Annotated in this window: 65 protein-coding genes and 1 pseudogene (1 of these 66 cut by a window edge); 17 read left to right on the top strand and 49 right to left on the bottom strand. The window is 36.4% G+C overall.

Annotated elements, in window-relative coordinates; genetic code table 11:
* The 30 genes from rpsD to rpsL all read right to left on the bottom strand — a co-directional run.
* Positions 1–321 carry the 5' portion of a 30S ribosomal protein S4 gene (gene rpsD / locus FKR84_RS11715; protein WP_141422502.1) on the bottom strand. Its footprint begins 285 nt before the window's first position, so only the first 321 of its 606 coding nucleotides appear in the window; it begins with the start codon at positions 319–321; its stop codon lies beyond the left edge, outside the window.
* Between the two features lie 84 nt (positions 322–405).
* Complete coding sequence (gene rpsK / locus FKR84_RS11710; RefSeq protein ID WP_141422501.1) at positions 406–789, bottom strand: 30S ribosomal protein S11; 384 nt, start codon at positions 787–789, stop codon at positions 406–408.
* 9 nt (positions 790–798) lie between these two features.
* The gene (gene rpsM / locus FKR84_RS11705; protein WP_141422500.1) at positions 799–1,173 is read right to left on the bottom strand and encodes a 30S ribosomal protein S13; all 375 of its coding nucleotides are present in this window, start codon (positions 1,171–1,173) and stop codon (positions 799–801) included.
* A 2-nt stretch (positions 1,174–1,175) separates the two neighbouring features.
* The gene (gene ykgO / locus FKR84_RS11700; RefSeq protein ID WP_013305171.1) at positions 1,176–1,292 is read right to left on the bottom strand and encodes a type B 50S ribosomal protein L36; all 117 of its coding nucleotides are present in this window, start codon (positions 1,290–1,292) and stop codon (positions 1,176–1,178) included.
* A 105-nt stretch (positions 1,293–1,397) separates the two neighbouring features.
* Positions 1,398–1,613 carry a translation initiation factor IF-1 gene (gene infA / locus FKR84_RS11695; protein WP_141422499.1) on the bottom strand — a complete coding sequence of 72 codons (216 nt, stop codon included), beginning with the start codon at positions 1,611–1,613 and terminating at the stop codon, positions 1,398–1,400.
* Positions 1,614–1,615: 2 nt separating this feature from the next.
* Positions 1,616–2,953 carry a preprotein translocase subunit SecY gene (gene secY / locus FKR84_RS11690; RefSeq protein ID WP_141422498.1) on the bottom strand — a complete coding sequence of 446 codons (1,338 nt, stop codon included), beginning with the start codon at positions 2,951–2,953 and terminating at the stop codon, positions 1,616–1,618.
* 10 nt (positions 2,954–2,963) lie between these two features.
* The gene (gene rplO / locus FKR84_RS11685) at positions 2,964–3,416 is read right to left on the bottom strand and encodes a 50S ribosomal protein L15 (RefSeq protein WP_141422497.1); all 453 of its coding nucleotides are present in this window, start codon (positions 3,414–3,416) and stop codon (positions 2,964–2,966) included.
* Between the two features lie 8 nt (positions 3,417–3,424).
* Positions 3,425–3,607, bottom strand: coding sequence for a 50S ribosomal protein L30 (gene rpmD, locus FKR84_RS11680; RefSeq protein WP_141422496.1), 183 nt, complete (start codon positions 3,605–3,607; stop codon positions 3,425–3,427).
* A 15-nt stretch (positions 3,608–3,622) separates the two neighbouring features.
* The gene (gene rpsE, locus FKR84_RS11675) at positions 3,623–4,147 is read right to left on the bottom strand and encodes a 30S ribosomal protein S5 (protein ID WP_141422495.1); all 525 of its coding nucleotides are present in this window, start codon (positions 4,145–4,147) and stop codon (positions 3,623–3,625) included.
* Positions 4,148–4,152: 5 nt separating this feature from the next.
* Entirely contained in the window at positions 4,153–4,506 is a 354-nt protein-coding gene (rplR, locus tag FKR84_RS11670; RefSeq protein WP_141422494.1) for a 50S ribosomal protein L18, read from the bottom strand.
* A gap of 12 nt (positions 4,507–4,518) precedes the next feature.
* On the bottom strand, positions 4,519–5,061 hold the full coding sequence (gene rplF, locus FKR84_RS11665; protein WP_141422493.1) for a 50S ribosomal protein L6: 543 nt from the start codon (positions 5,059–5,061) through the stop codon (positions 4,519–4,521).
* Between the two features lie 18 nt (positions 5,062–5,079).
* Positions 5,080–5,481 (bottom strand): 30S ribosomal protein S8, encoded by a 402-nt coding sequence (gene rpsH, locus FKR84_RS11660; protein ID WP_141422492.1) that lies wholly within the window; start codon positions 5,479–5,481, stop codon positions 5,080–5,082.
* Positions 5,482–5,552: 71 nt separating this feature from the next.
* A complete protein-coding gene (gene rpsN, locus FKR84_RS11655) occupies positions 5,553–5,822 on the bottom strand; it encodes a 30S ribosomal protein S14 (protein WP_141422491.1) in 270 nt (89 codons plus the stop codon).
* A 2-nt stretch (positions 5,823–5,824) separates the two neighbouring features.
* Positions 5,825–6,376, bottom strand: coding sequence for a 50S ribosomal protein L5 (gene rplE / locus FKR84_RS11650; RefSeq protein ID WP_141422490.1), 552 nt, complete (start codon positions 6,374–6,376; stop codon positions 5,825–5,827).
* Between the two features lie 2 nt (positions 6,377–6,378).
* Positions 6,379–6,690 carry a 50S ribosomal protein L24 gene (rplX, locus tag FKR84_RS11645; protein WP_141422489.1) on the bottom strand — a complete coding sequence of 104 codons (312 nt, stop codon included), beginning with the start codon at positions 6,688–6,690 and terminating at the stop codon, positions 6,379–6,381.
* A gap of 10 nt (positions 6,691–6,700) precedes the next feature.
* Positions 6,701–7,069, bottom strand: coding sequence for a 50S ribosomal protein L14 (gene rplN / locus FKR84_RS11640; RefSeq protein ID WP_141422488.1), 369 nt, complete (start codon positions 7,067–7,069; stop codon positions 6,701–6,703).
* A gap of 2 nt (positions 7,070–7,071) precedes the next feature.
* A complete protein-coding gene (rpsQ, locus tag FKR84_RS11635) occupies positions 7,072–7,329 on the bottom strand; it encodes a 30S ribosomal protein S17 (RefSeq protein WP_141422487.1) in 258 nt (85 codons plus the stop codon).
* 13 nt (positions 7,330–7,342) lie between these two features.
* Complete coding sequence (gene rpmC / locus FKR84_RS11630; RefSeq protein WP_141422486.1) at positions 7,343–7,534, bottom strand: 50S ribosomal protein L29; 192 nt, start codon at positions 7,532–7,534, stop codon at positions 7,343–7,345.
* An 11-nt stretch (positions 7,535–7,545) separates the two neighbouring features.
* Positions 7,546–7,965, bottom strand: coding sequence for a 50S ribosomal protein L16 (rplP, locus tag FKR84_RS11625; protein WP_141422485.1), 420 nt, complete (start codon positions 7,963–7,965; stop codon positions 7,546–7,548).
* 18 nt (positions 7,966–7,983) lie between these two features.
* Positions 7,984–8,703 carry a 30S ribosomal protein S3 gene (gene rpsC / locus FKR84_RS11620; protein WP_141422484.1) on the bottom strand — a complete coding sequence of 240 codons (720 nt, stop codon included), beginning with the start codon at positions 8,701–8,703 and terminating at the stop codon, positions 7,984–7,986.
* A 10-nt stretch (positions 8,704–8,713) separates the two neighbouring features.
* Complete coding sequence (gene rplV, locus FKR84_RS11615) at positions 8,714–9,121, bottom strand: 50S ribosomal protein L22 (protein WP_141422483.1); 408 nt, start codon at positions 9,119–9,121, stop codon at positions 8,714–8,716.
* Positions 9,122–9,129: 8 nt separating this feature from the next.
* The gene (gene rpsS, locus FKR84_RS11610) at positions 9,130–9,408 is read right to left on the bottom strand and encodes a 30S ribosomal protein S19 (protein ID WP_141422482.1); all 279 of its coding nucleotides are present in this window, start codon (positions 9,406–9,408) and stop codon (positions 9,130–9,132) included.
* Positions 9,409–9,414: 6 nt separating this feature from the next.
* Positions 9,415–10,242 (bottom strand): 50S ribosomal protein L2, encoded by an 828-nt coding sequence (rplB, locus tag FKR84_RS11605; RefSeq protein WP_141422481.1) that lies wholly within the window; start codon positions 10,240–10,242, stop codon positions 9,415–9,417.
* Positions 10,243–10,253: 11 nt separating this feature from the next.
* Positions 10,254–10,544: a 50S ribosomal protein L23 gene (gene rplW / locus FKR84_RS11600; protein WP_141422480.1), complete on the bottom strand. Its 291-nt coding sequence runs from the start codon at positions 10,542–10,544 to the stop codon at positions 10,254–10,256.
* Between the two features lie 5 nt (positions 10,545–10,549).
* Positions 10,550–11,179 (bottom strand): 50S ribosomal protein L4, encoded by a 630-nt coding sequence (gene rplD / locus FKR84_RS11595; RefSeq protein WP_141422479.1) that lies wholly within the window; start codon positions 11,177–11,179, stop codon positions 10,550–10,552.
* A complete protein-coding gene (gene rplC / locus FKR84_RS11590) occupies positions 11,179–11,793 on the bottom strand; it encodes a 50S ribosomal protein L3 (RefSeq protein WP_141422478.1) in 615 nt (204 codons plus the stop codon). Before rplC ends, rplD begins: the two co-directional genes overlap by 1 nt.
* 282 nt (positions 11,794–12,075) lie before the next feature.
* Positions 12,076–12,381, bottom strand: coding sequence for a 30S ribosomal protein S10 (rpsJ, locus tag FKR84_RS11585; RefSeq protein ID WP_010230113.1), 306 nt, complete (start codon positions 12,379–12,381; stop codon positions 12,076–12,078).
* Positions 12,382–12,392: 11 nt separating this feature from the next.
* Positions 12,393–14,501 carry an elongation factor G gene (gene fusA / locus FKR84_RS11580; protein ID WP_141422477.1) on the bottom strand — a complete coding sequence of 703 codons (2,109 nt, stop codon included), beginning with the start codon at positions 14,499–14,501 and terminating at the stop codon, positions 12,393–12,395.
* A gap of 4 nt (positions 14,502–14,505) precedes the next feature.
* On the bottom strand, positions 14,506–14,982 hold the full coding sequence (gene rpsG / locus FKR84_RS11575; RefSeq protein WP_141422476.1) for a 30S ribosomal protein S7: 477 nt from the start codon (positions 14,980–14,982) through the stop codon (positions 14,506–14,508).
* Positions 14,983–15,055: 73 nt separating this feature from the next.
* Positions 15,056–15,430 (bottom strand): 30S ribosomal protein S12, encoded by a 375-nt coding sequence (gene rpsL / locus FKR84_RS11570; protein WP_121667779.1) that lies wholly within the window; start codon positions 15,428–15,430, stop codon positions 15,056–15,058.
* 957 nt (positions 15,431–16,387) lie between these two features.
* On the opposite strand from rpsL, the gene FKR84_RS11565 reads away from it, so the two are divergent.
* The 6 genes from FKR84_RS11565 (at position 16,388) to rlmB (ending at position 25,530) form a co-directional block, all read left to right on the top strand.
* Positions 16,388–18,079: a POTRA domain-containing protein gene (locus FKR84_RS11565; protein ID WP_141422475.1), complete on the top strand. Its 1,692-nt coding sequence runs from the start codon at positions 16,388–16,390 to the stop codon at positions 18,077–18,079.
* Positions 18,080–18,200: 121 nt separating this feature from the next.
* Positions 18,201–21,305 (top strand): SusC/RagA family TonB-linked outer membrane protein, encoded by a 3,105-nt coding sequence (locus tag FKR84_RS11560; protein ID WP_141422474.1) that lies wholly within the window; start codon positions 18,201–18,203, stop codon positions 21,303–21,305.
* A 12-nt stretch (positions 21,306–21,317) separates the two neighbouring features.
* Entirely contained in the window at positions 21,318–22,853 is a 1,536-nt protein-coding gene (locus FKR84_RS11555; RefSeq protein ID WP_141422473.1) for a SusD/RagB family nutrient-binding outer membrane lipoprotein, read from the top strand.
* Between the two features lie 24 nt (positions 22,854–22,877).
* Positions 22,878–23,726: a hypothetical protein gene (locus FKR84_RS11550; RefSeq protein WP_141422472.1), complete on the top strand. Its 849-nt coding sequence runs from the start codon at positions 22,878–22,880 to the stop codon at positions 23,724–23,726.
* 17 nt (positions 23,727–23,743) lie between these two features.
* Positions 23,744–24,724, top strand: a complete 981-nt coding sequence (locus tag FKR84_RS11545; RefSeq protein WP_141422471.1) for a hypothetical protein — start codon at positions 23,744–23,746, stop codon at positions 24,722–24,724.
* Between the two features lie 68 nt (positions 24,725–24,792).
* Complete coding sequence (gene rlmB, locus FKR84_RS11540; protein ID WP_141422470.1) at positions 24,793–25,530, top strand: 23S rRNA (guanosine(2251)-2'-O)-methyltransferase RlmB; 738 nt, start codon at positions 24,793–24,795, stop codon at positions 25,528–25,530.
* Here the strand turns inward: rlmB and FKR84_RS11535 are convergent.
* Positions 25,527–26,321: a rhomboid family intramembrane serine protease gene (locus FKR84_RS11535; protein WP_141422469.1), complete on the bottom strand. Its 795-nt coding sequence runs from the start codon at positions 26,319–26,321 to the stop codon at positions 25,527–25,529. The genes rlmB and FKR84_RS11535 overlap by 4 nt on opposite strands.
* 643 nt (positions 26,322–26,964) lie before the next feature.
* Here FKR84_RS11535 and FKR84_RS11530 point away from each other — a divergent pair.
* Positions 26,965–28,242, top strand: a complete 1,278-nt coding sequence (locus FKR84_RS11530) for a replication-associated recombination protein A (protein ID WP_141422468.1) — start codon at positions 26,965–26,967, stop codon at positions 28,240–28,242.
* 91 nt (positions 28,243–28,333) lie between these two features.
* Here the strand turns inward: FKR84_RS11530 and FKR84_RS11525 are convergent, their stop codons facing one another.
* The 10 genes from FKR84_RS11525 to hpt all read right to left on the bottom strand — a co-directional run bounded on the left by FKR84_RS11525 (position 28,334) and on the right by hpt (position 36,770).
* Positions 28,334–29,122, bottom strand: a complete 789-nt coding sequence (locus tag FKR84_RS11525) for a hypothetical protein (RefSeq protein ID WP_141422467.1) — start codon at positions 29,120–29,122, stop codon at positions 28,334–28,336.
* 1 nt (position 29,123) lies between these two features.
* Complete coding sequence (locus FKR84_RS11520; protein ID WP_233357760.1) at positions 29,124–29,816, bottom strand: YjjG family noncanonical pyrimidine nucleotidase; 693 nt, start codon at positions 29,814–29,816, stop codon at positions 29,124–29,126.
* A complete protein-coding gene (locus tag FKR84_RS11515; protein ID WP_233357759.1) occupies positions 29,794–31,083 on the bottom strand; it encodes a polysaccharide deacetylase family protein in 1,290 nt (429 codons plus the stop codon). Before FKR84_RS11515 ends, FKR84_RS11520 begins: the two co-directional genes overlap by 23 nt.
* A gap of 12 nt (positions 31,084–31,095) precedes the next feature.
* Positions 31,096–31,791, bottom strand: coding sequence for a RadC family protein (gene radC, locus FKR84_RS11510; protein WP_141422465.1), 696 nt, complete (start codon positions 31,789–31,791; stop codon positions 31,096–31,098).
* Between the two features lie 75 nt (positions 31,792–31,866).
* Positions 31,867–33,219 (bottom strand): UDP-N-acetylmuramate--L-alanine ligase, encoded by a 1,353-nt coding sequence (locus tag FKR84_RS11505; RefSeq protein WP_141422464.1) that lies wholly within the window; start codon positions 33,217–33,219, stop codon positions 31,867–31,869.
* Between the two features lie 59 nt (positions 33,220–33,278).
* Entirely contained in the window at positions 33,279–33,995 is a 717-nt protein-coding gene (locus tag FKR84_RS11500; RefSeq protein ID WP_233357758.1) for a tetratricopeptide repeat protein, read from the bottom strand.
* Between the two features lie 36 nt (positions 33,996–34,031).
* The gene (locus FKR84_RS11495) at positions 34,032–34,559 is read right to left on the bottom strand and encodes a DUF4136 domain-containing protein (RefSeq protein WP_141422462.1); all 528 of its coding nucleotides are present in this window, start codon (positions 34,557–34,559) and stop codon (positions 34,032–34,034) included.
* 71 nt (positions 34,560–34,630) lie between these two features.
* Positions 34,631–35,656: a GTPase ObgE gene (gene obgE, locus FKR84_RS11490; protein ID WP_141422461.1), complete on the bottom strand. Its 1,026-nt coding sequence runs from the start codon at positions 35,654–35,656 to the stop codon at positions 34,631–34,633.
* The gene (locus FKR84_RS11485; protein WP_141422460.1) at positions 35,657–36,238 is read right to left on the bottom strand and encodes an adenylate kinase; all 582 of its coding nucleotides are present in this window, start codon (positions 36,236–36,238) and stop codon (positions 35,657–35,659) included. It lies immediately after the preceding gene.
* Position 36,239: 1 nt separating this feature from the next.
* Positions 36,240–36,770: a hypoxanthine phosphoribosyltransferase gene (gene hpt / locus FKR84_RS11480; RefSeq protein WP_141422459.1), complete on the bottom strand. Its 531-nt coding sequence runs from the start codon at positions 36,768–36,770 to the stop codon at positions 36,240–36,242.
* Positions 36,771–37,013: 243 nt separating this feature from the next.
* Here hpt and FKR84_RS11475 point away from each other — a divergent pair, with 243 nt between their 5' ends.
* From FKR84_RS11475 to FKR84_RS11455, 5 genes and pseudogenes are all read left to right on the top strand, one after another.
* Positions 37,014–38,171: a 5-(carboxyamino)imidazole ribonucleotide synthase gene (locus tag FKR84_RS11475; RefSeq protein WP_141422458.1), complete on the top strand. Its 1,158-nt coding sequence runs from the start codon at positions 37,014–37,016 to the stop codon at positions 38,169–38,171.
* Between the two features lie 137 nt (positions 38,172–38,308).
* Positions 38,309–38,794 carry a 5-(carboxyamino)imidazole ribonucleotide mutase gene (purE, locus tag FKR84_RS11470; RefSeq protein ID WP_141422457.1) on the top strand — a complete coding sequence of 162 codons (486 nt, stop codon included), beginning with the start codon at positions 38,309–38,311 and terminating at the stop codon, positions 38,792–38,794.
* A 128-nt stretch (positions 38,795–38,922) separates the two neighbouring features.
* Complete coding sequence (locus FKR84_RS11465) at positions 38,923–40,419, top strand: carboxypeptidase-like regulatory domain-containing protein (RefSeq protein ID WP_141422456.1); 1,497 nt, start codon at positions 38,923–38,925, stop codon at positions 40,417–40,419.
* Positions 40,420–41,185: 766 nt separating this feature from the next.
* Entirely contained in the window at positions 41,186–43,216 is a 2,031-nt protein-coding gene (locus FKR84_RS11460; protein WP_141422536.1) for a M3 family metallopeptidase, read from the top strand.
* A gap of 90 nt (positions 43,217–43,306) precedes the next feature.
* Positions 43,307–44,479, top strand: a pseudogene (locus FKR84_RS11455) (chloride channel protein).
* A 320-nt stretch (positions 44,480–44,799) separates the two neighbouring features.
* Here FKR84_RS11455 and ruvC read toward each other — a convergent pair.
* Positions 44,800–45,351, bottom strand: a complete 552-nt coding sequence (ruvC, locus tag FKR84_RS11450) for a crossover junction endodeoxyribonuclease RuvC (protein WP_141422455.1) — start codon at positions 45,349–45,351, stop codon at positions 44,800–44,802.
* A gap of 131 nt (positions 45,352–45,482) precedes the next feature.
* On the opposite strand from ruvC, the gene FKR84_RS11445 reads away from it, so the two are divergent.
* From FKR84_RS11445 to FKR84_RS11435, 3 genes are all read left to right on the top strand, one after another.
* Positions 45,483–46,322: a hypothetical protein gene (locus tag FKR84_RS11445; RefSeq protein ID WP_141422454.1), complete on the top strand. Its 840-nt coding sequence runs from the start codon at positions 45,483–45,485 to the stop codon at positions 46,320–46,322.
* On the top strand, positions 46,319–47,440 hold the full coding sequence (locus tag FKR84_RS11440; protein ID WP_141422453.1) for a glycosyltransferase: 1,122 nt from the start codon (positions 46,319–46,321) through the stop codon (positions 47,438–47,440). Before FKR84_RS11445 ends, FKR84_RS11440 begins: the two co-directional genes overlap by 4 nt.
* Before the next feature lie 81 nt (positions 47,441–47,521).
* Complete coding sequence (locus FKR84_RS11435) at positions 47,522–48,403, top strand: porin family protein (RefSeq protein ID WP_141422452.1); 882 nt, start codon at positions 47,522–47,524, stop codon at positions 48,401–48,403.
* A 1-nt stretch (position 48,404) separates the two neighbouring features.
* Here the strand turns inward: FKR84_RS11435 and FKR84_RS11430 are convergent, their stop codons facing one another.
* The 5 genes from FKR84_RS11430 to FKR84_RS11410 all read right to left on the bottom strand — a co-directional run bounded on the left by FKR84_RS11430 (position 48,405) and on the right by FKR84_RS11410 (position 52,672).
* Positions 48,405–48,881 (bottom strand): hypothetical protein, encoded by a 477-nt coding sequence (locus FKR84_RS11430; protein WP_141422451.1) that lies wholly within the window; start codon positions 48,879–48,881, stop codon positions 48,405–48,407.
* 107 nt (positions 48,882–48,988) lie between these two features.
* Positions 48,989–49,543 carry a glutathione peroxidase gene (locus tag FKR84_RS11425; RefSeq protein ID WP_141422450.1) on the bottom strand — a complete coding sequence of 185 codons (555 nt, stop codon included), beginning with the start codon at positions 49,541–49,543 and terminating at the stop codon, positions 48,989–48,991.
* Between the two features lie 94 nt (positions 49,544–49,637).
* Positions 49,638–50,789: a tetratricopeptide repeat protein gene (locus FKR84_RS11420; RefSeq protein ID WP_141422449.1), complete on the bottom strand. Its 1,152-nt coding sequence runs from the start codon at positions 50,787–50,789 to the stop codon at positions 49,638–49,640.
* 3 nt (positions 50,790–50,792) lie between these two features.
* Positions 50,793–52,310: a M56 family metallopeptidase gene (locus FKR84_RS11415; protein ID WP_141422448.1), complete on the bottom strand. Its 1,518-nt coding sequence runs from the start codon at positions 52,308–52,310 to the stop codon at positions 50,793–50,795.
* A complete protein-coding gene (locus tag FKR84_RS11410; RefSeq protein ID WP_141422447.1) occupies positions 52,310–52,672 on the bottom strand; it encodes a BlaI/MecI/CopY family transcriptional regulator in 363 nt (120 codons plus the stop codon). Before FKR84_RS11410 ends, FKR84_RS11415 begins: the two co-directional genes overlap by 1 nt.
* Before the next feature lie 124 nt (positions 52,673–52,796).
* Here FKR84_RS11410 and FKR84_RS11405 point away from each other — a divergent pair, with 124 nt between their 5' ends.
* Positions 52,797–53,297 (top strand): DUF456 domain-containing protein, encoded by a 501-nt coding sequence (locus tag FKR84_RS11405; RefSeq protein WP_141422446.1) that lies wholly within the window; start codon positions 52,797–52,799, stop codon positions 53,295–53,297.
* Positions 53,298–53,308: 11 nt separating this feature from the next.
* A complete protein-coding gene (locus FKR84_RS11400; RefSeq protein ID WP_141422445.1) occupies positions 53,309–54,079 on the top strand; it encodes a 2-keto-4-pentenoate hydratase in 771 nt (256 codons plus the stop codon).
* Positions 54,080–54,237: 158 nt separating this feature from the next.
* Here the strand turns inward: FKR84_RS11400 and FKR84_RS11395 are convergent, their stop codons facing one another.
* Positions 54,238–54,792, bottom strand: a complete 555-nt coding sequence (locus FKR84_RS11395) for a nitroreductase family protein (RefSeq protein WP_141422444.1) — start codon at positions 54,790–54,792, stop codon at positions 54,238–54,240.
* A 1-nt stretch (position 54,793) separates the two neighbouring features.
* Positions 54,794–55,933 (bottom strand): DegT/DnrJ/EryC1/StrS family aminotransferase, encoded by a 1,140-nt coding sequence (locus FKR84_RS11390; RefSeq protein WP_141422443.1) that lies wholly within the window; start codon positions 55,931–55,933, stop codon positions 54,794–54,796.
* Positions 55,934–56,245: the final 312 nt, after the last annotated feature.

Below are 56,245 nucleotides of genomic sequence, written 5' to 3'. Positions count from 1 at the left end.
AGAAGGAGAAACCCCCATTCTAAATACTACGTTATCTAATCTAGATTCACATAGTTGCAGCAAAACTTCCCCTGGTATACCACGAGCTGCAGTTGCTTTTTTAAACATATTACGGAATTGACGCTCTAAAATACCATAGGTATATTTGGCTTTCTGCTTTTCCATAAGCTGGATAGCATATTCCGATTTTTTTCCGCGACGACGGTTATTACCGTGTTGTCCCGGTGGATAATTTCTTTTTTCGAAAGACTTATCGTCTCCGTAAATAGCTTCGCCAAATTTACGTGCTATTTTTGTTTTTGGACCAGTATATCTTGCCATTGAATTTAAATTTAAAAGGTGATTATGAATTAAGGTCTAGAAATAAATCCTTCGATAATCGTAATACCTTTTAGTTATACTTAATTATACTCTTCGTTTTTTAGGAGGTCGGCAGCCATTATGTGGCACCGGGGTAACATCTATAATTTCGGTAACTTCTATACCACCGTTATGAATAGAACGGATGGCAGATTCTCTACCGTTACCCGGGCCTTTTACATAAACTTTTACCTTTTTAAGGCCGGCTTCGCTAGCTACTTTTACCGCATCTTCTGCAGCTAATTGAGCAGCGTAAGGTGTATTCTTTTTACTACCTCTAAAACCCATTTTCCCTGCGGAAGACCAAGAAATAACGTCCCCTTTTTTATTAGTTAAAGAGACAATTATGTTATTGAACGATGCAGTAACATGTGCTTCTCCAAAAGCATCAACGTTTACTTTACGCTTTTTTACTGTAGACTTTGCCATACTTTCTTGTTATTTAGTTACTTTTTTCTTGTTAGCAACTGTTTTTCTTCTTCCTTTACGCGTTCTAGAGTTATTCTTAGTACGTTGGCCTCTAAGTGGCAATCCGGATCTATGACGAATTCCTCTATAACAACCAATGTCCATCAAACGCTTGATGCTCATTTGCACTTCAGAACGCAATTCTCCTTCGATTGTGTAATTACCAACTGCTTCTCTAATTTTACCAATTTCTTCATCGGTCCAATCAGATACTTTTTTACTTTCATCTACTTTGGCAGTAGCCAAGATATCTTGGGCTCTACTTCTACCAATTCCGAAGATATAGGTTAACGCTATAACTCCTCGCTTTTGTTTGGGTATATCTACACCTGCAATTCTTGCCATAATTAGCCTTGTCTTTGTTTAAATCTAGGATTCTTTTTATTAATTACGTAAAGCCTGCCTTTTCTGCGAACTATTTTGCAGTCGGCGCTTCTTTTTTTTACTGATGCTCTAACTTTCATCTCTATTGTTTTTACAACCAATTTTAGTGCTCTCAAAAATTGATATTATATTTTTTCGAGTTGCAAAACTACGAAAAAAAATATAAATAACACATTTATTGGTAATTAGTATCTATAGGTTATACGAGCCTTAGTTAAATCGTATGGGCTCATTTCTAATTTTACTTTATCACCAGGTAAAAGTTTGATGTAATGCATTCTCATTTTACCTGAAATATGTGCGGTAACTATGTGCTCATTTTCTAACTCAACTCTAAACATAGCGTTAGATAATGCTTCTACTATAGTACCGTCTTGTTCTATTGCGGGTTGTTTTGCCATAATTATGCTACTGCTTTTCTATTTCTACCTGTTTTCATTAATCCGTCATAATGCCTGTTCAATAAGTAAGAATTTACTTGCTGCATTGTATCTATTGCTACCCCTACCATAATTAGTAAAGAAGTACCACCAAAGAATAACGCCCAACCTTGTTGCACCCCAAAAGCTACTACTACTGCCGGAAAGACCGCAATTGCAGCTAGAAATACACTACCCGGTAAGGTAATTTGTGACATAATTCTATCTAGGTATTCAGCAGTTTCTGTACCGGGACGTATACCCGGAATAAAACCACCGCTTCTTTTTAGATCGTCTGCCATTTTATTGGTTGGAACAGTAATGGCCGTATAAAAATAGGTAAATATTATAATTAACAACGCAAATACCAAGTTATACCAGAAGCCGAATATATTATTAAAGGCAGCGGTAACACCCTGTGCCATTGCAGAATCTGATAATCCCGCAACTGCAGCTGGTATAAACATAATTGCTTGTGCAAAAATGATAGGCATAACCCCAGATGCATTAAGCTTTAACGGAATAAATTGTCTTGCGCCGCCAAAGATATTTTTCTCATAGCCACCGGCAGCATTTCTACGGGCATATTGAACGGGTATTTGCCGTACAGCCATAACCAGCATAACCGAAGCAAATATAATAGCAAACCATATTACCAATTCTATTAAAATCATTACCGCGCCCCCGTTAGATTCGAAAACACGCGATGTAAATTCTTGCAAGAAAGCTTGTGGTAAGGTTGCTACAATACCAACCATAATTAATAATGAAATACCATTACCAATACCTTTATCTGTAATACGCTCTCCGAGCCACATTGCAAAAATGGTACCGGTTGTTAGTATTATTACCGATGAAACAATAAAGGTAGCAGAGTTACCTAAAAGAAAAGCACTTTCAGGTAAGGTAGCAAAGAGGTTATAAATATATCCAGGTCCTTGCACCAAGGTAATAGCTATGGTAAGCCATCGTGTAATTTGATTAATTTTCTTACGACCACTTTCTCCTTCTTTCTGAAGCTTTTGCAAATAAGGAACCGCAATTCCCATAAGTTGCACTACAATGGAAGCAGAAATATAAGGCATAATACCAAGCGCAAAAACAGAAGCATTTGCAAACGCACCGCCGGTAAAAGCATTAAGCAAGCCAAGAAGACCGCCATCTGTTTGCGTTGCTAAATCTGCCAATTGCGCTGCATCAACCCCCGGAAGGACCACTTGCGCTCCAAATCTGTAAACAAGTAAAAGCCCAAGGGTAACCAGTATACGGTTTTTGAGCTCTTCTATTTTCCAAATATTTTTTATTGTTTCAATAAATTTCATTGGTTTCTTATTATAAAGTTACTGCTTCGCCACCAGCTGCTTCGATAGCTTTTTTTGCAGTGGATGAAAATTTATGAGCGGTTACTTTTACCTTAGTAGTAAGTTCACCTCTACCCAAAATTTTTACCAGTTCGTTTTTATTTGCTAAACCTAGCTCAACAATAGTTTCAAAGTCTAAGGTATCGTTTACTTTACTCTCATCTACCAATCTTTGAATGGTGTCTAAGTTTATACCTTGATATTCTTTACGACTAATATTGTTAAAACCAAATTTAGGTACTCTACGTTGCAACGGCATCTGCCCGCCTTCAAAACCAATCTTCTTAGAGTAGCCCGAACGAGATTTTGCACCTTTATGCCCTCGAGTAGACGTACCACCTTTTCCGGTACCTTCTCCACGGCCTAAACGTTTGCTATTGCTATGTACAGAACCTTTAGCAGGTCTTAAGTTATTTAATTCCATCGTTTAAATTATTTTGTTTCTTCTACAGAAACTAAGTGTTTCACTTTATTTATCATTCCAAGGATGTTAGGAGTATCTTGGTGTTCTACCGTATCTCCTATCTTTTTTAATCCTAACGCTTGTAGAGTAAGTTTCTGGCCTTTAGTGCGGTTAATAGCACTTTTTGACTTTGTTACTTTTATCTTTCCCATTTTATCCTTGAATTATTATCCGTTAAATACCTTGTCTAAAGAAATTCCTCGCTGTTTTGCAACAGTTTTTGCACTTCTTAATTGTAGTAAAGCATCAAAAGTTGCCTTTACCATATTATGTGGGTTAGAAGAACCTTGACTCTTAGAAAGCACATCTTGCACTCCAACAGATTCTAATACCGCACGAATAGGTCCACCTGCAATTACACCGGTACCTTCTGCAGCCGGTAACAAGATAACTCTTGCACCACTGTATTTTCCTTTTTGCTCGTGAGGAATAGAGGTTTTGTTTAAAGGAATACGAACTAAATTCTTTTTCGCATCTTCTACTGCTTTAGAAATAGCTTCTGCAACCTCTTTAGATTTTCCTAAACCTTGGCCTACTACGCCGTTTTCGTCTCCTACAACAACAATAGCAGAAAATCCGAAAGCTCTACCACCTTTAGTAACTTTTGTTACCCGTTGCACTCCAACTAAACGATCCTTTAACTCTAAACCACTCGGTTTTACGCGTTCTACGTTTTTATAATCTTGATACATATATTTTAGAATTTAAGTCCTCCTTCGCGAGCACCTTCTGCTAATGATTTTACTCTACCGTGATACAAATAACCGCTTCTATCAAACTTAACGGCATCTACACCGGCTTTCTCCGCACGTTGTGCTACCAACTTGCCAACTTCTTTTGCAATTTCTGACTTGTTGCCTTCTTTTGCAATTTCTTTATCTCTAGAAGAAGCAGCTAACAAAGTTTTACCTTCTACGTCGTCTACTAGTTGCACATAAATTTCTTTATTGCTTCTAAAAACAGACAAACGTGGTTTTTGCGCAGTTCCCGTAAGGTTCTTACGAATTCTTCTTCTTATTTTTTCTCTTCTTTTTACTTTTGAAAATGCCATATCTACACTTTATTAAGCTGATTTACCTGCTTTTCTACGCAATTGCTCACCAACAAATTTAATTCCTTTTCCTTTATAAGGCTCTGGTTTACGAAGGCTGCGAATTTTTGCAGCTACTTGTCCAACCAATTGCTTATCGTAAGAAGTTAATTTTACAATTGGATTCTTACCTTTCTCACTAACGGTTTCTACCTTAACTTCGGGTGCCAAAGCTAATACAACATTATGAGAATAACCAATTGCCAAGTCTAATTTTTGACCTTGATTAGAAGCTCTATAACCAACTCCTACTAATTCTAATTCTTTAGTAAAGCCGTTTGAAACGCCTTCTACCATATTTTGAATTAATGCACGATACAAGCCGTGTTTAGATTTAATCTGCTTCTTTTCTGAAGTTCTTTCTAAGATTACTTCATTATCTTCAACTTTAATGTCGATATCGTTAAACTCCTGTTGGAGCTCTCCTAATTTTCCTTTTACCGTAACCACATTACCGTTTACGTTTATTTCTACGCCTTCTGGGATAGTTACCGGACTTTTACCTATTCTTGACATTCTTTTCTTGTTTTGAGTTTAGTAAACGTAGCAAAGTACTTCGCCACCCACATTTTCTTTTCTTGCTTGCTTATCTGTCATTACTCCGTGAGAAGTAGAAACGATAGCAATTCCCAATCCGTTAAGGATACGCGGAAGCTCATTGGCACCGGAATACTTACGTAAACCTGGTTTACTTATTCTTTGAATCTCTCTAATGATAGACTCTTTGGTATCTTTATCATATTTAAGCGCTATTTTGATCGTGCCTCTACCGGCAGCTTCTTCCTCAAATTTATAGCTTAAAATATACCCTTGGTCAAACAAAATCTTGGTAATCTGTTTCTTAAGATTAGAAGCCGGGATTTCTACCACACGGTGGTTTGCTGCCACAGCATTTCTAATTCTTGTTAGGTAATCTGCAATAGGATCTATATTCATTCTTATTTATTTGTGGTAATGGTTTTCTTTGCCCGCAACAATCGGAGAAGAACCTGTTACCTATTAATATTTTACCAACTAGCCTTTTTAACGCCAGGAATTAGACCATGGTTAGCCATTTCTCTAAATTTAACGCGAGAAATACCAAATTGTCTCATATATCCCTTTGGTCTACCGGTTAATTTACAACGATTGTGCAAGCGCACCGGAGAAGAGTTTTTTGGTAATTTTTGAAGCGCTTCCCAATCACCAGCTTCTTTTAAAGCCTGGCGCTTTTCTGCGTACTTCTCAACCATTTTTTGTCTTTTTACCTCACGGGCTTTCATTGATTCTTTAGCCATAATTATTTCTTTTTAAAAGGTAGTCCTAATTCTGTTAACAATGATTTTGCTTCCTTATCTGTTTTTGCAGTGGTCACAAAACTAATATCCATACCTGCGATTGAATTTACACGGTCGATATTTATTTCCGGAAAAATAATTTGTTCAGTAAGACCTAAATTATAATTTCCTCTACCATCAAAACCAGATGCGTTAATACCGCTAAAATCACGTACGTTTGGCAAAGATGCAGTAATAAGTCTATCTAAAAACTCATACATACGTTCTCCGCGTAGCGTTACTTTTGCCCCAATTGGCATCCCTTTACGTAATTTAAACGAAGCAACATCTTTCTTAGAAATGGTTGATACCGCTTTTTGTCCTGAAATTGCAGTTAATTCCTCTACTGCGTGATCGATTAGTTTCTTATCTGCAACAGCGCCTCCAACTCCTCTACTAATAACTATTTTAGTAAGTTTAGGAACCTCCATTTTATTTTCGTAACTAAATTCTTCAGTAAGAGCAGAAATGACCTTGTCTTTATACTCTTGTTTAAGTCTTGGTACGTAACTCATATCTAAATTACTTCATTAGATTTTTTTGAAAATCTTACTTTTTTATCGCCTTCCATTCTATAACCAACACGGGTAGTGTTCCCATTTTTATCAATAAGTGATAAGTTAGATATATTAATTGGAGCTTCTTTTTTTGCTATTCCTCCTTGCGGATTGCTAGCACTAGGCTTTTGATGTTTAGACACCATATTAATGCCTTCTACAATTGCCTTATTTTTCTCAATTAATACTTTTTGCACCTTACCTTCTTGACCTTTATGGTCTCCAGCTATTACGCGCACAGTATCTCCTGATGTAATTTTAAGCTTTGTCATTTTTTCTGTATTAAAGCACTTCTGGTGCCAATGATACAATTTTCATAAATTGCTTATCACGAAGCTCTCTGGCCACAGGGCCAAATACCCGTGTACCACGCATCTCACCGGTTGGATTTAACAATACACAAGCATTGTCATCAAACCGAATGTAAGAACCATCTGGCCTACGTACCTCTTTTTTAGTACGAACAACCACACCAGTCGAAACCGCACCTTTTTTGATGCTACCGTTTGGACTAGCTTCTTTTACGCTAACAACAATTTTGTCTCCTACAGAGGCGTAGCGCTTTTTTGTACCGCCCAACACGCGTATAACTAAAACTTCTTTAGCCCCGGTATTGTCTGCTACTCTTAATCTAGATTCTTGTTGTACCATAATTACTTCGCTCTTTCAATTATTTCTACTAATCTCCAACATTTGTTTTTACTTAAAGGTCGTGTTTCCATGATCTTTACAGTATCACCTTCGTTGCAGTCGTTTTTTTCGTCGTGCGCTACATATTTTTTCGTTTTTAAAACGAATTTACCATACATAGGGTGTTTCATTTTTTTAGTTTCCGAAACAACAATAGATTTCTCCATTTTGTTACTGGTTACTACACCTATACGCTCTTTTCTTAAATTTCTTTTTTCCATCTTGTAAGCAGAATTAGTCTAATTCTCTTTTTGTCAATTCCGTGGCTAACCTCGCCTTTGTCCTTCTTACAGTTCTTAACTGTGCAGGGTTATCTAAAGGCGTAATTGCGTGGGCCATTTTAAGGTCTCTATATTGCTGTTGAGATTTTGCAAGCTCTTCGCGCAATTCAGCTACAGATAATTCTTTTACTTCTGATTGTTTCATAATTTCAAAAATTATTCTTGATAATCCCTTGACACAATAAACTTGGTCCTCACAGGAAGTTTCTGGGCTGCCAAACGCAATGCTTCTTTTGCTAAAGCTTGCGGTACACCACCAATTTCAAATAATATTCTACCAGGTTTTACGGTTGCTGCCCAATATTCTACATTACCCTTACCTTTACCCATACGTACTTCTAATGGTTTCTTGGTAATTGGTTTGTCTGGGAATATTTTAATCCATATAGACCCCTCTCTTTTCAAGTAACGGGTTGCTGCAATACGCGCAGCTTCTATTTGTCGTGCAGTAACAAAACTGGTATCTAAAGATTTGATTCCAAAGGTTCCGTTAGAAAGTCTATGCCCTCTTCCGGCATTTCCTTTCATGCGTCCTTTTTGTTGTTTACGATATTTTGTTCTCTTAGGCTGTAACATTTCTTATTCTTTAAAAAATTACTTTCTACGACGTGATTTGTTACCACCTCGTCCGGATCCGGATTTTCCTCCTTGTTTTTTGGATAGTCCAACAAGCGGAGAAAGTTCTCTTTTTCCGTAAACTTCACCTTTCATGATCCATACTTTAACGCCTAATCTACCATAAGTAGTATGCGCTTCTACCAAAGCATAATCAATATCGGCTCTAAAAGTAGACAAAGGTATACGACCATCTTTATAGCCTTCTGAACGTGCCATCTCTGCTCCGTTTAAACGACCAGAGATTTGAATTTTAATTCCTTCCGCATTCATTCGCATCGCAGCAGCGATAGCCATTTTAATTGCGCGGCGATAAGAAATTCTATTTTCTATCTGTCGCGCAACACTCGCAGCTACTAAGTGGGCGTCTAGCTCAGGTCTCTTAATTTCAAAAATATTAACCTGAACTTCTTTGTCGGTAATCTTTTTAAGCTCTTCTTTCAACTTGTCTACCTCCTGTCCACCTTTCCCAATAATAATACCAGGACGGGCAGTGGTGATAGTAACGGTTACAAGTTTAAGCGTGCGCTCAATAATTACTCTAGCTACACTAGCTTTAGAAAGACGAGCATGGATGTACTTTCTTACTTTATCATCTTCAGCTATTTTATCGCCGTAGTCATTTCCTCCGTACCAGTTAGATTCCCATCCTTTAATGATACCAAGTCTATTTCCAATTGGATTTGTTTTCTGTCCCATACTACTCTTCTTAGCTTTGTGTATTATTTTTAGATCCTAACACCAATGTAACGTGGTTAGATCTTTTTCTTATTCTATGTGCCCTTCCTTGTGGTGCCGGACGTAATCTTTTTAACATACTACCACCATCCACTCGGATTTCTTTTATGAATAACCCTGCATCTTCAAGACTTTCATCTTCGTTTTTCACTTGCCAGTTAGCAATAGCAGAAAGCAAAAGCTTTTCTAACCTACGTGATGCTTCTTTAGAGTTAAACTTTAAAATTTGAAGCGCTTTCTCTACACCTTCGCCACGTACTAAATCTGCTACTAAACGCATTTTTCTTGGCGAAGTAGGGCAGTTATTCAGTTTAGCAAAAGCTACGTGCTTTTTAGCTTCTTTTATTTGCTCTGCTCTTTCTCTTTTTCGAACTCCCATAGCTTCAATTATCTTTTACCTTTATTTTTTGCTCCCGCGTGCCCTCTAAAGGAACGCGTTGGCGAAAATTCTCCTAATTTATGACCTACCATATTCTCTGTAATGTATACAGGAACAAATTGCTTTCCGTTATGCACACCTATAGTTTGCCCAACAAAGTCTGGGGTAATCATAGAAGCCCTTGACCAAGTTTTAATAACGGTTTTTTTACCTGCCTCTACATTCTGAGCAACTTTTCTCTCTAACTTATAGTGAACGTAAGGTCCTTTTTTTAATGAACGTGCCATATCTTATTATTTCTTTCTACGTTCTACAATATATTTATTACTCGCTTTGGTTTTAGAGCGTGTTCTAAAACCTTTTGCAGGCAAGCCTTTTCTAGATCTTGGATGACCTCCGGATGCCCGACCTTCTCCACCACCCATTGGGTGATCTACTGGGTTCATTACAACTGGTCTTGTTCTTGGTCTTCTTCCTAACCAACGTTTTCTACCAGCTTTTCCTGAAACTATTAATTGGTGATCACTGTTAGAAACAGCTCCTACTGTAGCCAAACAAGTTCCTAAAATCAAACGAATTTCGCCTGAAGGTAACTTAACCGTTGCGTATTTTCCTTCTCTTGCTATCAATTGTGCAAAAGCTCCGGCGCTACGTGCCATAACAGCACCTTGTCCAGGTCTAAGCTCAATACAAGAAATTACCGTACCCAAAGGTATGTCTGCAAGTGGCATTGTGTTTCCAATCTCGGTAGCTACCGATGATTTTCCGGAAACGATATTTTGCCCCACTTCTAAACCATTTTGAGCAATAATATAGCGCTTTTCGCCATCTTGATAATTCAGTAAAGCTATAAATGCAGACCTGTTAGGATCATACTCTATAGATGCAACTGTTGCTGGTATACCGTGTTTGTTTCTTTTGAAATCTATAATACGGTAACGTCTTTTATGACCACCACCTTTGTAGCGCATGGTCATTTTTCCTTGACTGTTTCTTCCTCCAGACTTTTTATACGAAGAAAGTAAACTTTTCTCCGGCTTATCAGTCGTAATGGCGTCAAACCCATTAACAACTTTAAATCGCTGTCCAGGAGTGATAGGTTTTAATTTTTTAACCGACATTCTCTAAATTCTTAAAGATTACTATATAAATCTATTGTATCGCCGTCTGCCACCTGTACAACTGCCTTTTTAAAAGCGTTTGTTTTACCAGTCACGACACCCGTTTTTGTATAACGGGATTTACGATCCGGACGAACGTTCATTGTGCGAACTTTTTCTACTGAAACGCCATAAGCAGACTCTACCGCCTCTTTTATTTCAATCTTGTTCGCCTTATTATCTACCACAAACGCAAAGCGGTTGTTCAACTCGCTATCGTTGGTGGCTTTTTCTGTAATAATAGGTTTTTTTAAGATACTCATAACGTTTATTTACTCAAATTCGTTTCAATTTCTTCTAAAGCACCCTCTACAAAAATAACATTCTTAGCATTAAGCACTTTGTAAGTACTTAGTTCTGAGCTCATTATAACTTCTGAGGATTTTAAATTTCGTGAGGACAAATATACATTTTTATTTTTCTCTCCCAAGACAAATAAAGTTTTTTTGTCGTCTACTCCTAAGGCTTGCAATAAGTTGAGGAAATTTTTTGTCTTTGGTGTATCAAAATCAAACTTCTCTACAACCATTAAAGAATTCTCTTTAGCCTTCTGACTTAAAGCAGATCTTCTAGCAAGACGCTTTAAAGATTTGTTTAATTTAAAACGGTAATCTTTAGGTCTTGGACCAAAAATTCTTCCTCCTCCTCTAAAAATAGGAGACTTTATACTACCTGCACGTGCTGTACCGGTTCCTTTTTGTTTCTTAATTTTGCGTGTACTTCCAACAATTTCTGCACGTTCTTTTGCTTTGTGCGTTCCTTGTCTTTGGTTTGCCAAATATTGTTTTACATCTAAGTAAACTGCATGCTCGTTAGGTTCTATTCCAAAAACAGCATCAGAAAGGTTTGCCTCTCTGCCTGTTTCTTTTCCTTTGATATCTAATACTGCTACTTTCATTACTTCTGAATAGTTACATAAGCGTTTTTGTGACCAGGCACACAACCTTTTACTACAAGTAGGTTTTTATCTTCAACTACTTTCAACACTTTTAAGTTTTGTACTTTTACTTTTTCGCCTCCCATTCTTCCTGCCATTCGCATACCTTTAAATACACGCGCAGGATAGGATGCAGCACCAATTGAACCAGGAGCTCTTAACATACTCTGTTGGCCGTGAGTTCTTGAAGAACCTCTAAACCCGTGTCTTTTTACTACACCTTGAAAGCCTTTTCCTTTTGAAGTTCCGGATACGTCTACAAACTCTCCTTCTACAAAATGCTTTACTGTAAGGGCATCTCCTAGTTTATACTCTTCTTTAAAACCTTGGAACTCGATAACTTTCTTTTTGGCATCAGTACCCGCTTTTTTAAAGTGCCCTTTGGCAGCTTGCGTAGTACTTTTGTCTTTTTTGTCATCGAAACCAAGTTGCAGTGCTTCATACCCGTCAACCTCTTTGGTTCTGACTTGGGTAACAACGCATGGACCCGCTTGAATTACGGTACAAGGGATGTTTTTCCCGTTCTCGTCAAAAATGCTGGTCATGCCTATTTTTTTTCCTATTAACCCAGACATAATTATTATTTATTAGTTACTATTATTAAAAAAATTAGGGGCAAGAAAAATATATTCTAACCCCTAGATTATATTCTTCCGTTTTTCCTTTGCACGCAGCTCCGGACATGTTATTTCGGGTTTCCCCGAAGGCTTCCGATTTGATATCGAAAAGTTTAATTACTAAAAGCCTTTTTTTTACTTAGCTTGTAAAGACTATTTTTTGTTGAGATCCTTCAGCTACGCCGAGGGTTAATTCAACTAAGGTCTTTATTTCGCTTCGCTCGTAAAGACCTAGCTTTACTAAACTTTAATCTCTACTTCTACCCCGCTAGGTAATTCCAATTTCATCAACGCGTCGATGGTTTTGGAAGAAGAGCTGTAAATATCCAGTAATCTTTTATAAGAGCTTAACTGGAATTGTTCACGAGCTTTCTTGTTTACGTGCGGAGAACGCAATACTGTAAAGATTTTTTTGTGTGTTGGTAATGGAATTGGTCCGGTTACCACAGCACCAGTAGTTTTTACAGTTTTTACGATTTTTTCAGCAGATTTGTCTACCAAGTTATGATCGTAAGATTTTAATTTTATTCTAATTTTCTGACTCATTTTCCTTAATATTATTCATTAGCTCCTTTAGCTGCTTTAATCACTTCTTCTGAAATATTAGAAGGAGTTTCAGCATAGTGAGAAAATTCCATTGTAGAGGTTGCTCTTCCTGAAGAAAGTGTTCTTAAAGTAGTAACGTATCCAAACATTTCTGCTAACGGCACATCTGCTTTGATAACTTTTGCACCAGATCTGTCTGACATACTGTTTACTTGACCTCTTCTTCTGTTAAGGTCTCCTACTATATCTCCCATGTTTTCTTCTGGAGTAACCACTTCATTTTTCATAATTGGCTCAAGAATTACAGCACCTGCGCTTTTTGCAGCTGATTTGTATCCTAATTTTGCTGCCAACTCAAACGATAACTGGTCAGAATCTACCGGGTGAAAAGAACCATCTTTTAAAGTTACTTTTAAAGTATCCATATGGAAACCTGCAAGCGGACCGTTCTTCATAGCTTCCGTAAAACCTTTTTCTACAGAAGGAATAAATTCTTTAGGAATACGCCCACCTTTAATTTGATCTACAAACTGTAAGCCTTTTCCTTCAAAATCTTCATCTACAGGACCCATTTCAAATACAATGTCTGCAAATTTACCACGACCACCAGATTGCTTTTTGTAAACTTCTCTGTGTTGTGCGGTTTTGGTAACTGCTTCTTTGTACTCTACTTGAGGCTCTCCTTCGTTTACTTCTACTTTAAATTCTCTTTTTAAACGATCTACCAAAATTTCAATATGAAGTTCTCCCATTCCTGAAATAATAGTTTGACCGGAAGCTTCGTCCGTCTTTACCTGGAAAGTAGGATCTTCTTCCGAAAGCTTAGCCAAAGCCATACCCATCTTATCTACATCTGCCTTAGTTTTAGGCTCAACCGCGATACCAATTACCGGATCAGGAAAAGTCATAGACTCTAAAACAATAGGATGATCCATATCTGTAAGTGTATCACCGGTTTTAATATCTTTAAAACCAACTGCTGCCCCAATATCTCCGGCTTCAATTCTATTTATAGGCTCCTGCTTATTAGAGTGCATTTGGTACATTCTAGATATACGCTCTTTCTTACCGGAGCGATTATTCAATACGTAAGACCCAGCTTCTAGTGCACCAGAATAAGTTCTAAAAAACGCTAAACGTCCAACAAATGGATCTGTAGCAATTTTAAACGCCAAGGCTGCAAACGGAGAGTCTACATTTGGCTTTCTTTTTTCTTCCTCACCTGTATCAGGATTAACACCTTCAATTGCCTCTACCTCTACCGGAGATGGCAAATAGCGCATTACGGCATCCAACATAGCCTGCACCCCTTTATTTTTAAAGGCAGAACCACACATCATTGGTATGATAGACATATCTATAGTAGCTTTTCTTAATGCTTCTATAATCTCATCTTCAGTAATAGAGTTTTCATCTTCGAAAAACTTCTCCATCAACGCATCATCATACTCAGCCACAGCCTCAACAAGCTCAGCTCTGTACTTATTCACATCATCAACCAGTTCTTCAGGAATCTCAATAGTTTCATAAGTCATCCCGTGATCCTCCTCATTCCAAATAATAGCTTTTTTGGAGATAAGATCTACCACACCTTTAAAATCTATCTCCTCCCCAATAGGCACTTGTAATGGCACAGGATTTCCACCTAACATCTCTCTAACCTGCTTACACACATTAAAGAAGTCAGCTCCCTGACGGTCCATTTTATTTACAAACCCCAAACGTGGCACTTTATATTTATCTGCCTGCCTCCAAACTGTTTCAGATTGCGGCTCAACCCCGTCAACAGCACTAAACAATGCCACAACACCATCTAAAACGCGAAGCGAACGCTCTACCTCTACGGTAAAATCAACGTGACCTGGAGTATCAATAATATTAACAGTATATTCCTGATCTCTATAAGGCCAAGTACAGTGCGTCGCAGCAGAAGTAATAGTAATACCTCGCTCCTGCTCCTGCTCCATCCAATCCATTGTTGCAGCACCATCATGAACCTCTCCAATCTTATGACTGATACCAGTATAATAAAGGATACGCTCTGTTGTTGTTGTTTTCCCGGCATCAATATGCGCTGCAATACCGATGTTTCTTGTATATTTTAAATCTCTTTGTGCCATATATTTAGAATCTAAAGTGTGAGAATGCTTTGTTTGCTTCTGCCATTCTATGGGTATCTACACGTTTTTTAACTGCAGCACCTTCTTCTTTTGCTGCCGCCAAAACCTCTGCAGCTAATTTTGCCGCCATAGTTTTTTCATTACGTTTTCGCGCAAAAGTGATCAACCACTTCATCGCAGTCGACACCTTCCTATCTGGTCTAATTTGCATAGGAATCTGAAAAGTTGCCCCACCAACACGTCTACTTCTTACTTCCACGTGTGGCATTACATTAGATAATGCATCTTTCCAAACCTCTAAAGCTGTTTTTTCGTCGTCTTCTTTTTTCTCCCCCACGATATCCATACAATCGTAAAAGATTTTAAAGGCAACCGATTTTTTACCATCCCACATCATCATGTTTACAAAACGGGTCACCAACTGGTCGTTAAACCTTGGATCTGGTAAAAGAGGTCTTTTTCTTGCCTGTCTTTTTCTCATTTCTTCTCTGTTAGTTGTTACTATTATAGGCAGGTGCTAGCGTTTTACAGCTTAACAATTGCCACTTAACATTTTACTTTTTAGGGCGTTTTGCACCGTATTTAGATCGTCGTTGCGTTCTTCCTTCAACACCTGCGGTATCTAAGGCTCCACGAACAATATGATATCTAACACCTGGCAAATCTTTTACCCTTCCGCCTCTTACCAATACTATCGAGTGCTCTTGTAGATTGTGACCTTCACCGGGAATGTATGCATTCACCTCTTTACCGTTAGTCAACCTTACCCTTGCTACTTTACGCATAGCAGAGTTTGGTTTTTTTGGTGTAGTGGTGTAAACACGTGTACAAACCCCTCTTCTTTGAGGACACGAATCTAAAGCAGCCGATTTACTCTTCTTGGTCATCTTGGCTCTTCCTTTTCGTACTAATTGTGAAATTGTTGGCATAATTTCTTTTACACTATAATTTATATTAAAAAATAAATACCCTATTTTTAGGGTTTGCAAATGTAGAAATTTATTTTTAAGAACCAAACCATAATCAATTAATTTTCAATCTGATTCCTTCCCGCACACTCGAAAGATAGATGTTGCTAAAAGTAAATTCTTTCAACCGCAAAATTTTATACTATTCTATAAAGGTCAATAATAACGCGTGGTTTTTATTAAAAACACCAGAACTTCAACTAATTATTTTACGGATCATTTCTATTCTATCTTCAACGAAAAAAATCTGACAGAAATTTTAAAGCTTAGACCGAAACTTTGCCAATACTTTACTAGTTTTTTTTTAAAGTTGCATGCACCACAAAAACAAGTCGCTGTAAAAAGAAAACACTTACTACCGATTTTTTACAAAATTTTGGTAAGCCTTCATAAAATTCTTTTAAGATAAATAACAAGACCACTTAAATAGATTACCTAATTAAAAGCACATCCTTTTACACAAGAGTAATATATTGGCTGTTTATTACCAAGCCCCCCCTGTTATGTAACACATCATATAGCGTGATAAGGAGTATTACGGACTTTATTACGCTATAAACACGGCATAAGCACGCCATAACTACGCTATAACCACGGTATAAGAATAAGATAAAGCTGTAGAAAACGCAAAGCAAAGATTGAGTTGGCGAAGTATAGCAATGACTAATTAGTAGATTGGTTAAGTGGTAAATTGGAGATTAGAAAATGGCAAATTGGTGAATTTGTTAACTGGAGTGATCATTAAAGTGTGTCATCTATTAAAAATCTATTTTGAAACCAAAAACAAATCTCATTATCTAAAAGTACACCACCACAACGCAATTTTATCAGGCAAGAATAATTCTGTTATTTTTTGACCCTTGAACTGAGATATTATTTTAATTTGTAATTTTATAATCTAAACCCCTTAATGTTATTGTGAGCTACCTAAAGCGCTTTTACCTTTTACTGGTTTTTGGTTGTTGGTTTTCTGCCGGATGGAGTCAACAACTAAACTTAGAAATAAGCACCAACAAAAAAGAAAACCAAAGCGTTTTAGATTCCGTGAGTTATCAGAAAAAGCATTCAAACTTTAAAAGCATAACAAGCACACAAGAAAAGCTTTTACAAAAATTACAGAAAGCGGGATATATTTCCGTAAAGTATTCTTCCGTAAAGAAAATAAACGACTCTACCTATTTCAGTAAAATTACTTTAGGGAAAATTTATCGGGACATAAAAATTTATCACACTTCAGAAATCGATAAAAATTCTGTAAAAAAATATTTACGTAAAGAAACAGACACCAGTTTTGTAATTAAACTAAATATGGTTGAAAAAGTTTTGCAAGAACTCAACTCTAATTTAGCAGAAAAAGGAAAACCTTTTAACAGCTTACAATTAAAAAACCTGCAAAGTAAAGACAGCTTACTAACGGCAAATTTGACTATTAACCAAACCAAGTTGCGGCAAATAGATAATATTATAGTAAAAGGTTATAAAAAATTCCCAAAATCTTTTTTACGCCATTATTTACGCATTAGAAAGAAAGAAGTTTTCAGTAAAGAGAAACTAACCAACAAATTAAAAAAACTAAAAAACCTGCGCTTTGCAACTTCCTACAAAGAACCAGAAGTACTTTTTACCAAAGACAGCACAAACATCTATTTATATTTAGAAAAAAAAGACAGCAACCTGTTCGACGGCTTTTTGGGTTTTGCCACCAATCCTAAAACAAATAAGTTAGAATTAAACGGCTATGTAAACCTTTCTTTGGTAAACAATCTAAATTTTGGCGAGTCTTTATCTTTAGAATATAAAAACGATGCACAAGAGCGCCAACATTTTTATGCCAATTTAAAATTGCCGTTTATTTTTAATAGTCCATTTGGGCTCCGGTTTAATTTAGAACTTTACAAACAAGACTCCACCTATACCACCAACGCGCAAAAAGTAGCTGTAGACTATCAAATAAACCCAACTACTTTAACCTATGCGGGCTATAAAGCAGAAAAATCTAACAACTTGTCTAATACCACTAATTTAATTTCGGCTACGCAAGATTATAATGCTTCTTTTTTTACGCTTGGCGCGGAATACCGAGTGTTAAATGCAGACAATCAATTAACACCAATACAAACCAATTTAAACCTACAAGTAGATATTGGCCAACGCGAGACCGAAGGAAAAAACACTAACCAAGTAATCGCCTTTTTTCAAGGCACGCATATTTTTAACCTAAATAGACTTAACAGTATATTTATTGGCAACCAAACCGGCTATTTAAATTCTGACAATTACTTAGAAAACGAATTATTTCGCTTTGGCGGAATTAAAAGTTTACGCGGGTTTGAAGAAAACAGTCTACGTGCAAGTTTTTATACCAGCTTCCAAACCGAATACAGGTATTTACTTTCTCCCAATTTATACGCCCACAGTATTTTAGATTTTGCCCAAACCGAAAACGGGATTACCAAGGCAAAAAATACCCTTTACGGAATTGGCATTGGGCTGGGACTACAAACCAAAGCAGGTTTGCTACGCTTAAACTTTGCAAACGGCAAGACCGAAAGCCAAAATTTTGAGTTCAGAAATTCGAAAATACACCTGAGTTTAACTGCCATATTTTAGCAGCAAAGGCTTGCCAGACGAATGATTCTGAGAGAAAAAAGTAAATTTAATCCTAAAATAGTTGTGTAATTAACTTTTTATTAGGATTTTTGGCATTGGCTAATTCAAATAAATTATAAAAATGAGAACAAAGTTTAGTGGAATTCTAACGCTATTACTGGCGTTTGTGGTGCAACTCACGTTTGCACAAGAAAAAACAGTTTCCGGTACGGTGTCCGATGATCAAGGCATGCCGCTACCAGGAGTTAACGTGCTTGTGAAAGGAACACAATCTGGAACACAAACAGATTTTGATGGTAATTACACCATTGAGGTCGCACAGGGCGAGACCTTAACATTTTCCTACATCGGGTTTGAAACCCAGGAAATTACGGTTGGCGCCTCTAATACCTACGATGTTACTATGCAAGCAGGGACAGAGCTTGATGAAGTTGTAGTGACAGCTTTAGGTATTAAAAGAAAACAAGATGAGATTACAACAGCCAACCAAGTGGTTGAAAGTGAAGACTTGGTAAAAGCCAATAACCCAGATGTGGTTAAAGGTCTTACCGGTAAAGTTACCGGCCTTAATATCAAGCAATTGGGTAGCGGTGTAAGTGGTGAAACAAGTATCACCCTTCGTGGGGCACGTTCTATCTCTGGAGACAACGAAGCCTTAATTGTAATTGATGGTGCAATTTCTACAGCAGAGTTCTTAAGCTCTATTGACCCAAACACCATTGAGTCTGTAAACGTAATTAAAGGTGCTAACGGTGCTGCATTATATGGTTCGCAAGGATCTAACGGTGCGATTATTGTTACTACCAAAAAAGGAACAGAAGGTGGTAAAATGAAAGTGAGCGTAAAATCTTCTTTAGATTTCGAAACAGTTTCATTTGTACCGGAAAAACAAACCCGTTACGGGCAAGGTTGGGCTGTAAACAATGGTTTTGAGAACATCACTTACGAAAATGGTGGTTGGGGACCAGAATTTGACGGTCAAATGGTTACTGTAGGTCTTCCGCAAGCAGATGGAAGCTATATTATGGCTCCTTATGAGTCACAAGGTGCAGACCATATTAAAGATTTTTTCCAAACAGGTGTTACGCAACAAAACAGTATAAATATCTCTAGTGGTTCTGAGGAAGGCTATGTTTTCTTTTCTGCACAAAACCAAAAAACAGAGTTTATTATAGAAAACGATGAGTTGCAAAAGTCAACCTTTAATTTTAAAGGTGGTAAAACTTTAGGAAACTGGACTGTAAATGGTAATGCTACTTACTCTTACCAGACTACAAGTGAGTCGTATACTTCTGCTACAGATGGTATTTTGGCTAACTTAATTCAAGCTTCTTCTAGTATCCCAATTGAGCGTTTTGAAAACTCTGGTAACGAAGGACACTGGAATGCTTATTACTTAAACCCTTACTGGACAAGAGATAATAAAAGAAGAGAAATAGACAGAAACCGTTTTAACTTGTTGGCAGAGATCAAATATGACTTTAACGACAATATTAACGCAGTAGTTCGTACAAACGGTTTGTTTAACTTTACAGACGGATTAGTTTATAACAATGGTTATACTGAACCACAATACATTATAGATTTATCCGGAGGAGACCGCTCAGAGTCTGCTTCTTACCAACGTTATATGACAAAATACCAACGTTATTATACCGATGCAATTTTAAATTTTGACTATGAGTTGAACGAAGATTTTGATTTTGATGCTAACCTTGGGGTTAATAACCAATATCTAAAGACTTCTAACAGTTCCGTGGGCGGTGTTGGTCTTACAGTGCCTGGTATTTACGGTACAGATAACCTTGCAGGAGATTTTGACCAAGCTAGAACCTATGAAAATATTAGAGAAGAAAGACGCTACGGGGTTTACGGACAAATAAATGTTGGCTTTAGAGATTATTTATTCTTTAATGCTACCGGAAGAAATGACTGGTCTTCTACATTAGACCCATCTAACAACAGTTTCTTTTACCCAAGTGCCGGTTTAGCTTTTGTTGCTACCAAAGCAATAGATGGCCTTAAGAGCGATGTTTTAAACTACGCTAAAGTTAGTGCTAGTTATGTAAAGGTAGGTAACGATTATAGCGCAGCCTATGATAACAACTTATTGGTAGAGCAAGCTAGTGGTTTCCCTTATGATGGTCAAAACTCTTTTGTATTACCAAAGCTTATTACAGACCCATTATTAAAACCTGAATTTACTTCTACCATTGAAGCTGGTATAAACCTTGGTTTCTTTAACGACCGTATTACTTTAGATGCATCTTACTATAACGGTAGCAGTACAGATTTAGTTACTAACATTGCCACTTCTAATGCTTCCGGTCTAGAAAGAACCGTAATTAATATTGGTGATATGGATATCTGGGGTGCAGAAGTTGACTTAGGGTTTACTCCTGTAAAGAATGAAGATTTCCAATGGGACGTAAGAGTTGGCTGGTCTAAAGCTCGCACGGAAGTAACAAAAATAAGTGACCAGGCAGACGAAGTTTCTTTAAGTAGTGGTGGTTTTGCCCAAGTCTACGCGGTAGAAGGTGAGCAATTCCCTACATTAAAAGCAACAGCTTATGAAAGAGATAGTCAAGGACGAGTTATTGTAGACCCAACCTCTGGCGAGCCTTTACAGGCCTCAGAAGTAAAAATTATGGGCTCTACAACCCCAGATTATACCATTAACTTAAATACATCTTTCCGTTATAAAGGCTTTACTTTAGCGGCAACAATGGATTATAGAACCGGACACGTATTCTATTCTGGACAACGTGAAAATTTAACTTGGCCTGGACATACAGTAGAAACCGCAGCTGGTGGTAGAGGTTCTTTTATATTCCCTAACTCTGCAGTAGAAACTGCTCCGGGTTCTGGAGAATATGTAGCCAACACCAACGTGCCTAGTGGTGGCAGCAGTGGTTCTCAGTATATTAATTTCTGGAGTACAATGCAAGGAATTGGTGAAAACCACGTTTTAGATGCTACGGCTTTTAAATTAAGAGAGCTTTCTTTACGTTATGATGTAAACAAAGACCTTTTAAAAGATACCTTTATCAATAGCTTAAGCGTTAGTGCCATTGCAAGAAACCTTTTAACCGTATTCCCGGAAGAAAACAGGGGCTATGCAGATCCTGAATCTAACTTTACGGACGGAAACGCACAAGGTATCTCTACCGTTGGACAATATCCTTCAACAAAGAGTATTGGTATGGGACTAAATTTAACATTCTAAAAAAAGAAAAAAATGAAACTAATAAGTAAAACACTAATAGGTTTGTTTATTTCGGGGAGTTTAATCTCTTGTTCAGATTATTTGGACATTAATGAGTCCCCTAACGAACCCACAGCAGATGCAGTAACTCCCGACTTAATGTTGGCGGGAGCACTGACTGGCCCTTACGAGGCGCAAACAAGACAGAGAAACTATTTTGGACAAGCCAACGAGTTTGGTAATGTGATGCTAGGTAACTGGGGTCCTAATGTAAACTCTTTTACGGGAGGCTATTTAGATGAATTCCGTTTGAACATTACGACAAGTTTTTACATGCAAATTTGGGATGGTATATATCCTAACTTGTCTACAGCCGAATATATTGATAATACAGATTCTGAAGTTTACGACTATCATAGAGCAATTGCCAAAATAACAAAGGCTAACTACTTTCAAATGTTAGTAGATTTTTATGGAGATATTCCTTATTCAGAAGCACTTAAGTTAGGCGATAATTACACCCCTGGCTACGACGATGATAAGATGATTTATAGATCATTGATAGAAGAATTAGATGCAGCATTAGCTTTGATAAATAATGCAGATGATTTTGACAATACTGTAGGTTCTGAAGATGTTGTCTTTGGTGGCGATATGAACCAATGGGTAAAATATGCTAACACTTTAAAGCTACGTTTATTAGTACGTCAAATCACGTTAGCTAAAACAGATGGTGAAACAGCTAGTTACTTGACAGAGCAGTTTGCAAATTTAGATAATAACTTTGTAACTAATGACGTAACCATAAACCCAGGTTATACGAATTCTACCGGAAAATTAAACCCGTTTTATTCTACTTGGGGCTTTGATTCTCAAGGTACATCTACACAAACCTATACTTTTACTGTAGCAGCAGATTTTGTAGCAGAGTTTATGAAAGGACAAACACCTAATAACCCTAACTACACAGCTTCGGGTACAGGAGTAAGTGATCCACGTCTTCCTTTGTATTTCCAACCTGTAGATGGCGAAGTACAAGGTGTGATTATGGGAGAAACCAGTAATAACGCTCCGGATGAACTTTCTAAATTAGGAGAAAAAATTATTGAAGATCCTTCACAAGACGGTTTCTTATTACTAGGAGCAACAAGTTATTTCTTACAAGCGGAAGCTGCTTTAGAAGGCTATTTACCAGGTAACCCTAAAGCTTTGTTCCAGAATGGTATTCGTGCATCTTTTAGATCGCTAGGAATAGAAGGTCAAGCAGACGGTTATATTACTGCAAGTAATAATATAGATAGAATTGGTTGGGATGGTAGCGCTAACAAATTAGAGGCTATTATGACCCAAAAATGGTTGGCTACCAATGGTAGAACTGCTTATGAGTCTTGGTTTGACTATGTAAGAACTGGTTTCCCAGTAGTGCCATTAGCAATTACTGCAGAAAAACCAGAAAGATATAACCGTTTATTATACCCGCAATCTGAGTATATTACCAATGCGGCTAACGTACCTACGCAGAGCCAAGCAGATGCGTTTAACACGACTATCTTTTGGGACGTAAATTAAAATTGAATTTAAAAAATTAAACAAATGAAAAATATAAAAATTTTATTGTTCGCGTTTGTTGCTTCTATCTTTGCAAGCTCTTGTCTTGTAGACGATGATGTTGCACGCGAATTCGACGAAAGTCCTGCGGTAGTAGGCTTTAAAAACGATTTGGCTGCTGAAAATTATTTTTCAGACGAAGGAGCTGTTTTAACCAATTACCCAGTAGTTTTATTGGGTAATGGCGGCGACGGAACTTATCCTACCGAAGATATTGTTATTGCGTATGAAATAGACGCTAGTTCTACCGCTACAGAAGGGCAAGAATTCGATTTTACGAGTAACTCTGGTACTTTAACGATTGAAGCTGGTTCTGGTTTTGCTAATTTTGGAATTGACATTAATACCGGTAATTTAGACCCGAACGTGCCAACAGAACTAATCCTTAACTTAACAGAAGTTATTCAAGGTGAAGCGGTAATTTCATCTGTAAATAACACCTTAGCAATTACTTTTGTTGGTTGCCAATCAGACGTAAATGAATATACATATAATGTAACTACCACTCGTTTAAGTGATGGTGCATTAATGGGTTCTGACGAAGAAAACATAATGGAGATTGGAGTGAACAATTTTAAAACAGAGTCTACCGGGCCTTACGGTGTAGGTAATTATGCCGGTGGTGACATTGGTGGTGGTGATAATGGTTTTACTTTTATAGACATTTGCGGACAAATTACCGTATCTTCACAAAATTTGGTAGGAGCCTACTCTAACCAAGTATTTGGTGCTGGTAGCGTAGATCCGGAGACGGGAGTGATAACTATCACCTATACCATTACCTACTCCAGTGGAGACAGTGTATTCGAAAGCGTTTATGAGCCTATTAACTAATAAACAAAATTATAACAATGATAAATTTTAAAAATAAAATAGCAATTGGCAGTTTGATGTTGGCCGGTGTTTTTGCTACTTCGTGTGAAGACGATTATGACTTTGCAGACACCTCTAACCAAAAAGCTGTAATTACTGCCAGCCAAACTAATTATTCTGGTAGTGAAGGAGATACCATCTATATGGATTTTCAAGTGCAAAATCCTGCAACTAACCCAATGGATTTTAAATTTGAGGTGAAAGAAGGTACCACAGCTAATATGGAAGACTTTTCTGTTGGTGATGGTCATTTAGTAGCAGATTACGGAGATCCTGCCAACTTTATGTATACCGCAGACGGTTTTGTAGAATCTTTTCAAGTACCGGTTTATCTTTATAGAAACTTAAGTGAAAACGAAGGAAGCCAGAGCATAGAATTAAATATGTCTGCAACCGGTTCTCGCTTAGGTCTTACCAAAGATGGCGGTATAGACTTAACCATAGTGGTAGAAGATGAAGTTACAGACGAGTTTGTAATTCGTCTTGCTTGGGATGCAGAATATACAGATGAAGATGGTGACACCCATTCTTTCTGTGATTTTGATTTAGATTTGGAGCTACTTAACGCTAATAACAATGTTATAGCTACAAGTTATAGCTCTTGCCCGGAAGAAATAAACATCTTTCCAGGTGATCTTCCTGATGGAACATACCAAATTCAAACCAGCTTTTACTATAATGGGGGTTCTGCTTTACCAGTAGATTACGAAAGTATTCCTGCTGAGCTTATCGTAGCCAAACGTGGTGTTTTTGCAAGCACTATAGATTTGTCTGGTATTTGGACAGACTTTGCTGGTGGTTTAGATCCTGACGGAGACGGAACCATAGATGATCCTAGTGCGTACGCTATACCTGCGACATTCGAAATTAGCGGTAATACGTATACTGTTATGAATGCTAACGGTAATGTAATTGGGCAAGGAAGAGCAAGTACTTCTAACACCAATGGTTTAAACTAAATAAACCATTTATATAAATTTTGAAAGAGCAGCCAATTGGCTGCTCTTTTTTATGTAAATTTACCGCCATGAAAGAAGAACAAATTTACGGTATACACAGTACGTTAGAAGCATTACGCGCTGAGCAAAATATTGAGAAGATATTTTTACAAAAAGGATTGAACTCAGAAGCCTTTAAGGAAATTAGCACCTTAGCACGAGAACAAAACATTGCCGTTTCTTACGTGCCAATACAAAAGCTTAATCGTTTAAGCCAAGAAAATCACCAAGGCTGTATAGCCAAGATCTCTCCCATTACCTACCAAAGTTTGGAAGAAATGGTAGAACAAGCTTTCGCTAAAACCAAAACTCCGCTTTTTCTAATTTTAGACCAAATTACAGATGTTCGTAATTTGGGAGCAATTATACGCACTGCAGAATGTACCGGCGTAAACGGACTTATATTACCAAGCCAAGGTGGCGCAATGATTAACGAGCAAACCGTTAAAACCTCCAGCGGAGCTGTTTTTAATCTACCAATAGCCAAGGTAAACCATATTAAAGATGCTTTATTTTTTTTAGATACTTATAAAGTAATAAAAATTGCCGCAACCGAGAAAGCCAAGCAATCTATCTATAAGGTAGACTTAAAACAAGCTTCGGTAATCATTATGGGTAGCGAGGGTAAAGGCGTTAACCCATCTATATTAAAAATGGTAGATCACGAAGCAAAATTACCTTTATTGGGCGAGACTTCTTCCTTAAATGTATCGGTAGCTTGCGGGGTGTTTTTATACGAAGCGCTAAGACAACGTTTAGGAGACTAAACTTTTCGGTTTTCTTCTTCTTGCTTATTTTCGGTATAAATATAACGGTAAGTTAAATTGTCATTATGAGAATTTGCATTCTCAAAATCATCATTCCGGGTATTATCCTCCTCATTGTTCCATTCTGAATAAGGAATAAAATTACCCTTTTCATCAAAATGCTGCATAAATAAATCTTGTTCGGGTTTATAATTCGGTTTTTCCCATTCGTATTTTTTGCTACTTGCATAGCCCACTTTACGGAAGCCTAATGCTAATAAAATTCCCGCTGCAAACCCGGATAAATGACCTTCCCAAGAAACCTTTTCTTCTATGGGCAGCATACCCCAAACCATTCCGCCATATACAAAAGCTACAATTAGACTCAAGGCAATTAACCGATAATTCTTAGACCAAATACCTTTAAAAAACAGAAAAGAACTAAGCAAGTAAACAATTCCGCTTGCTCCAATATGTACCGAACCGCTTTCTCCCAAAAACCAAGTTCCTAAACCGCTTAACAATAAACCCAAGCCCAAAACCTTCCAAGCTATGGCACGATAAAAATAAAATAATGCAGTAGATAAAATTAGCAGCGGCAGAGTATTGCTATAAAGATGTTTAATATTTCCGTGTATAAACGGACTAAATAAAATTCCTTTTAAGCCACTCCACTTTTGAGGCTGCACACCCCATTTATTAAAATTATACCCAAACCGAACTTCCAGCCAGAAAACAATCCATATTAAAAGTACAAATAGCAAAGGAAAGCCAATTGTAGACGCTTTAAAAACCAATTTTTCTGTCTTCATAGAAGTAGTTAAAAATAATATTTATGCATATATCAGACCGAGCACAGTCAAATCCGAAAAGCAGATTTAGCGCAGTCAAAGTTTGATTAGACCAAGTCTATATGCATAAAACAATAATCAAATTCCTTTCCGTAAAGTACTAAAATAACATTTTGTCAGGCTTTGTCCCTATAAATTTATCATTTTACCAATTCTAAATTTTATGTAAACTTACAATGCTTGCTTTAAGACCGCGCTCAGCATTTTTTTACAGATTTTAAACTGTCACTTTAGTACGAGTAAAAAAGTCTTGGAAGTAAAGAAGCATCCCTTAGCCGGTCCTTCCCTGAGGGAAGGGAAGGGAGTGGATTTTGAAGTTGAAACTAAAATTGAAATTAGCAGGAATTTGATCGTGAAGTTTTTATCCCATCCTTTTAGCCATGCCCTTAGGAAAGGGAGTAGGTTTTGAAAAATATAGTTTCACATTAATTATGAATTCAGCGTAAAGCCTCACCAACTCACCACTCACAACTCACCACCACCAAAGAGATCTCTCCTATCGTCGAGATGACAGTTTGATTTTTTATAAGAATTAAGATTTCTAATTCCCTATTCCCTATATTCTCACAACTAAATTGTCGGTTTAAAGTTTTACTTTTGCATTATGAATAAACCTTTAGCAGAAAGATTACGACCAAAAACCTTAGAAGATTACCTTAGCCAGCAACATTTGGTTGGGAAAGAAGGTTCTCTTTATACCCAAATAAAAAATGGTATAATTCCTTCGCTTATCTTTTGGGGACCGCCGGGAGTTGGTAAAACAACCTTGGCAAATATTATTGCCGAGGAGACAAAACGGCCGTTTTTTACACTTAGCGCAATTAGCAGCGGCGTAAAAGATGTGCGCCAAGTTATTGACAAAGCAAAACAACAAGACGGACTTTTTACCACCAAAAATCCTATTTTGTTTATAGACGAAATTCATCGTTTTAGCAAATCGCAGCAAGATTCTCTTTTGGGCGCGGTAGAAAAAGGATGGATAACCTTGATTGGCGCTACCACAGAAAACCCGAGTTTTGAAGTTATTCCGGCACTTTTATCGCGCTGTCAAGTATACACGCTTAATCCTTTTGATAAAAACGATCTTTTGCAACTTTTAGAACGGGCAATGCAACAAGACAACTTGCTTTCTAAAAAGAATATTGTTTTAAAAGAAACCGAATCGCTTTTAAGATTAAGTGGCGGCGATGCCCGAAAATTATTAAATATTTTTGAATTGTTGGTTACTTCAGAAAATACAGATAGCGTAGAGATAACCAATACTATGGTTGAGCAAAAAGTGCAGCAAAATACGGTGCGGTATGATAAGGCAGGCGACCAGCATTATGATATTATTTCGGCATTTATCAAAAGTATCCGCGGAAGCGACCCCAATGCGGCAGTTTATTGGTTAGCCAGAATGATAGAAGGTGGAGAAGATGTTAAGTTTATTGCCAGAAGACTTTTAATTGCTGCCAGCGAAGATATTGGTAATGCCAATCCTACTGCTTTGGTAATAGCCAACAACACCTTTCAAGCGGTACAAACTATTGGTTACCCGGAAGCTCGCATTATTTTAAGTCAATGCACTGTTTATCTCGCAACTTCGGCAAAAAGCAATGCTAGTTATATGGCTATTAATAAAGCCCAGCAACAAGTAAAACAAACCGGCGATTTATCGGTGCCTTTGTCTATACGCAACGCACCTACCAAATTGATGAAAGATATTGGCTATGGCAAAGATTATAAATACGCCCATAATTATGAGCAAAACTTTACGGAAGCAGAATTTTTGCCCAAAGAAATAAGCAATAGCGTTTTTTACGAACCCGGTAATAACAAACGCGAAAATGCCATACGCGAATTCTTAAAAAACCGTTGGAAAAATAAATATGGGTATTAAAGGGGTTAGAGATTAGAAATTTGAAATATAAATCTTTACGGAATGCCAAATTCTCAACACTCAGTAACAATTACTCAATACTAACTACTACCTACTTTGATACGCGTTCAAAAATCAGTTTCTTTAACCTACCGGCGTCTACATCAAAATACTCTACAATAATATCGCCATTTTCTAAAGTTGCGGTACCGTTTATGTTTTTTGAATTATAGAGAATGTTTTGATTTTTATTATAATGTAAATGCGCTAATTTTTCTTTAGTACTCATACTTTCCAGAATATAACCTGCTTCTATTTTTTGAATATTATACAAATTATTGCCAAAACTATAATCAAACATAACTGCGCGATCTAAAGGCGTTTCGTTTTCTTTATCTTTTTCTGCACCAACTAGTGTTTTTCTGTTTTCAAAAAAACCTTCGCCCCCATTATACGTATAATTAAAGCTTGATAAAACTGTAGCAGATTCACGCAAAGCTTCTTGATAAGCTTCTTTGTATTTTTTTAATTTACTCTTCCCAGGCGGTGTTTCGTAAATAATATTTCCTTTACAATCTTTTAACTGCAATTGTAAAACAGTATTAAAAGAAAACAAGTCTTGCGGCGTCCCGGTTATATCTGCATATAAACCTACACATCTATCTAACTGCATATTAGCCAATTTTGGGTCTGTTTCTACATAGGTTGTAAAACCTGCTTGGTCTAATAGATGTTTCGTAAGAGAATTCAATAAATATTTATTTTCTTCTTCAAACAATTTATATTCTAAAGGCACTACCACAAACTTATAATTGTTCAAATCTTGAAAATTATTTTGTGCCGTTATTTTGTTTATCGAGGCAACCAATAAAAGGCACAGCAATACGAGTGTTTTTTTCATCTTAGAGTAATTCTGTTAATTTCTTTATCGAATCAATTTTTATACCGTTATGCTCTTCTCCATGTAAATCAAAGAAAATAGTTTGCCAACCAAGCTTTTCTGCGCCTAAAATATCTGCTTCCAGATTATCGCCAATCATTAAAGAAGTATTGGCAGATGCTTTGGCTTGCTTTAAAGCGGTTTCAAAAATTAAGGGATCCGGTTTTTTTACGCCGGCGGTTTCTGATGTGGTAACCGATTTAAAATAATGTTCAATTTTAGATTTGCGCAATTTTTTAAATTGTACCTCATCAAACCCATTAGTAATAATATGCAAGTTATATTTTTGTTGCAAATAGTCTAAAGTGGGTGTTACATGTTCAAAAAGATGGTTATTGTCTGGTAAATGATTAATATAATCTGCAGCAAGCTTATTAACCGTTTCTGCAGGATGTTCTTGTTTTATATGTAAAAAAGCTTCGTTTAACCTTTGGTAGCGCAAATCTTCTTTATTTATTTTGCCTTCGCGGTACATTTTCCAATACGAAAGATTAATAGGCACATAAGCATCTAAAAAAGTATCTAGATTTATGGCTATGCTATTTTTCTTAAATATTGTCTGAAACGCTAGAGCAGAATTTCTTTCAAAATCCCACAACGTGTGGTCCAGATCAAAAAAAATATCGGTTATATTATTCGGTTTTATTAAGGGCATAAATTAATTTCAGTAATTTTTCTTTTGTTCGTTCGTCTTCAAAATTAGCATTTTCAAAAAGTAACACCAATTTACCGTTTACCTTTTCTACGGCAAGTTTTATTTTTTCCAACTTTGTTTTCAATTCAAAATAGGTAAGTTCCGAAAAGATATCGCTATTAATAACAGAGGGTTGCAAAACCAAGGGTGAAATTCTCTCTAAATTTATATCATAAAATAAAAAGGGGGTACAAGTTCCTGCTCTAAACCCAATTACATCTGCAAACACCATCGAGTAATCTTCTTGTATTTCCAGTTTATCAAAATTATTATAAAGCTGCGGCAAATTTATGTCATAATGTTTTACCAAAGCGCTGGTTAATGGTCTATTTACAATTGCTTCCCAACGCTTTTTTTCGGTTTTTAAAGTTTTAAAACTTTTGGTAGCTTCAAAACCCGGCAGCAAACCAATTTTACCATAATCTGCCATAGACTTTATTAAAGCGTGGTATTTTATTTTGTTGTAGGAAATATTTTTGTTGTTTACTGAATAGTTACTAAGCTGAAACATAAAATTCCAACGTATTTTTTCTTTTTTGGAAAAAGCCACCAATTCATCATAAATCTCATACGGATCGTTTTTAAGAAACAGCAAGACCTTAAACCTATCTACTAAATTATTTAAATTTAATTGAAAAATATCGCGTAAGCTTGCTCCCACAGAGCGCACCAAACCTTTTTTACGGTATTTGTAGGCTTGTGCTACGCTAAGTATATTTTTGTTGCGAAATTTTTTCTCGGGAAAATCAAATGAAGGAAATTTTTCCTGTAAATGTTCTTTAAATTTATAGGCCCAAATGTCAACTACCGGTTTGTCTATAAATTTCTTTTTTACTGCCAAACTTTCGTTAGAAGGAAATCTGCCGGTTTTATCTTTTACGTGTGGTAAATATTCTTCGTACCTACTAAGCATATAAAAAGAGGCAGAAAATATATCAAAAGGTAAATCACTACTTTCTCCAACTTTAAAAAAACAAGGCGTATCATCCCACTTGCCCACGCGTATATCTGTATCTGTATAACCTTGCTCTAGCAATAAACCTTTTTGTTGCACAAAAAACTCGTTCCCCATTTTTTGTTTTCCGTAAGAAAGCTTCATGTCTTCGTGCGCGATAAAAGCTTCGATTTTTGAAGTAAATTCTACCTCCAGACCTAAAATATTGGTACAAACGTGCTTAAAGGTATAATTAATACGCGGCGTTAAAGACTTGGTGTAAACTAGCAGCATAATGTGCGGGGCTTATAAAATTCCTTCATTTGCAAAGCTAAAGTAATTGTTTTGGGTTATAATTAAATGATCCAGTACTTTTATATCTAAACTCTCTCCGGCAATTTTTAATTTTTTAGTAAGTTTAATATCGGCTTGGCTGGGTTTTAATGTGCCAGAAGGGTGATTGTGCGCCAAAATAATACTCGTAGCACCGCTTTCTAAAGCGTTTTTAAAAGCAATTCTCACATCTACCAAAGTGCCGGTAATGCCTCCTTTGCTTAATTGCAATTTTTGTAAAACCCGATTAGAATTATTTAAATATAAAATCCAGAATTCTTCGTGGTTTAAATCTCCTATGATGGGTTGCATTATCTCATAAGCCACATCTGAAGAAGTAATTTTCTTTTTTTCTGAAGCGCTTTCGCTGCGACGGCGTCTACCCAATTCTAAAGCTGCCACAATAGTTATGGCTTTTGCCTCGCCAATGCCTTTAAAACGCGTAAGTTGTTTAACAGATAAACGCCCCAAATTGTTTAGCTTATTTTCAGAATCCAACAAAATACGTTGCGAAAGTTGTACAGCACTTTCCTCTCTGTTGCCCGATGCAATTAAAATAGCTAATAGTTCTGCATCGCTTAAGCTTTGTCTTCCTTTTTGAAGCAGTTTTTCACGCGGTCTGTCGGCTTCTGCCCATTGCTTTATAGAGAAAGAATTTGACTTTTGCATTGGCATAATTTGTATAAATATACTACTTTAAGCTGAATGCCAAAAAGACAAAACGCTTTTCAAACTGCTCTATTTTTAAATCCAATCTTCTATTTCTTTAAAATTAAGTCCACCATAATTACCACTACTCATTAATAGCAAAACTGTATTTGCAAAGGCTCCGTTTTTTAAATACTCTTTAAACATAACCGGATTGGTATAAACTTTTAACCTATCGTGTTGTATAGCTTCACTAATTTGCTTAGGTTTTAAAGCATCTAATTGTTTTATTTCTACAGCTTCTGGCGAGTAAAACACAACAACCTCATCTGCCGCCGCAAGTGTATTATTATATTGCTGTAAAAAGACAGGGGTTAGACTGCTGTAGGTATGCAATTCTAAACAGGCAATAAAACGTTTTTTAGGATATTGTTTCCGTACAGCTTCTGTAGTAGCTTTTACCTTTGACGGACTATGGGCATAGTCTTTAAAAATGACTGTACCTTTTTTATCGGCTATTTTTTCTAAGCGTTTAGATGCGCCTTTAAAATCTGCTATTGCTTCATAAAATTCTGCTTCGTCTACGCCCATATGTTGGCAAATCCATTTTGCCCCGGCCAAATTGTTTAGGTTATGCTCACCAAAAACTTCAATAGGCATTTCGCCTTCCGGGGTTTCCAAAAAAGTGACACCGTTTTTTATCGTATAGTTTGGCGTATAATAAGCGTGTTTTCTTGTGGGTTTGGTAGCAGCTTCGGCTACTTCCTTAACCAGAGGATCTTCTTCGTTATACACCAAAATACTACCATTTATCATAGTATCGGTAAAGATTTCAAACTGTTTTTTATAGTCTTCAAAAGTTTCAAAAACATTTACGTGATCCCAGGCAATACCGCTTATTAACGCAATATTGGCTTGGTATAAATGAAATTTAGGTCTGCGGTCTATCGGCGAAGATAAATATTCGTCACCTTCCAAAACAATAAAATCATTATCACTGGTTAAATGTACCATCGTATCAAAACCTTCCAGTTGGGCACCAACCATATAATCTACTTCTTTTTCATGATAATGCATAACGTGCAAAATCATAGCGGTAATAGATGTTTTACCGTGCGAACCGCCAATAACCACTCGCGTTTTGTCTATGCTTTGTTCGTAAAGAAACTCTGGATACGAATAAATTTTTAAACCCAATTCTTGTGCTTTCTGTAACTCCGGATTATCTGGTTTTGCATGCATTCCTAAAATAACAGCATCTAAGTTGGCCGTAATTTTTTGGGGAAACCAACCGTATTCTTCTGGCAGTAAACCTGCATTTTCCAACCTAGATTTAGAAGGTTCAAAAATTGTATCATCACTACCGGTAACCGTATAACCTTTTTCTTGTAGAGCTATTGCCAAATTGTGCATTGCACTGCCGCCTATAGCTATAAAATGTGTGCGCATATATTATTTTCTTTTAAAAGGAAATATAAAAAATTTTGACCATTCAAACAGTTAGCTGGTTAAATATTGGTCCAATCTATTTGTGGATGCTTTTTAGCGGCCACTTGCTGCCACTTTTCTTGTTTTTCTATTTGGTCACTAATTTTATATAAGTGCAGCAATTTCTTATAAGTAGTGACAGATTGCCCTACTTTTATTGCTTTTTTATAGTAATTTTCTGCAGCTTGGTAATCTTCTTCTTCCAATGCTATTTTGCCTTTTGCCAACCACCCGTCTACTTCGCTAATTTCGAGTAACTCATCGGCACAATTAGAGGCTGTCTCACTACTACCGCCTAAAACAGCAGGTAATTCTAAATATAATTCAATTAGCGCCCAACGTACTTCAATATGTTGCTTATCTAATTGTGCAGCCCTATTTAAATGTTTTTTAATATCTGAAATATAAAATAAAGCTTCTACTTTACTTAGCTCCAAAGCTTTTAAACCCAAAGCCCCGCCATATTTAAAATGGTAATTGGCGTTATTAGGAAATTTCTCTATTAAGCTTTCGTAGTATTTTAAGGCTTTATCCCATTTTTTCTTTTGCGCAGCAATATCTCCCAAATATTCTTGGGCTTTGTAATAGTTGTTGGAAGATTTCTTTACGGAATTAAAAAAAACTGCCGCTTCTTGGTAATTTCTATTTTCGTATTGCGCAACCCCTGTTTCAAAACTTGCATTTTGACCAAAGCTTAAAGCGGGAATAAATAATAAAAGAAATACTATTCTTAACATACGCATTATATTACAAAAGTGCTGCCAAAGTAAGAATTACTTTTCTTCCGGCGGATAAGATTGTAAGGCTTTTTCTATTATCGCATTAAAAAAAGCAATGCGCTCTTCTGGTTTGGTGTTATTGTTAAACGGACTTTCTATCACGGCTTGCCAATACAGCTCGTTGTTGGATGCTTGTACAAACTCTACAGTAAGACTAATAAAGGTTTTTGTTCCACCAATAGGTATTCCGCCCGAAACACCACCGCCAACGCGTCCGCCTCCGCCACCAACACCTATACCAATAGTACTATTACTGCGTTCGTTATAAAAATCTGCGTAAAAATTTACTTTAAAATCTGGCGTTTCGCTCGTCGCGAAATCTTGTTCTTTCAGCTGTTCTCTAATTGCTTCTTGCACTCTTTCTTGATCTAAAGGCCGCAAACCGCTTTGCATATCTTTATAAAAAGAAAAACTCTGAAAGTTATTAAAATCTATATTTTGGTCGTAGTCGTAAAAAACTTTCGGGCCGCCGCAAGAGCTCAAAAAAACCGAAATCATCGTTAATAAAAGTAATTTTCGCATAATGGTTGATTTACCATTAAAAATAAAGAAAATAATTTCGGTTGGCGTTTTAATAACGCATTCTTAACATTTTATAAGTCCTGCTTATCTTCGGGTTTTCTATTGAGCAAATCCCAAAGTTCGTCTTTAAGCTCTTGTAAACCTTGTTGCGCTACAGAAGATATAAAGAGAAAAGGAATAGAACCAAAATCTTTTTGTAATTGCTGGTTGAGTTCGGTTTGAAGCTCACTATCTAACATATCGCTTTTAGAAATAGCCACCAAACGTTCTTTATCTAATAGTTCAGGATTATATCTTTTCAATTCGTCTACCAAAATATCGTATTGCTTTTTGATGTCATCTACATCGCAAGGTATCAAAAACAATAAGGTAGAATTGCGCTCAATATGGCGTAAAAAGCGATAGCCCAAGCCTTTTCCTTCGGCGGCACCTTCTATAATTCCCGGAATATCGGCTACTATAAAACTTCTGTGGTCGCGATATTCTACAATCCCTAAATTGGGCTTTAAAGTAGTAAACTCATAATTGGCAATCTTTGGTTTAGCAGCGGTAATAACCGAAAGTAAAGTAGATTTTCCTGCATTAGGAAAACCAACCAGCCCAACATCTGCCAGCACTTTTAACTCTAAGGTTATAGCTTTTTCTTCGCCTTCTAAACCGGGTTGTGCATAACGTGGCGTTTGATTGGTAGAAGATTTAAAATGCCAATTGCCTTGCCCGCCTTTGCCGCCTTCTGCAATAATTATCTCTTCGTCGTGCTCTGTTATTTCGTTTATTATGGTATTGGTTTCTGTATCGCGAATAACCGTACCAAGTGGCACTTCTACATAAGCATCTGTACCGGCAGCACCAGAACTGCGTTGCTTACTGCCATCTTTACCGTGTTCTGCGCGTATATGGCGTTTAAAATTAAATTCGTAAAGCGTCCATAAATTTTCGTTTCCTTTAATGATTACGTGGCCTCCTCTGCCGCCATCTCCCCCATCGGGACCGCCTTTTTCTACAAATTTTTCCCGGTGCAAATGCGCAGAACCTTTACCACCTTTACCCGATTTAACTTGTAGCTTTACATAATCTATAAAGTTTCCTTCTTTCATTTATTCTGCTTTAATTTTATCGATTACATTAGATAAACGCTCGGTTATTTCTTCTATACTACCTTCGCCGTCTACCCCGTAATATTTACCTTGTTTTTCGTAATAGTTTTTTAAAACCGCAGTTTCTTCGTGATATACATTTATTCTTTTTTGTATTACTTCTTCGTTGGCATCGTCTGCACGTCCAGATGTTTTTCCACGTTCTAAAAGGCGTTGTACCAAAACCTCATCTGAAACCTCTAAAGCAATCATGCCATCAATTTTTTCGTTTTTATTTTCTAAAAACTCATCTAAGGCTATGGCTTGTGTTTGCGTTCTAGGGAAACCGTCAAAAATAAAACCATTGGCCTCTTTTTGTCGGTTTACCTCATCTTTGAGCATTTCTACGGTAACTTTATCAGGTACTAATTGTCCTTTTTCAATATAAGCTTTTGCCTCTTTACCCAGCGGAGTATTATTTTTCATATTATAACGAAAAATATCTCCGGTAGAAAGATGTATTAGATTGTATTTATCTTTTAAAATATCTGCTTGTGTTCCTTTTCCGGCGCCCGGAGGGCCAAACAATACAATTTTAATCATTTTATTTTTGTTTTAATTGATAGACTTCTGGCAAATTTCGACCTAAACCATCATAATCTAAACCATAACCTACTATAAATTTGTTGGGTATTTCCATCCCTACATAATCTAGATTATGCTCTTTTTTATAAGCTTCGGGTTTGTAAAATAAAGTAGCTATTTTAAAACTGGCTACTTCTTTTTCTTCTAAAATTTTAATGATTTCTGAAAAAGTATTGCCGGTGTCTACAATATCTTCTATTATAATTACGTGTTTATCTTTTAGGTTTTCTACGCCAATTAGGTTTTTTAATTTTCCGGTAGACGAAGTGCCTTCATACGATTTTAGCTTGGTAAATTCTACCTCACAATCTCCTTTAAAGCGCTGGGTTAAAGCCGCTGTAAACGGATAAGCGCCATTTAAAACACTTAAAAAAACCGGACATTTACCTGAAAAGTCTTCGTTTATTTTTTGCGCAACCTCTTCTACAGCTGCTTCTATTTGCCGGTTAGAAATAAACGGCTCAAATTCTAAATCGTGTAGTTTAAGCATAAAAATTTGGGTGTTTTGCTTAACAAAATGCAAATATAAGGATTACATATTTAAAGCCTATTGTTTAGTAAAATCTATTGGAAAGATTTATTTTTGTTGCTTACCGCGTTAGGGATAGTAGCGGCATCCTTTTTTGGCAAAACTCTTGGGCTCTGCTTTACATTTTGCCAAAAAAGATATAGCGAATAGCCCGACCCTACCCAATTTTTATTGGGGAGGGAAACGCCCAAAACAAACTTATTTATGTACAATTATTTTTCATCCAATTTTACTTTAGGAATTTTAGGCGGCGGCCAGTTAGGCAAAATGTTGTTGTACGAAACCAGGAAATACGATATAAAAACCGCTGTGATGGATCCTAATCCGGAAGCACCGTGTAAAATTGCGTGCAATGCCTTTACGGAAGGAGACTTAATGAATTTTGAAAACGTGTTAGATTTTGGCAGAAAAGTAGATGTACTCACCTTTGAGATTGAAACCGTAAACGTAGAGGCCTTAGAGCAATTGGAAAAGGAAGGCAAAAAAGTATATCCTTCTGCGGCAACTTTACGGAAAATACAAGACAAAGGCGTACAAAAGAATTTTTATAAAGAACAAAATATTCCTACAGCAGATTTTAGGGTTTACCCCGAAAAAGACGATTTGACAGAAGCTTTGGTGCGTAAAGAATGGGAATATCCGTTTGTATGGAAAAGCACCACCGGCGGTTATGACGGCAAAGGTGTGAGCGTGATTAGAGAAGAAGAAGATTTGATACCAATGCCCGATGGCGCGTGTTTAGCCGAAAAAATGATTCGTTTTAAAAACGAATTGGCCGTGGTGGTTGCCCGAAGCGTTTCTGGAGAGGTAAAAACTTATCCGGTGGTAGAAATGGAATTTCACCCGGAGGCCAATCAGGTAGAATACGTTTTGTGCCCGGCAAGAATAGAACCCGAAATAGCTGAAAAAGCCCGCGCGGTTGCTAAAGAAGTTTCGGAGAGTTTTGAACATGTGGGCTTATTGGCGGTAGAACTTTTTTTGACACAAGAAAACGAAATCTTGGTAAATGAAGTAGCGCCAAGGCCACACAATAGCGGTCATTACAGCATTGAGGCAAGCTACACCAACCAGTTCGAGCAGCATTTACGTGCTATTTTAGATTTGCCATTAGGAAACACAGATAGCAAGGTTGCCGGCGTGATGGTTAACTTAGTTGGGCATCCAGATTACGAAGGACAAGTACGCTACAAAAACATTGAAAAAATAATGAAAATGGATGGGGTGAGTCCGCATATTTACGGTAAAAAACAAACCCGTCCTTTCCGAAAAATGGGCCACGTTACCATTGTAAACAAAGATTTGGACGAGGCCAGAAAAACAGCCGAAGCGGTGAAGAAAGAGATTGAGGTGGTGAGTAATTAGTATTGAGTATTGAATATTGAGTAGTTAGTAAACATTTAAATGATAGCGGGCGTTGAGTGAAATTCTAAAGAATTTTGTATCGAAACGAAAGCCGTGTTCAGTTGGCCGTTGGCAGAAATAAAAAAATAAAATAAGACATGAATAAAGTAGGAATTATTATGGGAAGCACTAGCGATCTTCCTGTTATGCAAGACGCGATAGAGGTTTTAAAAGACTTTGGCATTACGGTAGAAGTAGATATTGTTTCTGCTCACCGCACGCCCGACAAACTATTTGATTATGGCAAAAACGCCCATCAGCGCGGTTTAAAAGTAATTATTGCCGGAGCCGGTGGCGCCGCACATTTGCCGGGAATGATAGCTTCGCTTTCGCCATTACCGGTTATTGGCGTTCCGGTAAAATCGCGTAATTCTATAGATGGTTGGGACTCTGTTTTGTCTATTTTACAAATGCCGGGTGGCGTTCCGGTTGCTACGGTAGCTTTAGACGGCGCTAAAAATGCCGGTATTCTGGCTGCCCAAATTATCGGCGCTTCCGATAAAGCGGTACAAGATAAAATTATAGCCTATAAAGAAAGTTTAAAAGATAAGGTTATAAAAGGTGCGGAAGAGATGAAAAAGTAGTGATTTGTTTTTAAAATACCGATATTTTCCTAAAAAAAAAGGAACAGGTTTTAATAGAATAGACGCAGTTGCCTTTTAGAAATTGTAACAACTTTTCTTCTTTCTCGTCTTATAAGAAACCAACTACCATGAAAAAATTATTTTTCCTGCTATTTGCAGGCATTTTGCTATTTGGCGCTTCTTTTTCGCTTGCGGCGCAAAATTTTTCCGGCAGTATTTTTAGCAAATCGACGCAAGAACCTATTCCCTTTGCAGAAATTACGCTGGGTAAAAACTATGGGGTTATTAGCAATACCGAAGGTAAATTCAGCATCAACACAGAAAAAGCAACTCCAACAGACAGCCTGAAATTCTACTCACTTGGTTACGCTCCTAAAAAGATTGCGGTAAAAGATTTTAACGACCAAGATGCAATTTATCTGGAAGAAAAAATAGATGAGTTAGAAGATGTTTACTTGATAGATCGCAGTAAAATCATTCCCGAAGAGCTTATGGAGAAAGTTTTGGAAAATGCCGAAAACAATTACGCTTCCGCGGAAGCGAAAATGGCAGTTTTTGAACGCTATTCCGGCACCTACGAAATGAAAGATATGGAGGTAAACATAAAAAAAGCCGATTTTCTCAGTAAAAAACAACAAAATCGCTTTGTAGAAGTGGTAGACAGCATAGCCAATGCTTCCAAAGGAAAACCTTCTGAGCAGTATTCTGAAAGTTTCTATTACTTATATAAAGACAAGGACGCCAATTTTAAAACGCAATTACAAAAAGCCACCAAATTGGCCAACGAAGAAAAAAGCAAAGAATCCGGGAAGATTTTAGAAAAAACCCTCAACTCGCTTACCGCAAATTTAGACAGCGATAAAACCTTTAAAGTAAAAAGCGGACTTTTTAAATTACAAGATTCTTTAAAATTAAAAGAAGCCATAGAATTAAGCACCAGCGACTCTATTTTAAACGAAAACAAAGCCAAAAGTTTTGAATTTAAACAAAACCGCGAAACCTTTTTTACTATTACTGGTTTCGATTTTATCGAAAATTATAAACGCTACAAATTCACCTTAAAAGACGTAAGCGGTTATAAAGGCGAAATGGTTTACGTTTTAGGTTTTGAACCAGACCGCGGTAGCGCAAAATACCAAGGTACGCTATACATTAGCGCAGACACGCACGCGGTTATAAAAATGGATTATGCTTTATTAGAAGGAGAAAAAGCAGCCGGCATGAACATGAAGTTTCTGTTTGGTATAAACTATAAAAGAGATCAAGCCAAAGGTATTTTAATTTTTCAGAAGAATGAAGAGGGTAAGTATTTACCAAAATACATTAAAAAATCGGCACGGGATTATGTCTATTTAGACAGGAATATTTTATTTAAAGAAAATAAAGAAGTTGGTTGGTTTACCAGCAAACCAAAATTGAAATTCAATTTTCTAATCGAAAACCTCAACCATTCTACTTCAGAGTTTCTTTTTATAGACAATCAAGCCATTAGCCAGGCTGATTTTGAAGCCATAAAACCCGGCAAAGGCATTAAATTAGAAAAGATAAAAGCATACAATTCGCAAATCTGGAAAGCATACAACATCTTAGCACCAAGCAAAGAAATTGAAGAATTTGAGTATTAGTTTTCTTTTTTGAAATAAACTTAAATCAAAAACTGTTTCAAGCTTTAGAAAATCTCGACTGCGCTCGATTTGACACCTAGATAGATGTGATAATCAATTTTCATTGCAACTATTCAATTTGTATTCATTTTTAGTTTCTTAAGAAGTTTACTACCTCCCTCGGGGAAGGGCTGGGGATGGGAATCCAATGCTATTCATCCCATCCTATATCCTTCCCTGAGGGAAGGACTTTAAATTGCTTTTCAAATCAATACTGGAATTTATTTTAAAACTCGGCGTGAAAATTCAAATTCTTTTATCGGTTCTCCATTTAACCAATTAACCATTTTCTTTTTTTTCAAACACGCTCCCTTCCCTCAGGGAAGGGCTGGAGATGGGAATTCAATGCTATTCATCCCATCCTATATCCTTCCCTGAGGGAAGGACTTTAAATTGCTTTTCAAATCAATACTGAAATTTATTTTAAAACTCGGCGTGAAAATTCAAATTCTTTTATCGGGTTTCCATTTAACCAATTAACCATTTTCTTTTTTTTCGAACACGCTCCCTTCCCTCGGGGAAGGGCTGGGGATGGGATTAGTTCCCTAAACTTTTTTTTCAGTAAAAACCATTTTTTAACGGCATTTTAGCGTGCAAAAATGGCAAAGCCTAAAAAGCTTCGTAAATTTGTACTACCAATTTAATTGTGTAATGTCGTATAAAAAACGAACGAGTTTAAATGCGATATTACATTGTTACTTTGGTATTACCCAAAAAACACAAAAATATGAGCAATCAAAATCCGTTATTACAAGAGTTTGATACGGCACCTTTTTCTAAAATAGAAACCAAACATTATAAACCGGCAATACAAGAAGCTATTAACTTAGCTAAAGCCGAAATAGAACAAATTACCTCCAATCCAGAAAAACCAAGTTTTGAAAATACGATTGAAGCTTTAGAATTCTCGGGCGAAAAATTAGGTCGGGTTGCCGGTATTTTTTTTAATATAAATTCTGCCGAAACCAGTGAGGAAATCCAGAAAATTGCCCAAGAAGTTTCGCCTTGGTTAAGTGCTTTTAATAACGATTTGCTTTTAAACGAAGACTTATTTGCACGCGTAAAAGAAGTTTACGAGAAAAAAGATTCTTTAAACCTTACCGAGGAACAAAAAACTTTGCTCGATAAACACTATAAAGCATTTAGTAGAAACGGCGCTAATCTGCCGGACGATAAAAAAGAAGAACTACGTAAAATAGACCAAGAGCTCGCAAAATTATCGCTTACGTTTGGCGAAAACGTTTTGGCAGAAACCAATAATTTTGAGCTATTGGTAAGTGATAAGAACGATTTAAAAGGCTTGCCGGAAAGCGAGTTGGAAACCGCAGCAGAGCTGGCCAAAAGCAAAGAAAAAGAAGGCTATCTTTTTACCTTGCATTTTCCCAGCTATTTGCCATTTATGAAATATGTGCAAAATCGCAAACTCCGCAAAAAAATGGCAATTGCTTTTGGTGCCAAAGCTTTTCAAGACAATAAATACAACAACGAAGAAAACGTATTGCAAATTGCAAAATTACGTCATAAGCGTGCCAATTTACTTGGTTTTAAAACCCACGCCCATTTTGTTCTGGAAGAACGTATGGCAAAATCTCCAGAAAAAGTAAACCACTTTTTAGAAGATTTATTACAAAAAGCAAAACCCGCAGCAGAGAAAGAGTTTAAAGAATTGCAAGACTTTGCCAAAGAAGAAGACGGCATAGAAGAACTGCAAAAATGGGACAGCGCATTTTATTCCGAAAAGTTACGCCAAAAGCGTTTTCAGTTAGACGACGAGCAGCTAAAACCTTATTTTTCTTTAGAAAACGTAATTAAAGGTGTTTTTACCGTAGCCGAAAAGTTATACGATATCACTTTTAAGGAAGTAGAAAATATCGACAAATACCACGAAGAGGTAAAAACCTTTGAAATCTATAATCGGAAGAATGAATTTGTTGCTTTATTTTACGCAGATTTTCATCCGCGGGAAGGCAAACGCAACGGTGCTTGGATGACCATTTACAAAGACCAAAAAAAACAAAACGGAAAAGATGTTCGGCCGCATGTTTCTAACGTTTGCAACTTTACGAGACCTACCAAAAGCAAACCTTCTTTATTAACCTTTACGGAAGTTACCACGCTTTTTCACGAATTTGGCCACGCGCTTCACGGCATTTTAGCCAATTCTACTTACCCAAGTTTATCGGGACCTTCGGTGTATTGGGATTTTGTAGAATTACCAAGTCAGTTGCTAGAAAATTGGTGCTATGAAAAAGAAGCCTTAGAGCTTTTTGCCAAACATTACAAAACCGGCGAAATAATTCCGATGGAATTGATTGAAAAAATAAAAAAATCTGCCAATTTCTTAGAAGGTATACAAACCGTACGCCAGTTAAGTTTCGGCATGTTAGATATGGCGTGGCACGCAATAGACCCAACCGAAATTACAAACGTAAAAGCGCACGAATTAAAAGCTTTTGAAAACACAAAACTATATCCAGATATACCAGAAAATTGTATGAGTACTGCATTTTCGCACATATTTCAAGGCGGTTATTCTGCCGGTTATTACTCTTATAAGTGGGCAGAAGTTTTAGATGCAGATGCATATGCATACTTTAAGGAAAAAGGTATTTTTGCTAAAGAAATAGCTACAAAATTTAAAGAAAATATTTTATCAAAAGGTGGTAGCGAAAATCCGATGATTTTGTATAAACGCTTTCGCGGAAAAGAACCCAATCCGGATGCTTTATTAGAAAGAGCCGGCTTGTTAAAAAACTAATTGTTGAAATACAAAAAGAAACTTATAACCTATACCAACCTGCTAGATAAACCGGTAAAATTCAGGCCGTTTTTATTTAGCAGGATGTTTTTGTTATGGGCATTATTAGGCATTTTTGGAGGCGTTCTAACCGGAGTTTACTGGATAATTCTAGATTATATAATTTACAAAGTAGAATTTTTTCAAGGCTTGTTAGTAATTCCTATTATGGCTTCTGCCGGTTTTTTGGCCGGTTTGATTATTCATTTTATAGGCGATCCCGGCGAGATGGATTTGATTGTAAACAACATTCGTTTTAATAAAGGAAAGCTAAATCCTAAGAACAATCCGTCTATGATTTTGTCTTCGCTTTTATGCGTTGGTTCGGGCGGAAGTTTAGGACCAGAAGCCCCGTTGGTACAAGTTACCGGTTCTACCGGAACCTGGCTGGGGAAAATATTCCGTTTAAAAGGAGAAAAATTGCGTTCGCTGAGTATTGCCGGAATGGCTTCCGGTTTTACCGCATTATTTGGGGCTCCGCTGGGCGGTAGTTTGTTTTCTTTAGAGATTTTGCACCACAAACACACGGTAGAATATTATCGCGCCATAATTCCGGCCTTTGTGGCGAGCTCATTTAGCTTTTTGGTTTTTGCACTAATTGTACATTTAGGTTTAGGCCCGATGTAGAATTTACCAACTTACGAAATTAGCAGTACTTTTGATTTTGCTTATGCGGTACTTTTTGCAGCTATAGCAGCTATGGCCGGTTGGCTTTTTATTTTGGTAACAAAAACCTTAAAACAAGCTTTTGAAAAGCTAAAAACGCCTATTTATATCAATACCACTATTGGAGGAATTTTACTGGGCGTAATCTCTTATCATTACCCAATAACCCGTTTTTTTAGCCATTATGAAATCAATCATTTATTGTTGGGCGAATTTTCTATGCAACTTCTAATCTGGATTTGTGTTGCTAAAATTCTGGCTATTGCCATTACGGTGACTTCCGGTTGGCGCGGCGGATTTATTATTCCGTTATTTTTTGTAGGAACTGCTTTAGGCTTGTTTTTACAAAACTTTTTTCCGGGCGTAAATCCTTCTTTGATAATTGTTAGCTGTATGGCGGCAATTAATGCTTGTGTTACCAGAACGCCAATGAGCACCACTATTCTTTTAGGAACTTTAACCGGGTTCGAATATTTAATCCCGATATTTTTTGCCAGCTTGGTAGGCTATTTTTTAGCACCAAGAATTCCTTTTATTCGTAGTCAGTTAGAACCGTAAATAAGCTTTTTTAACGCACGGAAGTCTCAAAAATGTTAACTTAAGTTCAAACTAATCTTTTTATAAATGTAATAAGCCTCTTGCATTTTTAAGAAGTTTAGTTCATTTTCTTTGCTCGTCCAAAGAAAACCCTTCGGCTTAAGCTCAGGATAAACCAAGCCAAAAGAAAAGACACTTTTTCTTAGGTATTTTTTCGCTTTCAGCGAAAAACCACTAAGCTTTTTCTAAATTTTTTCCAAGGCTTCAAAAATATTCACGAAAAAGCTTAGCTATACTGAAGAAAAAGAAGAGAAAAAACATTGCTATATTAAGATCTACTGTTATTTTACTTTATTCGGATTGTCTTTTACAAAAGAAGCCCAACCCGAATAGTTTTTACCTGTTGTGATTTTGCCTTGATTGTAAAAATGGCAAACCGCTGCGGCCAAACCATCTGTAGAATCTAAATTTTTAGGCAAGCTTTTTAACTTCAAAGTGCTTTGCAACATTCTGGCAACTTGTTCTTTGCTAGCGTTACCATTGCCGGTAATGGCCATTTTTATTTTTTTTGGCGAATATTCGGTTACGGGAATTTCCCTGCTTAAACCGGCAGCCATTGCTACGCCTTGCGCCCTACCTAATTTTAACATAGATTGCACGTTTTTTCCAAAAAAAGGCGCTTCAATAGCAATTTCATCTGGATGGTAAGTGTCAATCAACTCAATTGTGCGCTCAAAAATCAGTTTTAATTTCACGTAATGATCGTTGTATTTTTTGAGCATAAGCTCGTTAAGCTGCATAAATTCCATTTTTTTGTTTACCACCTTAATCAAACCGTAACCCATAATGGTGGTTCCCGGATCTACACCCAATATGATTTTTTCTGTATTCAAATTAAATAGTTGTTTCTTTGCGTATGCGCAAACTTAGGCATAAATATCAGCAAATATTTTTTAAGGCTTTAAAATTAGCACTGCTAATTGGCATTTGCATTTATATTTATTTTAAATTGAATGCTGGGCTTGTGACACAAAACATAAACTTACATTCTATTTTAAGTTTTAAAATTGTTTTTATCTTACTTATTTTAAGCGGCATTAACTGGTTGTTGGAAGTTAAAAAATGGAAATTACTTATTTCCAGCTTTCAAAAAACAGCCTTTAAAACTGCTTTCAACCAAGTTTTTTCTGCCCACGCAATAAGTATTTTAACCCCTAACAGACTGGGAGAATATGGAGCAAAATCTTTATTCTTTCAAAAACCTTACTGGAAACGTATTGTTTTTTTAAACCTTCTGGGGAATTTTTCACAACTGCTATCCACGCTTTTATTTGGTTTAATTGGTGCATATTTCTTTTTTCACCAAGGTTTTTCGGCAACTTGGTTTAATTGGAAATATGCTTTGTTCCTATTTTTTTCTGTCTTTCTTGTCGGAATTATAACCTGGCAATTTTCTGTTTTCCAGAATTATTTCTTCCGTTTAAAAAAGGCTTTTTTACAAGTAAAGCCGGTTTTAAAGTTAAAAGTAATTGGTTTATCGGCAATGCGGTATTTGGTTTTTAGCCACCAGTTTTTCTTTTTATTGTATTTGTTAGAAAACGAAGAGCTTGCTTACTTCCCAATTTTAAGCGCAATATTCTTAGTTTATCTTATCGCTTCTTTTTTGCCCACAATATTTTTACTAGACGCAGTTGTAAAAGGTGGTGTGGGTATTTTTATATTTTCTTTTTACGGCATAGCCGAAGTAAATGTGGTTTTGGCAAGCCTAATTATGTGGTTGTTTAATTTTGGTTTGCCGGCAGTTTTAGGAAGCGTTTTTATAGCCAATTCTAAATTATACCAGTACAAATTATTTCAAAAATGATTTATGTTTCGATAATTTTAAGCCTTGTTTATGCCGCATTGATGCTTTGGTTACTTTACGGAATAAAAAAACTCCCAAAAACCAGTGACGAGTTTAAGTCGCCCGAAATAAGCTTTTCCATTTGCATTCCGTACAGAAATGAAGTCGAAAATTTGCCTGCTTTACTACAAAGTATAGCCAACCTAAACTATCCTAAAGACAGATTTGAAGTTCTTTTGGTAAATGATAATTCTGAAGATGCTTCCGAAAAAATTGCACAAGAATTCAAAGAAAAATACCAACTTAATAATTGCGTTTTATTACAAAGCAGCGCAGAAAAAAGCGGTAAAAAACAAGCCTTAAATTTAGGAATTACAAAGGCTAAACACAATTATATTCTTCAAACCGATGCAGATTGTATTTTACCGCAAAATTGGTTGCAATATTATAACAGCGGTTTTCTTAGAGAACCGGTAAAGTTACTTGCCGGTCCCGTAAAATATACAACGCCAAACTCTTTTTTTGAACACTTTCAACACTTGGATTTTTTAAGTTTACAAGCCGCAACTTTTGGTGGTTTTGGCAATAAAAAACCGTTTTTACTCAATGCTGCAAATATGGGGTTTGAGAAATCTGCTTTTGTACAAGTAAATGGGTACCAAGAAAATGAAAATATTGCCAGTGGTGACGACATATTTTTGTTAGAGAAAATGCAACAACACAAACAACCAATTGGTTATTTATTTAATATGAAAGCTGCTGTAAAAACACAAGCACCACAATCGTGGAAAGCATTGTTTTGGCAACGCGTTAGATGGGCTTCTAAAACTTCGGCTTATCAAAATTTTCTTCCTAAAAGTATAGGGATTCTAATTTTTGCCGTGCATCTATTTTTAGTTCTTAGTTTTTTTGGAGCTATCTTTTTTTTAACCCAACCAATAACTTTCTTCATCTTATTTTTTATAAAATTAAACTTAGATTTTATCGTACTTTATACCGCAGGTAAATTTTTTAAACAAGAAAATAGTTTACGTAAATTTATTGGCGTTGCTGCACTTCATCCGTTTTTTAATACGGCGGTTTCCGTAAAGGCATTATTTGGTGGCTACACTTGGAAAGAGAGAAACTTTAAAAAATAAACCCGAAAAATTGCTTGCTTATTCTCTAAGATTAATAAAATTGTTTAATTTTAACAATACTTTAAAAATGACTTCCTATCTATGAAAAAAGTTTTTAGCCTTTTGATTTGCATTTTAAGCTTACAATTTATCAACGCACAAGAAAACTATACGGTAAACGGTGAAACTTATACTTTGCATACCGAAGTTGACGGTAATTTAAGTTTATTATGGAATACCATCGATAAAGAATACCGTTATTTTACCAAGAAAAATGGCACTATAATGGAATTGAAAAACACTAAAAAAGATGGTGATTTTCAAAAAGAATACAAAAAAACTTTAGAAGCCTTAACCAAAGATGCCGCAATGGACCCGAAAAACGTTCGGTTTACTTTGGGTAGCTTAACTTCTTATATTCAATCGTATAATAGTATTACCGATCCCGATTTTGTGATTGTAGAGAACGAAAGCAGTATGCTTTCTACGCGTTTGGGTTTTTATGGCGGTATAACAAACTCTGTTTATACGCCTAATCCTACCAATGCTAAAAATCCGTTTATGGGGGCGGAACTCGAGATTTATGACGAAGAAAACTGGACGCGACACTCGGCAGCCATTACTACAGAGTATGTTTTTGAATCTGACGATTATGATTATTCTGCTTTTGAGGTTGGTTTAAATTATAGATTTCGATTAATAAACGGCAAAGATTTTCGCGCGTTTATAAACGCAAAGTTGGTGAGTTTTATTTATTCTGACTCAGAGCGTGTAATATTTAATGATGACGGCAGTGTTTTCTCTTCGGAAAGCAACACAGAAGCGTCTTTAGAATTTCCGGTAGGATTAGGTATAGGCTTAGCATACCGTATTACGCCAAACGGCTTTTTGACCTTGGGGTATAATGATATTGTTGCCCCTGGCATAAATAACAACGACGAGTTTCCTATAGATTTTAGCTTAGGTTATAAGTTTAGACTATAAATTATTCGGTTTCAAACCGAATGGGCAACCTGAAATTTGTAGCAACGGGAATTCCGCGTTTTTGTGCCGGATAGACTTTTGGTAAATCTTGTACAGCAACTTGCAACCAATCTTTTAAATTGGGCAGATTTTCTTGCAGCTTAGAAGATTGCTGTAAAGAGTCTAAATGGGTTTTACCCTCTTCTGTAATAGAAATAAACAACCAAGCTTTTTCTGTAATAGAATCTTTAAAATTGATTTCTTTTTGTTGCAGATTTTTATAAATTTCTTCTGTAATTACTTTAGCAAAACAACGCGCTACTTCTTCTTGACTGTTGTAATCCTGACAAACTACAAAGGTTGGGTAACGATCTACTTCTTTCCAATCTATTTGTTTTAATTCTTGGTCTACGAGTTCTTTAGACGATAGTTTTTGGGTTTCAAAATTTTTGCAACCCGCCAATGCCAATAAAAAGATAATTGCCCACATCTTACTCATAGCGTAAAAGTACGCAAATAGCACTAAAAAAGGAATAGCAATTCTTAAAATTGTTATTCTCACCAAGATAGAAAAAGCAGGTTTTTTTAAAAATTACCGCTCAAGGTTTAGCCATTGGTAATCCAACTGATAATGCTTTTATCTGTAGGCAAAGTAGCCGAAGGAACCACGCGTACCAACTCGCCTTTTTCGTTAATCAAATACTTTTGAAAATTCCATTTTACTTCAGAATCTTTAAAGCCGTTTTTTTCTTTTTGCGTTAAAAATGCATAAAGCGGATGCATATCTTCTCCCTTTACGGAAATTTTACTCATCATCGGGAAACTAACGCCGTAATTAGCTTCGCAAAACTTTGCTATTTCTTCGTCACTACCCGGTTCTTGCCGCCCAAAGTTATTGGCCGGAAATCCTATTATGGTAAAATCTTGACTTTTATATTTTTCATAAAGACGCTGCAAATCTGCGTATTGTGGCGTATATCCGCATTTGCTTGCCGTGTTTACCAGCATTACTTTTTTGCCCTTAAGTTCTTTTAAATCAAATTTTTCTCCGCTAATATCCTCTACCGTAAATTGATAAATATTGTGTTTATCTGAAGCACTTTTTTGGGCAAAAAGACTGAAATTTACTAACACCAAACTAAACAAAACCAAATTTCTCATATTGTTTATTTTTTTGGATAAAAATACAAACAAATCTATCAGGTTTAATGCGTTTAAAGCTTATTTAAGTTTTTATTATTACTTGTTGAAAGCTTTACTTGCCCTTACCTAGATGTTTTTCTTGCTTAATATCAGAAATTCTGCGTTTGGCTAAACTGGTATAATAAGTAGCTTTAGAATTTAATTCAAATTTATTAAGAAACAATTTGTAATACGAAAGTCTTGTGTCTAATTCTGCGTAATAATTATCTGCCGCTACGGCCAACTCAAACTGGCTACGTATTTTGTTAGGATTTTCTTCCAACGCAAGTTTAAAATAAGGCAAAGCTTTTTTATAGTCTTTTTGCAATTTGTAGGTAAGACCCAAAGATTGGTATAGCTCATCTAATTGCGGTTTAGACAAAAGAAGAGCCAATAACAAATGTTCTTCTGCTTTCTTAGGTTTTTCGTGTAGTAAATAAAGTTTACCTAAAGATGCGTGTGCAGAAGCTTTTTGCGGGTCTAACCGAATTGCTTTTTGATAAAAACCTATAGCTTTTTTTATTTGTGATTCTTGGTAACAAGCCGCTCCAAGTTTCTCATAAACCGTAGCAGATTTATACCCTAAATTAAGTACGTTTAAATAGCGCTTAACTGCTGTTTTATAGTGTTTTTGCGTATAAGCATTTTGTGCAGATAAAAGATTTATTTTTAAATTAAGGTTATTTTTCTGTAAGACCTTTTGAGTAAGTTTTTCGGTTTTACTGAAATTTTTCTTGGTGTAAAAATGTTTTGCTAAATAATATAAGGCATTTTGGTGAAACGAATCTAATTGGATCGTTTTCTGGAAATAATGCACAGCTGTTGTATCTTTTAACCGCTGTTTTACTATTCCCATTTGGTAATGAAAATCAGGGTTTTTAGGATGCTTCTGAATTAATTCCGTGTAAACGCTATCTGCTTTTTTATACTGATAGGTTTGGCGTAACAATTTTCCGTAGTTCGCTTTTGCAATTAACAAATTTGGTTCTTGCGCAATGGCTTTTTTGTAGGCCGACAAAGCTTGAGTTAAATTGCCCCGAGTCTTTTCCGCGGAAGCGATTTTTTGATAAACCGTAGCAGAAATAGTAGCTTGATTTTTATAAAGTTGAATGGCTTTTTGATAGTTGCCAATCGCGAATAAGCTATCTGCCAAAACCAAGGTCGAAGTTTGCGCTTCGACCCGGGGAATTATTATAAATAAGAAAAGTAAATATGTTATGCGCACTTTTTAGTTAATTTTAAATACAATTGGTAACGAGTAAAGCACGTTTACCGGTTTGCCATTTTGCATACCCGGTTGCATTTTTGGTAAACTTTTTACCACTCTAACTGCTTCTTCTTGTAAATCTGGATGTGGTGCGCGTGCTTGTACGTCTTTAATTATGCCATCTTTTGCAATGGTAAAACGCACATAAACTCGGTTTACACCTTCTAAATCTAATTCTTTACCCAAGTTGGTATTAAAATTAGCATTTACAAATTCTGAAATTTTGTTGCTGGTACATTTTCTAAGACTTTCGTTATCTTGATTTTGGTCGCAACCTTGATAAGCCGGCACCACGTCTATTGAGGAATAAGGAACTCCACTCTCTGTCGGATTGGGCGGCGTGTTAGGAGATGGCGGCGTTGGCGGTAAGGGTGGCACACCTAACTTATTCGCGTTTACCGTAATAGGTTTTTGGTTTTTGCCGTCGTCTAAGACAATTATTAACTTGATGTTGGTATCTACCGCTTCTTGCACTTTATCTGCCATTGTAGCAGATTCTTCTTGGGTTAGGTTATCTATATCTCCCACCTGCATTTTAAATATCATGTCGCCATTTACCACATTTTCCTCTGTTTTCATTGGTTCTTTTGTAGCAGCCGTTTCTTGTGTACATGAAACATATGTAAGCATAATTGCCAATACCGGCAAAAGCATTAGGTATTTGAGCAATGCTGTTTTTTGAGATTTTGTTTTGTGTAACATAATTATACGTTTTTTAATTAATGAATGGTTGAAAAATTGATTGGTAAAGGATATTCCTTTTACTTGAAAAAATCCGTTAAGAATGTTCTCTGTGTAGTTTATTTTATTGTGTTCTTGCACCACCAAAGCATCGGCAGTATATTCGTGTACTAACCGGAGTTGATTTTGAAGGCTGTAAACTACCGGATGAAACCAACAGATTACTTTTAAAATTTCGTAATAAAGTAAATCGAAACTGTGTTTGTGGCGTTTGTGCACCAGTTCGTGTTGCAAAATTTTACTTTGCTTAGCGCCTTCTAAACTATCGCCAATAAAAACACTATTAAAAAAAGTAAAAGCCGCATCGCTATTGGTTAATTGGTAAATTTTGTGTCTGCCAACTTTTATCACTTTAGCCGAAGTTTTTAATTTTCTAAAGCGTATTATTTTCCGCGTAAGCTTAAAAAACATAAATAAAAAGCCTACAAGATAGAATAAGAGAACGGCGTTTATATAAGAAAAGGTGTTGCTACTCTCTGCATTAATTACGGTTTCGGGCGTTGTTGCAATAGTATTATTTGTCAAAAATATAGGCGTTTGCATATACCAATTTGCGCTGTTGTTAGGCATAAAATCTAAAGAAGGAATTACCACAAAAGGCAAAAGCGCAGCGATTATTGGTGCCAATATAAGATACACCCTATTGTGGTTAAAAAAGGTTTCTTTACGGAAAAATGCCATGTATAAGACCCAAAAAAGGGCTAAAAACAGACTAAAATTAAGTAGATAGGTTGCCATTATTTTTTCTTTTTATTTATTTCCGAAAGAATATCTTCCAACTCCTTTACGCTCATATCGTTTTTATCTACAAAAAAGGAAAGCATGGTTTTCATAGAGCCGTCAAAATAATTGTTCATTAGCTTGCTTAATGAAAATTTACTGTAGTTATCTTTTTCTATCAACGGATAGTATTCGTGCCCTCTCCCAACCTTTTTGTAGCCTACAAAACCTTTGGTCTCCAAAATTCGCACAATAGTAGAAACGGTATTATAAGCCGGTTTAGGCTCGTTCATTTCTTCTAAAAGAGCAGCAACATTAGCTTGTTCTAACTTCCATAGAAGTTGCATAATTTCTTCTTCTGCTTTGGTTAATTCTTTCATTATACTTTGTTTTTTATTTGCTTTACCAAAACAAATATAACTATTTATTTAGTTTAAACTAATATTTTAGGTGTTAATTTTGTTTTAGAAAATAATGTACATTTAAAATCTGAAAACTATTTCTATGGATATTTTATTACTCTTGCTTGGTTTTATACTATGCTTAGTTGGTATTGTAGGCAGTCTTTTACCGGTTTTGCCCGGCCCGCCAATTAGCTGGGTTGGGTTGTTGCTTTTATATTCAACCAGTATTGTGCCCACCAATTATTGGATTTTGGTCAGTACACTGGCTGTAGCAATAATTATTTCGGTTTTAGATTATGTTATTCCCGCCGCGGGAACCAAACGTTATGGCGGCAGTAAAGCCGGAGCAATTGGCACTACTGTTGGTCTAATTGCCGGTATAATTGCACCCATTCCCTTAGGGTTTTTAATCGGTCCTTTTCTTGGCGCTTTTATAGGCGAGTTTTTCTTTAAAAATTCTACTTCTGGCAAGGCATTAAAAGCCGCTTACGGCTCCTTTTTAGGTTTTCTGGCTTCTACTTTTATGAAATTTATTATTGCTTGCGTGTTTTTAGGTTTATATATTTATGTATTTTGGGGCTTTAAAGATTCATTTTTTTAAACATCGTCCTTATGCAATTAGAAGAAATAGCAAATTTGCTTCACAACGCAACAATTACCAATAAACCTTGCCAACCCATTCGTTCTTTTTTAGCGGAAAAAGATTTGACTGCCGCTTATAAAATTCAAACCATAAATATTGAAAAAGCTAAAGCGGAAGAAAAAAAAGAAATTGGAAAGAAAATTGGTCTTACTAATAAAAAAGTACAAGAGCAACTGGGAGTAGATCAACCCGATTTTGGTATTTTATTAGACAGTATGCAAATAGAACCGGATGGCGTTATAATGCATTCTAAATTTTTGCAACCAAAAGTAGAGGCCGAAATTGCGTTTGTACTGAAAGAAGATATTACCACTCCTCCCACAATAGAAAGTCTTAAACAAGCCATAGATTACGCTTTAATTGCCATAGAAATTGTTGGTAGCCGCATAAAAGATTGGGACATAAAAATAACCGATACCATTGCAGATAACGCTTCTTCCAGTCATTTTGTTGTCGGTAAAAAACCAATAGAACTGGATAAAGTAGATTTAGAAAATTGCAAAATGCAATTGTATATAAATGACCAATTAGTTTCTGATGGCAGTGGAGCAAGTTGCTTGGGCAATCCGCTTAATGCGGTGCAATGGCTCGCTACAAAAATGATAGAAATTGGAAATCCGTTAAAAAAAGGCGAGATTATTTTATCTGGAGCTTTAGGTCCAATGGTAGTTTTGCAAAAAGGCGATGTAGTAAAAGCGCATATAGAGGGCTTGGGAGAACTAGCATTTAGAACTATATAAATACTGCTTTTTATAATTGCAATTTACACCAGAGAAAGGTAATTCAAATGAGTCTATTCAATTAAAATTACTTGTTTTACACCTTTTTCCTAATCTCTATTTTCGAGATTATACTTATTACTTCTTTGACTCTCTGACTTTTTGACTTTTAACCACAACTAAAACCATTGCACTTTTTCATCTATAGGTATACGTTTATCTTCAGGTAGGCTTTCGTCAAAATACCCCATATAGAAAAAACCTAAACAGTGTTCGCCTTCTTCAAAATCAAAAAATTCTGGCGTAAATTCTTTTAATGCCGGAGAACTCCAATAAGCACCAATACCTAAATCTGTAGCAAGTAACCACATATTTTGCACGGCCATAGCAGTAGAAGCAATTTCTTCCCATTCGGGTATCCTCTCTTTTGGATCACGCTGAAAACTAATAACGATAACACAAGCAGATTGTTCAAATTTTTTAAGAATTTTCTTTTCCTTAAAGGCAGAATATTTTTTGGTAGTTGCTTTATATTTTGCCGCCAAAAATTCACCAAACTCCAATAAAGCTTCTTCTTGTAAGACTTTAAAACGCCAAGGCTCTGTTTTTTTATGGGTTGGGGCCCAATTGGCTGCTGTTACAATTTGCTGTATAACATCTTTACTAATTGGTTTATTATTGTATTGAGCAGGAAAAACCGACCGTCTTTTTTTTATAAGTTCATTTATTTTCATATTACTTAAATACAGATTTAACAACCTTTTCTATTCTACTTCTGTCGGTGTTTGTAAGGTTAGAGCCCGAAGGTAAGCATAAACCTTTAGCAAACAAATTTTCGGCCACAGCCTCGCCATAATAAAGAGCATCTTTGTAAACCGGCTGCAAATGCATTGGTTTCCACAATGGTCTGCTTTCTATATTTTCTTTTTCAAAAGCCAACCGTAAATCTTCTCTGCTAATGCCATTGGTTTTTTTAGGATCTATTAAGATAGCAGATAGCCAATGATTGCTGTAGTACTTTTCATTGGGTTCAGAAAACACAGTAACTCCATCAATTTCTTTAAATAACTCTTGGTAAAAAGCATGCATTTTTCGGCGTAAAGCCACGTGTTGCGCCAATACCTGCATTTGTCCTACGCCAATACCCGCAGAAACATTACTCAACCGGTAATTGTACCCAATTTTACTATGCTGGTAATGCGGAGCTTGATCCCGGGCTTGGGTGGCATAAAAAATCGCTTCTTTTTTTTGTTCTTGACTACGGCAAACCAAAGCGCCGCCGCCTCCAGTGGTTATAATTTTATTGCCGTTAAAAGAAAGTACCGCATAATCTCCAAAGGTTCCGCATTTTCTCCTGGCATAGGAAGAACCTAAGGCCTCTGCAGCATCTTCTACTACCGGAATTTCATATTCCCTGGCAAGTTGGTGTATTTTATCTACTTGGTAAGGCATTCCGTATAAATGTACGGTCAATATGGCTTTGGGTTTTTTCCCTGCATTTATGCGGTCTTTAATTGCTTTCTCTAAGGTTAACGGACATAAATTCCAGGTTTTTTCTTCAGAATCTATAAAAACCGGTTTTGCGCCCAAATAGGTAATAGGATTTGCCGAAGCCGCAAAAGTAAAACTCTGGCAAAGCACTTCATCACCGCCAGTAACCCCCAAACGGAGTAATGCCAAATGTATAGCGGCAGTTCCGCTGCTTAGAACAGCTACTTGGCTTTGTCCCTGCAAAAAGTTTTCTAATTCGCCTTCAAAAGCCTCTACATTTGGTCCTAATGGGGCAATCCAATTTTCTTCAAAAGCCTTATCTACATATTTTTTTTCTTCTCCACCCATATGCGGCGAAGAGAGCCAAATTTTATCTTTCCCCATACATTTGTTTTTAAGCGTAAAACTATAGAATATATTTCAAAATTACGGTTTTCCAAAATAATTATTAGGGCGTTCCCCCCAATAAAAATTGAGGGTCAGGCTATGCGCTTTTACGCTTCAACAAGCCCAAAAAGGCTTGTTTGCAGGGTAACCGCTACTATCCTTAACGCAATTTCAGCTTTAAGCTATATGCTTTAGGCATTATGTTAATTCTTTTTGGGTTTTATAGCGTACAGCTTACCGCTTATAGTAGTCTATAATTCTTGATAACGGAATGAGAGTTTGTATTTTATCAGCTTTTAAGACACGTGC

Source organism: Haloflavibacter putidus (genome assembly GCF_006546625.1).
GTDB classification, from domain to species: Bacteria; Bacteroidota; Bacteroidia; order Flavobacteriales; family Flavobacteriaceae; genus Mesonia; species Mesonia putida.
Note: the sequence above shows the minus strand (reverse complement) of the source record. Positions and strands in the feature narration are given on the sequence as shown.

Coding starts and splice junctions, on each gene's coding strand:
- rpsK (WP_141422501.1), bottom strand. CDS start 789: ATGGCAAAGTCTACAGTAAAAAAGCGTAAAGTAAACGTTGATGCTTTT.
- rpsM (WP_141422500.1), bottom strand. CDS start 1,173: ATGGCAAGAATTGCAGGTGTAGATATACCCAAACAAAAGCGAGGAGTT.
- ykgO (WP_013305171.1), bottom strand. CDS start 1,292: ATGAAAGTTAGAGCATCAGTAAAAAAAAGAAGCGCCGACTGCAAAATA.
- infA (WP_141422499.1), bottom strand. CDS start 1,613: ATGGCAAAACAACCCGCAATAGAACAAGACGGTACTATAGTAGAAGCA.
- secY (WP_141422498.1), bottom strand. CDS start 2,953: ATGAAATTTATTGAAACAATAAAAAATATTTGGAAAATAGAAGAGCTC.
- rplO (WP_141422497.1), bottom strand. CDS start 3,416: ATGGAATTAAATAACTTAAGACCTGCTAAAGGTTCTGTACATAGCAAT.
- rpmD (WP_141422496.1), bottom strand. CDS start 3,607: ATGGGAAAGATAAAAGTAACAAAGTCAAAAAGTGCTATTAACCGCACT.
- rpsE (WP_141422495.1), bottom strand. CDS start 4,147: ATGTATCAAGATTATAAAAACGTAGAACGCGTAAAACCGAGTGGTTTA.
- rplR (WP_141422494.1), bottom strand. CDS start 4,506: ATGGCATTTTCAAAAGTAAAAAGAAGAGAAAAAATAAGAAGAAGAATT.
- rplF (WP_141422493.1), bottom strand. CDS start 5,061: ATGTCAAGAATAGGTAAAAGTCCGGTAACTATCCCAGAAGGCGTAGAA.
- rpsH (WP_141422492.1), bottom strand. CDS start 5,481: ATGAATATAGATCCTATTGCAGATTACCTAACAAGAATTAGAAATGCT.
- rpsN (WP_141422491.1), bottom strand. CDS start 5,822: ATGGCTAAAGAATCAATGAAAGCCCGTGAGGTAAAAAGACAAAAAATG.
- rplE (WP_141422490.1), bottom strand. CDS start 6,376: ATGAGTTACGTACCAAGACTTAAACAAGAGTATAAAGACAAGGTCATT.
- rplX (WP_141422489.1), bottom strand. CDS start 6,690: ATGACAAAGCTTAAAATTACATCAGGAGATACTGTGCGCGTAATAGCT.
- rplN (WP_141422488.1), bottom strand. CDS start 7,069: ATGGTACAACAAGAATCTAGATTAAGAGTAGCAGACAATACCGGGGCT.
- rpsQ (WP_141422487.1), bottom strand. CDS start 7,329: ATGGAAAAAAGAAATTTAAGAAAAGAGCGTATAGGTGTAGTAACCAGT.
- rpmC (WP_141422486.1), bottom strand. CDS start 7,534: ATGAAACAATCAGAAGTAAAAGAATTATCTGTAGCTGAATTGCGCGAA.
- rplP (WP_141422485.1), bottom strand. CDS start 7,965: ATGTTACAGCCTAAGAGAACAAAATATCGTAAACAACAAAAAGGACGC.
- rpsC (WP_141422484.1), bottom strand. CDS start 8,703: ATGGGACAGAAAACAAATCCAATTGGAAATAGACTTGGTATCATTAAA.
- rplV (WP_141422483.1), bottom strand. CDS start 9,121: ATGGGAGTTCGAAAAAGAGAAAGAGCAGAGCAAATAAAAGAAGCTAAA.
- rpsS (WP_141422482.1), bottom strand. CDS start 9,408: ATGGCACGTTCATTAAAAAAAGGACCTTACGTTCACTATAAGTTAGAG.
- rplB (WP_141422481.1), bottom strand. CDS start 10,242: ATGTCGGTTAAAAAATTAAAACCTATCACTCCTGGACAGCGATTTAAA.
- rplW (WP_141422480.1), bottom strand. CDS start 10,544: ATGAGTATCTTAAAAAAACCTATTATTACAGAAAAAGCCACCAACGAT.
- rplD (WP_141422479.1), bottom strand. CDS start 11,179: ATGAAAGTAGCAGTATTAGATATCAAAGGAAAAGAAACAGGCAGAGAG.
- rplC (WP_141422478.1), bottom strand. CDS start 11,793: ATGTCTGGGTTAATAGGAAAAAAAATAGGCATGACCAGCATTTTTGAC.
- rpsJ (WP_010230113.1), bottom strand. CDS start 12,381: ATGAGTCAGAAAATTAGAATAAAATTAAAATCTTACGATCATAACTTG.
- fusA (WP_141422477.1), bottom strand. CDS start 14,501: ATGGCACAAAGAGATTTAAAATATACAAGAAACATCGGTATTGCAGCG.
- rpsG (WP_141422476.1), bottom strand. CDS start 14,982: ATGAGAAAAAGACAGGCAAGAAAAAGACCTCTTTTACCAGATCCAAGG.
- rpsL (WP_121667779.1), bottom strand. CDS start 15,430: ATGCCAACAATTTCACAATTAGTACGAAAAGGAAGAGCCAAGATGACC.
- FKR84_RS11560 (WP_141422474.1), top strand. CDS start 18,201: ATGAGAACAAAGTTTAGTGGAATTCTAACGCTATTACTGGCGTTTGTG.
- FKR84_RS11555 (WP_141422473.1), top strand. CDS start 21,318: ATGAAACTAATAAGTAAAACACTAATAGGTTTGTTTATTTCGGGGAGT.
- FKR84_RS11550 (WP_141422472.1), top strand. CDS start 22,878: ATGAAAAATATAAAAATTTTATTGTTCGCGTTTGTTGCTTCTATCTTT.
- FKR84_RS11545 (WP_141422471.1), top strand. CDS start 23,744: ATGATAAATTTTAAAAATAAAATAGCAATTGGCAGTTTGATGTTGGCC.
- rlmB (WP_141422470.1), top strand. CDS start 24,793: ATGAAAGAAGAACAAATTTACGGTATACACAGTACGTTAGAAGCATTA.
- FKR84_RS11535 (WP_141422469.1), bottom strand. CDS start 26,321: ATGAAGACAGAAAAATTGGTTTTTAAAGCGTCTACAATTGGCTTTCCT.
- FKR84_RS11530 (WP_141422468.1), top strand. CDS start 26,965: ATGAATAAACCTTTAGCAGAAAGATTACGACCAAAAACCTTAGAAGAT.
- FKR84_RS11525 (WP_141422467.1), bottom strand. CDS start 29,122: ATGAAAAAAACACTCGTATTGCTGTGCCTTTTATTGGTTGCCTCGATA.
- FKR84_RS11520 (WP_233357760.1), bottom strand. CDS start 29,816: ATGCCCTTAATAAAACCGAATAATATAACCGATATTTTTTTTGATCTG.
- FKR84_RS11515 (WP_233357759.1), bottom strand. CDS start 31,083: ATGCTGCTAGTTTACACCAAGTCTTTAACGCCGCGTATTAATTATACC.
- radC (WP_141422465.1), bottom strand. CDS start 31,791: ATGCAAAAGTCAAATTCTTTCTCTATAAAGCAATGGGCAGAAGCCGAC.
- FKR84_RS11505 (WP_141422464.1), bottom strand. CDS start 33,219: ATGCGCACACATTTTATAGCTATAGGCGGCAGTGCAATGCACAATTTG.
- FKR84_RS11500 (WP_233357758.1), bottom strand. CDS start 33,995: ATGTTAAGAATAGTATTTCTTTTATTATTTATTCCCGCTTTAAGCTTT.
- FKR84_RS11495 (WP_141422462.1), bottom strand. CDS start 34,559: ATGCGAAAATTACTTTTATTAACGATGATTTCGGTTTTTTTGAGCTCT.
- obgE (WP_141422461.1), bottom strand. CDS start 35,656: ATGAAAGAAGGAAACTTTATAGATTATGTAAAGCTACAAGTTAAATCG.
- FKR84_RS11485 (WP_141422460.1), bottom strand. CDS start 36,238: ATGATTAAAATTGTATTGTTTGGCCCTCCGGGCGCCGGAAAAGGAACA.
- hpt (WP_141422459.1), bottom strand. CDS start 36,770: ATGCTTAAACTACACGATTTAGAATTTGAGCCGTTTATTTCTAACCGG.
- FKR84_RS11475 (WP_141422458.1), top strand. CDS start 37,014: ATGTACAATTATTTTTCATCCAATTTTACTTTAGGAATTTTAGGCGGC.
- purE (WP_141422457.1), top strand. CDS start 38,309: ATGAATAAAGTAGGAATTATTATGGGAAGCACTAGCGATCTTCCTGTT.
- FKR84_RS11465 (WP_141422456.1), top strand. CDS start 38,923: ATGAAAAAATTATTTTTCCTGCTATTTGCAGGCATTTTGCTATTTGGC.
- FKR84_RS11460 (WP_141422536.1), top strand. CDS start 41,186: ATGAGCAATCAAAATCCGTTATTACAAGAGTTTGATACGGCACCTTTT.
- FKR84_RS11440 (WP_141422453.1), top strand. CDS start 46,319: ATGATTTATGTTTCGATAATTTTAAGCCTTGTTTATGCCGCATTGATG.
- FKR84_RS11435 (WP_141422452.1), top strand. CDS start 47,522: ATGAAAAAAGTTTTTAGCCTTTTGATTTGCATTTTAAGCTTACAATTT.
- FKR84_RS11430 (WP_141422451.1), bottom strand. CDS start 48,881: ATGAGTAAGATGTGGGCAATTATCTTTTTATTGGCATTGGCGGGTTGC.
- FKR84_RS11425 (WP_141422450.1), bottom strand. CDS start 49,543: ATGAGAAATTTGGTTTTGTTTAGTTTGGTGTTAGTAAATTTCAGTCTT.
- FKR84_RS11415 (WP_141422448.1), bottom strand. CDS start 52,310: ATGGCAACCTATCTACTTAATTTTAGTCTGTTTTTAGCCCTTTTTTGG.
- FKR84_RS11410 (WP_141422447.1), bottom strand. CDS start 52,672: ATGAAAGAATTAACCAAAGCAGAAGAAGAAATTATGCAACTTCTATGG.
- FKR84_RS11405 (WP_141422446.1), top strand. CDS start 52,797: ATGGATATTTTATTACTCTTGCTTGGTTTTATACTATGCTTAGTTGGT.
- FKR84_RS11400 (WP_141422445.1), top strand. CDS start 53,309: ATGCAATTAGAAGAAATAGCAAATTTGCTTCACAACGCAACAATTACC.
- FKR84_RS11395 (WP_141422444.1), bottom strand. CDS start 54,792: ATGAAAATAAATGAACTTATAAAAAAAAGACGGTCGGTTTTTCCTGCT.
- FKR84_RS11390 (WP_141422443.1), bottom strand. CDS start 55,933: ATGGGGAAAGATAAAATTTGGCTCTCTTCGCCGCATATGGGTGGAGAA.